At 69.5% G+C, this 57,287-nt stretch carries 52 protein-coding genes (2 of these 52 cut by a window edge); 21 read left to right on the forward strand and 31 right to left on the reverse strand.

Annotated elements, in window-relative coordinates; all coding sequences use genetic code 11:
• The 3 genes from ACIRRA_RS30150 to ACIRRA_RS30160 all read right to left on the reverse strand — a co-directional run.
• Positions 1-1,798: the start of an SDR family NAD(P)-dependent oxidoreductase gene (locus ACIRRA_RS30150; RefSeq protein ID WP_402775030.1), read on the reverse strand. Its footprint begins 4,712 nt before the window's first position; only the first 1,798 of its 6,510 coding nucleotides appear in the window; the start codon lies at positions 1,796-1,798; its stop codon lies off the left edge, out of view.
• Positions 1,799-1,899: 101 nt separating this feature from the next.
• Positions 1,900-2,799 (reverse strand): SDR family NAD(P)-dependent oxidoreductase, encoded by a 900-nt coding sequence (locus tag ACIRRA_RS30155; RefSeq protein ID WP_402775249.1) that lies wholly within the window; start codon positions 2,797-2,799, stop codon positions 1,900-1,902.
• A 30-nt stretch (positions 2,800-2,829) separates the two neighbouring features.
• A complete protein-coding gene (locus ACIRRA_RS30160) occupies positions 2,830-4,137 on the reverse strand; it encodes an NAD(P)/FAD-dependent oxidoreductase (protein WP_402775033.1) in 1,308 nt (435 codons plus the stop codon).
• Between the two features lie 679 nt (positions 4,138-4,816).
• Here ACIRRA_RS30160 and ACIRRA_RS30165 point away from each other — a divergent pair.
• On the forward strand, positions 4,817-5,167 hold the full coding sequence (locus tag ACIRRA_RS30165; protein WP_402775036.1) for a hypothetical protein: 351 nt from the start codon (positions 4,817-4,819) through the stop codon (positions 5,165-5,167).
• A gap of 460 nt (positions 5,168-5,627) precedes the next feature.
• On the opposite strand, the gene ACIRRA_RS30170 is transcribed toward ACIRRA_RS30165, so the two are convergent.
• The 3 genes from ACIRRA_RS30170 to ACIRRA_RS30180 all read right to left on the reverse strand — a co-directional run bounded on the left by ACIRRA_RS30170 (position 5,628) and on the right by ACIRRA_RS30180 (position 7,488).
• Positions 5,628-5,942: a hypothetical protein gene (locus ACIRRA_RS30170; RefSeq protein ID WP_402775039.1), complete on the reverse strand. Its 315-nt coding sequence runs from the start codon at positions 5,940-5,942 to the stop codon at positions 5,628-5,630.
• The gene (locus ACIRRA_RS30175) at positions 5,935-6,234 is read right to left on the reverse strand and encodes a hypothetical protein (RefSeq protein WP_402775041.1); all 300 of its coding nucleotides are present in this window, start codon (positions 6,232-6,234) and stop codon (positions 5,935-5,937) included. Before ACIRRA_RS30175 ends, ACIRRA_RS30170 begins: the two co-directional genes overlap by 8 nt.
• Before the next feature lie 804 nt (positions 6,235-7,038).
• The gene (locus tag ACIRRA_RS30180; RefSeq protein ID WP_402775250.1) at positions 7,039-7,488 is read right to left on the reverse strand and encodes a DUF4232 domain-containing protein; all 450 of its coding nucleotides are present in this window, start codon (positions 7,486-7,488) and stop codon (positions 7,039-7,041) included.
• 289 nt (positions 7,489-7,777) lie between these two features.
• Between ACIRRA_RS30180 and ACIRRA_RS30185 the strand changes: the two genes are divergently transcribed.
• Together ACIRRA_RS30185 and katG are read left to right on the forward strand one after the other, a co-directional pair.
• Positions 7,778-8,191: a Fur family transcriptional regulator gene (locus ACIRRA_RS30185; protein ID WP_402775253.1), complete on the forward strand. Its 414-nt coding sequence runs from the start codon at positions 7,778-7,780 to the stop codon at positions 8,189-8,191.
• A gap of 52 nt (positions 8,192-8,243) precedes the next feature.
• Positions 8,244-10,451, forward strand: coding sequence for a catalase/peroxidase HPI (katG, locus tag ACIRRA_RS30190; protein ID WP_402775043.1), 2,208 nt, complete (start codon positions 8,244-8,246; stop codon positions 10,449-10,451).
• A gap of 84 nt (positions 10,452-10,535) precedes the next feature.
• On the opposite strand, the gene ACIRRA_RS30195 is transcribed toward katG, so the two are convergent.
• From ACIRRA_RS30195 to mmuM, 7 genes are all read right to left on the reverse strand, one after another.
• The gene (locus ACIRRA_RS30195) at positions 10,536-11,063 is read right to left on the reverse strand and encodes a hypothetical protein (RefSeq protein ID WP_402775045.1); all 528 of its coding nucleotides are present in this window, start codon (positions 11,061-11,063) and stop codon (positions 10,536-10,538) included.
• A gap of 31 nt (positions 11,064-11,094) precedes the next feature.
• Positions 11,095-11,313: a ferredoxin gene (locus ACIRRA_RS30200; RefSeq protein WP_379380697.1), complete on the reverse strand. Its 219-nt coding sequence runs from the start codon at positions 11,311-11,313 to the stop codon at positions 11,095-11,097.
• On the reverse strand, positions 11,310-12,542 hold the full coding sequence (locus ACIRRA_RS30205) for an NADH-ubiquinone oxidoreductase-F iron-sulfur binding region domain-containing protein (RefSeq protein ID WP_402775048.1): 1,233 nt from the start codon (positions 12,540-12,542) through the stop codon (positions 11,310-11,312). The genes ACIRRA_RS30200 and ACIRRA_RS30205 overlap by 4 nt, the downstream gene beginning before the upstream one ends.
• Positions 12,539-13,108, reverse strand: coding sequence for an iron reductase (locus ACIRRA_RS30210; RefSeq protein ID WP_402775050.1), 570 nt, complete (start codon positions 13,106-13,108; stop codon positions 12,539-12,541). The genes ACIRRA_RS30205 and ACIRRA_RS30210 overlap by 4 nt, the downstream gene beginning before the upstream one ends.
• A 58-nt stretch (positions 13,109-13,166) precedes the next feature.
• Positions 13,167-14,390: an FAD:protein FMN transferase gene (locus tag ACIRRA_RS30215; protein ID WP_402775053.1), complete on the reverse strand. Its 1,224-nt coding sequence runs from the start codon at positions 14,388-14,390 to the stop codon at positions 13,167-13,169.
• Positions 14,387-14,650, reverse strand: coding sequence for a hypothetical protein (locus tag ACIRRA_RS30220; protein WP_402775056.1), 264 nt, complete (start codon positions 14,648-14,650; stop codon positions 14,387-14,389). The genes ACIRRA_RS30215 and ACIRRA_RS30220 overlap by 4 nt, the downstream gene beginning before the upstream one ends.
• Positions 14,651-14,888: 238 nt before the next feature.
• Positions 14,889-15,788, reverse strand: a complete 900-nt coding sequence (gene mmuM / locus ACIRRA_RS30225) for a homocysteine S-methyltransferase (protein ID WP_402775059.1) — start codon at positions 15,786-15,788, stop codon at positions 14,889-14,891.
• Between the two features lie 37 nt (positions 15,789-15,825).
• Between mmuM and ACIRRA_RS30230 the strand changes: the two genes are divergently transcribed.
• A complete protein-coding gene (locus tag ACIRRA_RS30230) occupies positions 15,826-16,677 on the forward strand; it encodes an alpha/beta fold hydrolase (protein ID WP_402775062.1) in 852 nt (283 codons plus the stop codon).
• A gap of 43 nt (positions 16,678-16,720) precedes the next feature.
• On the opposite strand, the gene ACIRRA_RS30235 is transcribed toward ACIRRA_RS30230, so the two are convergent.
• Entirely contained in the window at positions 16,721-17,467 is a 747-nt protein-coding gene (locus ACIRRA_RS30235) for a hypothetical protein (RefSeq protein WP_402775064.1), read from the reverse strand.
• Between the two features lie 227 nt (positions 17,468-17,694).
• Here ACIRRA_RS30235 and ACIRRA_RS30240 point away from each other — a divergent pair, with 227 nt between their 5' ends.
• On the forward strand, positions 17,695-18,405 hold the full coding sequence (locus ACIRRA_RS30240) for a metal-dependent hydrolase (RefSeq protein WP_402775067.1): 711 nt from the start codon (positions 17,695-17,697) through the stop codon (positions 18,403-18,405).
• Between the two features lie 88 nt (positions 18,406-18,493).
• On the forward strand, positions 18,494-18,988 hold the full coding sequence (locus tag ACIRRA_RS30245; protein WP_402775070.1) for a phosphoribosyltransferase: 495 nt from the start codon (positions 18,494-18,496) through the stop codon (positions 18,986-18,988).
• 81 nt (positions 18,989-19,069) lie between these two features.
• Here the strand turns inward: ACIRRA_RS30245 and ACIRRA_RS30250 are convergent, their stop codons facing one another.
• The 4 genes from ACIRRA_RS30250 to ACIRRA_RS30265 form a co-directional block, all read right to left on the reverse strand.
• Entirely contained in the window at positions 19,070-19,561 is a 492-nt protein-coding gene (locus ACIRRA_RS30250; protein WP_402775072.1) for a peptidylprolyl isomerase, read from the reverse strand.
• Positions 19,562-19,771: 210 nt separating this feature from the next.
• The gene (locus ACIRRA_RS30255) at positions 19,772-20,158 is read right to left on the reverse strand and encodes a VOC family protein (protein ID WP_402775075.1); all 387 of its coding nucleotides are present in this window, start codon (positions 20,156-20,158) and stop codon (positions 19,772-19,774) included.
• Positions 20,159-20,289: 131 nt separating this feature from the next.
• Positions 20,290-21,141: a fructosamine kinase family protein gene (locus ACIRRA_RS30260; RefSeq protein ID WP_402775078.1), complete on the reverse strand. Its 852-nt coding sequence runs from the start codon at positions 21,139-21,141 to the stop codon at positions 20,290-20,292.
• A gap of 63 nt (positions 21,142-21,204) precedes the next feature.
• Positions 21,205-21,996 carry a helix-turn-helix domain-containing protein gene (locus ACIRRA_RS30265; RefSeq protein ID WP_402775081.1) on the reverse strand — a complete coding sequence of 264 codons (792 nt, stop codon included), beginning with the start codon at positions 21,994-21,996 and terminating at the stop codon, positions 21,205-21,207.
• A 131-nt stretch (positions 21,997-22,127) separates the two neighbouring features.
• On the opposite strand from ACIRRA_RS30265, the gene ACIRRA_RS30270 reads away from it, so the two are divergent.
• The 3 genes from ACIRRA_RS30270 (at position 22,128) to ACIRRA_RS30280 (ending at position 24,247) form a co-directional block, all read left to right on the forward strand.
• Complete coding sequence (locus ACIRRA_RS30270; RefSeq protein WP_402775084.1) at positions 22,128-22,913, forward strand: DeoR/GlpR family DNA-binding transcription regulator; 786 nt, start codon at positions 22,128-22,130, stop codon at positions 22,911-22,913.
• Between the two features lie 39 nt (positions 22,914-22,952).
• Positions 22,953-23,321, forward strand: a complete 369-nt coding sequence (locus ACIRRA_RS30275) for a hypothetical protein (RefSeq protein WP_402775087.1) — start codon at positions 22,953-22,955, stop codon at positions 23,319-23,321.
• 89 nt (positions 23,322-23,410) lie between these two features.
• Positions 23,411-24,247: an SDR family NAD(P)-dependent oxidoreductase gene (locus tag ACIRRA_RS30280; protein WP_402775090.1), complete on the forward strand. Its 837-nt coding sequence runs from the start codon at positions 23,411-23,413 to the stop codon at positions 24,245-24,247.
• An 18-nt stretch (positions 24,248-24,265) separates the two neighbouring features.
• On the opposite strand, the gene ACIRRA_RS30285 is transcribed toward ACIRRA_RS30280, so the two are convergent.
• Positions 24,266-24,823: a sugar O-acetyltransferase gene (locus tag ACIRRA_RS30285; protein ID WP_402775093.1), complete on the reverse strand. Its 558-nt coding sequence runs from the start codon at positions 24,821-24,823 to the stop codon at positions 24,266-24,268.
• Between the two features lie 42 nt (positions 24,824-24,865).
• Here ACIRRA_RS30285 and ACIRRA_RS30290 point away from each other — a divergent pair, with 42 nt between their 5' ends.
• A complete protein-coding gene (locus tag ACIRRA_RS30290) occupies positions 24,866-25,786 on the forward strand; it encodes a TIGR03619 family F420-dependent LLM class oxidoreductase (RefSeq protein WP_402775095.1) in 921 nt (306 codons plus the stop codon).
• A 286-nt stretch (positions 25,787-26,072) separates the two neighbouring features.
• Positions 26,073-27,272: a hypothetical protein gene (locus ACIRRA_RS30295; protein WP_402775098.1), complete on the forward strand. Its 1,200-nt coding sequence runs from the start codon at positions 26,073-26,075 to the stop codon at positions 27,270-27,272.
• An 81-nt stretch (positions 27,273-27,353) separates the two neighbouring features.
• Here ACIRRA_RS30295 and ACIRRA_RS30300 read toward each other — a convergent pair whose 3' ends face one another.
• The 3 genes from ACIRRA_RS30300 to ACIRRA_RS30310 form a co-directional block, all read right to left on the reverse strand.
• Entirely contained in the window at positions 27,354-28,337 is a 984-nt protein-coding gene (locus ACIRRA_RS30300) for an ATP-binding protein (protein WP_402775255.1), read from the reverse strand.
• A gap of 81 nt (positions 28,338-28,418) precedes the next feature.
• Positions 28,419-29,096: a response regulator gene (locus tag ACIRRA_RS30305; protein ID WP_379380639.1), complete on the reverse strand. Its 678-nt coding sequence runs from the start codon at positions 29,094-29,096 to the stop codon at positions 28,419-28,421.
• Positions 29,097-29,332: 236 nt separating this feature from the next.
• Positions 29,333-29,773 carry a hypothetical protein gene (locus ACIRRA_RS30310; protein ID WP_402775102.1) on the reverse strand — a complete coding sequence of 147 codons (441 nt, stop codon included), beginning with the start codon at positions 29,771-29,773 and terminating at the stop codon, positions 29,333-29,335.
• 413 nt (positions 29,774-30,186) lie between these two features.
• Between ACIRRA_RS30310 and ACIRRA_RS30315 the strand changes: the two genes are divergently transcribed.
• The 4 genes from ACIRRA_RS30315 (at position 30,187) to ACIRRA_RS30330 (ending at position 33,045) form a co-directional block, all read left to right on the forward strand.
• A complete protein-coding gene (locus tag ACIRRA_RS30315; RefSeq protein WP_402775105.1) occupies positions 30,187-30,738 on the forward strand; it encodes a hypothetical protein in 552 nt (183 codons plus the stop codon).
• A gap of 119 nt (positions 30,739-30,857) precedes the next feature.
• The gene (locus ACIRRA_RS30320) at positions 30,858-31,418 is read left to right on the forward strand and encodes a copper chaperone PCu(A)C (protein WP_402775258.1); all 561 of its coding nucleotides are present in this window, start codon (positions 30,858-30,860) and stop codon (positions 31,416-31,418) included.
• The gene (locus ACIRRA_RS30325; protein WP_402775107.1) at positions 31,411-32,640 is read left to right on the forward strand and encodes a Dyp-type peroxidase; all 1,230 of its coding nucleotides are present in this window, start codon (positions 31,411-31,413) and stop codon (positions 32,638-32,640) included. Before ACIRRA_RS30320 ends, ACIRRA_RS30325 begins: the two co-directional genes overlap by 8 nt.
• Positions 32,641-32,709: 69 nt before the next feature.
• Positions 32,710-33,045 carry a YnfA family protein gene (locus tag ACIRRA_RS30330; protein ID WP_402775110.1) on the forward strand — a complete coding sequence of 112 codons (336 nt, stop codon included), beginning with the start codon at positions 32,710-32,712 and terminating at the stop codon, positions 33,043-33,045.
• A 152-nt stretch (positions 33,046-33,197) separates the two neighbouring features.
• Here the strand turns inward: ACIRRA_RS30330 and ACIRRA_RS30335 are convergent, their stop codons facing one another.
• A complete protein-coding gene (locus ACIRRA_RS30335; RefSeq protein WP_402775113.1) occupies positions 33,198-33,833 on the reverse strand; it encodes a TetR/AcrR family transcriptional regulator in 636 nt (211 codons plus the stop codon).
• Between the two features lie 120 nt (positions 33,834-33,953).
• Between ACIRRA_RS30335 and ACIRRA_RS30340 the strand changes: the two genes are divergently transcribed.
• Together ACIRRA_RS30340 and ACIRRA_RS30345 are read left to right on the forward strand one after the other, a co-directional pair.
• Positions 33,954-35,414: an MFS transporter gene (locus tag ACIRRA_RS30340; RefSeq protein WP_402775116.1), complete on the forward strand. Its 1,461-nt coding sequence runs from the start codon at positions 33,954-33,956 to the stop codon at positions 35,412-35,414.
• Positions 35,411-36,097, forward strand: coding sequence for an SGNH/GDSL hydrolase family protein (locus ACIRRA_RS30345; RefSeq protein ID WP_402775119.1), 687 nt, complete (start codon positions 35,411-35,413; stop codon positions 36,095-36,097). Before ACIRRA_RS30340 ends, ACIRRA_RS30345 begins: the two co-directional genes overlap by 4 nt.
• A gap of 115 nt (positions 36,098-36,212) precedes the next feature.
• On the opposite strand, the gene ACIRRA_RS30350 is transcribed toward ACIRRA_RS30345, so the two are convergent.
• Positions 36,213-36,563: a hypothetical protein gene (locus ACIRRA_RS30350; RefSeq protein ID WP_354832313.1), complete on the reverse strand. Its 351-nt coding sequence runs from the start codon at positions 36,561-36,563 to the stop codon at positions 36,213-36,215.
• Positions 36,564-36,752: 189 nt separating this feature from the next.
• On the opposite strand from ACIRRA_RS30350, the gene ACIRRA_RS30355 reads away from it, so the two are divergent.
• Positions 36,753-37,736, forward strand: a complete 984-nt coding sequence (locus ACIRRA_RS30355) for a glycosyltransferase family 9 protein (protein WP_402775122.1) — start codon at positions 36,753-36,755, stop codon at positions 37,734-37,736.
• A 61-nt stretch (positions 37,737-37,797) separates the two neighbouring features.
• On the opposite strand, the gene ACIRRA_RS30360 is transcribed toward ACIRRA_RS30355, so the two are convergent.
• Positions 37,798-38,727 (reverse strand): EamA family transporter, encoded by a 930-nt coding sequence (locus ACIRRA_RS30360; protein ID WP_402775125.1) that lies wholly within the window; start codon positions 38,725-38,727, stop codon positions 37,798-37,800.
• Positions 38,728-38,861: 134 nt separating this feature from the next.
• On the opposite strand from ACIRRA_RS30360, the gene ACIRRA_RS30365 reads away from it, so the two are divergent.
• The gene (locus ACIRRA_RS30365) at positions 38,862-39,191 is read left to right on the forward strand and encodes a hypothetical protein (RefSeq protein WP_402775128.1); all 330 of its coding nucleotides are present in this window, start codon (positions 38,862-38,864) and stop codon (positions 39,189-39,191) included.
• Between the two features lie 10 nt (positions 39,192-39,201).
• Positions 39,202-40,260 (forward strand): hypothetical protein, encoded by a 1,059-nt coding sequence (locus ACIRRA_RS30370; protein WP_402775131.1) that lies wholly within the window; start codon positions 39,202-39,204, stop codon positions 40,258-40,260.
• Here ACIRRA_RS30370 and ACIRRA_RS30375 read toward each other — a convergent pair.
• On the reverse strand, positions 40,211-40,537 hold the full coding sequence (locus tag ACIRRA_RS30375) for a hypothetical protein (RefSeq protein WP_040857932.1): 327 nt from the start codon (positions 40,535-40,537) through the stop codon (positions 40,211-40,213). The two genes, ACIRRA_RS30370 and ACIRRA_RS30375, sit on opposite strands and share 50 nt — an antisense overlap.
• A gap of 194 nt (positions 40,538-40,731) precedes the next feature.
• Here ACIRRA_RS30375 and ACIRRA_RS30380 point away from each other — a divergent pair, with 194 nt between their 5' ends.
• Positions 40,732-41,067: an RNA polymerase-binding protein RbpA gene (locus ACIRRA_RS30380; RefSeq protein WP_379396508.1), complete on the forward strand. Its 336-nt coding sequence runs from the start codon at positions 40,732-40,734 to the stop codon at positions 41,065-41,067.
• Positions 41,068-41,129: 62 nt separating this feature from the next.
• On the opposite strand, the gene ACIRRA_RS30385 is transcribed toward ACIRRA_RS30380, so the two are convergent.
• From ACIRRA_RS30385 to lnt, 5 genes are all read right to left on the reverse strand, one after another.
• Positions 41,130-41,318, reverse strand: a complete 189-nt coding sequence (locus tag ACIRRA_RS30385) for a helix-turn-helix transcriptional regulator (protein WP_402775136.1) — start codon at positions 41,316-41,318, stop codon at positions 41,130-41,132.
• Between the two features lie 8 nt (positions 41,319-41,326).
• Positions 41,327-42,124 carry an ABC transporter permease gene (locus ACIRRA_RS30390; protein ID WP_402775261.1) on the reverse strand — a complete coding sequence of 266 codons (798 nt, stop codon included), beginning with the start codon at positions 42,122-42,124 and terminating at the stop codon, positions 41,327-41,329.
• A gap of 77 nt (positions 42,125-42,201) precedes the next feature.
• Positions 42,202-43,194 carry an ATP-binding cassette domain-containing protein gene (locus tag ACIRRA_RS30395; RefSeq protein ID WP_402775139.1) on the reverse strand — a complete coding sequence of 331 codons (993 nt, stop codon included), beginning with the start codon at positions 43,192-43,194 and terminating at the stop codon, positions 42,202-42,204.
• Entirely contained in the window at positions 43,191-56,843 is a 13,653-nt protein-coding gene (locus tag ACIRRA_RS30400; RefSeq protein WP_402775142.1) for an amino acid adenylation domain-containing protein, read from the reverse strand. Before ACIRRA_RS30400 ends, ACIRRA_RS30395 begins: the two co-directional genes overlap by 4 nt.
• Before the next feature lie 406 nt (positions 56,844-57,249).
• Positions 57,250-57,287: the final stretch of an apolipoprotein N-acyltransferase gene (gene lnt / locus ACIRRA_RS30405; RefSeq protein ID WP_402775263.1), read on the reverse strand. It continues 1,600 nt past the right edge of the window; only the last 38 of its 1,638 coding nucleotides appear in the window; its start codon lies beyond the right edge, outside the window; it ends in the stop codon at positions 57,250-57,252.

A 57,287-nucleotide genomic window follows, 5' to 3' on the forward strand; every position in this document is an offset into this window, starting at 1 on the left:
CACAATCGGCGATTCGGGCAGCGAACACCGGTTCGGTGTCGAGGAGCTCGCGCCCCATCTCCACCCACTGTGATCCCTGGCCGGGGAAGACGAACACGACCTTGCGTTCGGCGGCACGACTTACCGTCACCGACTGGTGCGAGCGCCCGTTCTCGATCGCCTCCAGACACGACAGCGCCGAATCCCGGTCCGCGGCGACAAAGAACGCGCGGTGGTCGAAGCAGGTTCGGGTGGTGACCAGCGAACGCACAACATCGGCGAGCCGAGCATCGGGGCGGTCGGTGAGGAACTCGCGCAATCGCCGGGCCTGCCCGCTGATCGCCGATGCGGTCTTCGCCGACAGCGTCCAGGGCAGCGCGGCGTCCGTGTCCGGCTGATCCGCGGCGCCGACCGGCTCGGCCTCAGCGGGCGCGGATTCGAGCACGACGTGGGCATTGGTGCCGCTGACACCGAACGAGGAGACGGCCGCCCGGCGCGGAGCATCGGTCGCGGGCCAGTCCTGCTGCTGTTGCAGCAGACGGATATTGGCGGCGTCCCAGTCCACGATATCGGTACTGGGGTCGGCGAACAGGGTGCGCGGCAGTACCCCGTTCCGCATCGCGTACACCATCTTGATCACGCCGGCCATACCGGCGGCGGCCTGGGAATGGCCGATATTGGATTTGACCGAGCCGAGTAGCAGCGGACGCTCCGGGGTGTGCGCCTTCCCGTAGGTGTTCGCCAGCGCACCCGCCTCGATGGGATCGCCCAGCTTCGTCCCGGTCCCGTGCGCCTCGATCACATCGACGTCGGCGGCCGTGAGCCCGGCGTCCGACAGCGCCAGATTGATCAGCTTCTGCTGCGCCTGCCGGCTCGGGGCGGTGAGTCCGTTCGATGCGCCGTCCTGGTTGATGGCCGATCCCCGGATGACAGCCAGCACCGGGTGCCCGAGTCGCTGTGCGTCCGACAGTCTTTCCAGCGCCAGCACACCGACACCCTCGCCGAGTCCCATGCCGTCGGCCGCCGCGCCGAACGCCTTGCTGCGGCCGTCGGGCGCGAGACCCTGCATCCGCGAGAACTCGAAAACGAACGCGAGCGTCGACATCACCGTCGCACCGCCGGCCACCGCGAGCGAGCACTGCCCGGCCCGCAGCGCCTGGACACCCAAATGCAGCGCGACCAGCGAGGACGAGCATGCGGTGTCCAGCGTGACCGCCGGACCCTCGAGCCCGAGCGTGTAGGCGATGCGACCCGACAGCACGCCGCGCGAGTTGCCGAGCATGACCTGCCCTTCGTACTCACCCATGCTGCCGCGCGAATCGCGCATGCGGTCGCCGTACTCGTCGACGATCGCACCCATGTAGACCGCGGTGTCGCTGCCCGCCAGCGAGGCGGGGTCGATGGTCGCGGATTCCAGCGCTTCCCACGTTGTTTCGAGGAGCAGACGCTGCTGGGGATCGGTGATACGCGCTTCCCGAGGCGACATCCCGAAGAAGGCGGCGTCGAAATCGGCCGCATTGCGTATGAAGGAGCCGTGGCGGGCGTAGGTGGTGCCCCGCAGGGTGGGATCCTCGCTGAAGAGCGCGTCGAGCTCCCAGCCGCGGTCATCGGGGAACGTGCTGCGCGTCTCGGAACCGGATAATGCTGTGTCCCACAGCTTTTCAGGTGTGTCGATACCGCCGGGGAATCGACAGGCCATTCCGACGATGGCGATGGGTTCGGAGCGGGCGTGCTCGAGCTCGGTCAACTGCGAACGGGTGGAACGTAGTTCGGCTGTAACACGCTCGAGGTAACCGCGGAGTTTGCTGTCATTGGACAAGGGGAAGTCCTCCTCTTGATTTCGGGTGCACTCGGCCGCCGGGCGGAGGGCGTTCCGCTCGGGCCGATTCCGAATATTCAGGAATTAGAAGTAGTCAGGATCTATCGAATGCTGTGAAAGTCGTTGACCAGCTGTTCGGAATGCAGCCAGAGTTCGCGCGCGAGGCGATCATTTCCAGCCGTGGCACTGGCGCGGCTGATGACCGGCGTCCCGCGGACCCCGAACAGCCCACCCGGACCGATATAGGAGCCACTGGGTACATCGGGGTGCGTCGCCGCGTACAGCGAGGGCAGCGCACCCATATCCGGGTCCTGTCCCACGGCCCGGGTGATCAGATTCCAGCTGATCTCGCCGGACCTGGTTTCGGTGTGAAGTCCGGCCGACGTCCGGCTGATTCCCGGATGCACCGCGACCACCCGGACCGCGGAATCCGCGGCGGCCAGCCGATTTCGCAGTTCTCGCACGAACAGGAGATTGGCGAGCTTGGACTGACAATACGCTCCGAAAGGCGAGTACCGCCGTCTCGAATAGCCGAGGTCGGTGAGATCGATGCGCCCCATGTGGAGCAGTCCGACGAATCGATGCGACATGCTCGAGACCACGACGACCCGATCGCGGATCCGGTCGAGCAGGTCGTGCACCAGCGCGAAATGACCGAGATGGTTCGTCGCGAACTGCAACTCGATTCCGTTCGGCGACAACTTCTTCGGAATCGTCGAGATACCCGCGTTCGCGATGACGGTGTCCACGGTCTCGCAAGTCCGGGTGAATTCCCGGACCGACGCCAGATCGGCGAGATCGAGCCGCCGCACTTCCGCCTGCCCGCCGAGCGATTCCGCGATCGGCCGAGCCTTCTCGATATCGCGGCAGGCCAGGATCACCCGGCCCCCGCGCTCGACCAGTGCGCGCGCGGTCGCCTCACCGATCCCGCTGCTGGCGCCGGTCACGATGTACGTACGGCCCGATTGATCGGGCATCTGTTCCTGCGTCCAGCCGGTCATGGCTGTCGACATCTCCGCCCCCTTCCCTTGCTAGTGCTGCGCCGACTCCGGCGCGGAATGATCCTGCCGAGCGCCCGCGGTTCGCCCCGACCACAGTCGGCGCGCGTTGATCGCGGCCACCTTCAGCAGGGTCGACGGAGCCAAGAGCGTCAGCGGTGAACGGTTGCGGGTGCCGACGGCGAAGAACCTCGCGGCGACGTCCGCGTCCGCGGTGGCGGCCGCGTAGATCGCCGCCAGTACCCAGAAGAATTCGCGCCGCCGGCTGAAATCGATGGCGGCGTGCTGATGCAGCAGCAATCGCGCGCGATGCTGTCGCTGATACCGGCGGGCGGCCGTGTCGACGGCGGAGGCGGCACCGGCCCGCAAGGGGCCCGACACCGCGTCGCACAACCATTCCGCGGATTGGAGCGCCCACCCGATCCCCGCTCCGACCAGCGGATCCGCCACCATGGCGGCGTCACCGACGAGCGCGACACCGGGTGCGGCGATGCGATTCCGCAGCACGCTCGGATAGTCGCGCGTCCCGATGACCTCGCTGATGCGCGTGGCGGTCGAGAAGTCCGGAGCGTCCGATACCCCATCGAACATCCGCAGCAGCGTCTCGGCGCGATCTCCGCTGTCGAACAGGCCCAGCGACTCCTTGTCGAACAGCCCGCCGACACCGACGACACCGCCGTCGTTCACGGTGACCGACAGCGCGTCCGGTTCCAGCAGCCACATGCGCAGCTCCTGCCCGGGCGGCACCTCGACACCGGTGAAATACGCGAAATAGATGAAGCGGCGATTGGCGATCTCGACGCCCGGCAGGCCACCCAGGTCCGCTATTCGGGACTTCCAGCCGTCGGCGCCGATCACGAGAGATGTCGAATAGCGCTCCAGCGCACCTTTTCTCGCGACCCGGACGCCATCGACCCGGCCCCGATGATCGCGGGTCAGTTCGACGGCCTTCGCCCCGAGCACCAGTTCGACACCAGGTGTGCGCGCGGCGAGGTCACGCATCAATGGATCCAAGGCCTGCCTGCGAATGTTGTATCCGTGCGCAGGCCGGTCAGCGGACAGCGGATCGGTCAGCCAACCGAATCGAGTCCAGTGATTGTCCACGGCCGCAACGGCACCGGCCGCGACCAGAGCGTCTTCCAACCCGAGCCGGCGAAGTGCAGGAACGGCACTCGAACGAATCGAATGCGTACACAGCCGCTTGTATTCATTGGCGTTCGTGTGCTTTTCGAGCAGGGCAACGCGTAATCCATTCCGCCCTAGTAGAATCGCTGCGGCACATCCGGCCGGGCCGGCGCCGACAATAATCGCATCGTAGTCCACAGGACCCCTCCCATCCACGATGACACAATCGCAGCGGGCTATTGCTTCGGAGTCGAAATAGGATTCAATGACACATCAGTCATATGCCCTCCCCAGAACATACAGGCGAAATCATGCAAGTAAGGCGGGCCGCCGGAATGGACGGCACCGTGGTCTATTTCGGTCAAACTCCCTCTGACCGATCCCCAACCCCTACGCCGACGACGGTAGCACAACTCTGAAACGCGTTCTAGTACTCCAGCAGGACTTCGTGATCATGGTCTCAGTGGGGATCGTCGCTGGTAGTGGCTGCGGCGGGCGCGGTATCGATGTCGACGTCGCCAGTGCGACCAGCGCATCCCGTGGCCGACGGTGCAGGCCGGTGTGAGAATCAGCGTGGTGAACGAAGCCCCTGGCCGATGATTTGTCTTGCGACAGAACAAATCTCAGAAACCAAGGGCTTCGATGAACAATGTGCATGACGCCGATGGGGCCCGGTGCACTCGGGGAACTGTCGGCATTGCGGCAGGAGTTCTATCGATGCCCGACCGCACGGGCGGATGTGGTGTTCGGGCTGGCGGATTCGGTGGTGCGCGGACGGCCCGGTGCCGTACGGCCATCCCGGGACCATCAGATGCGGCGACCCGGCGACCTGGGACGAGCCGACGGTGACCACCACGACCGAGACGCGCCTCTACGGGCCGGCCACCGCTAGATCATGGAATCGCTTGCACCCCAGTCCGGCTCACTGCTCGTCCCGGGTTGCGCAGTCTGGGCCATTGCCGGTGATCGAGGGCCCCGTGATCCGCCTCGACGTCGCACGGTTGCCCAGCGCGCAATCCCGAAACCGGTGTGGCTGTGGCACTCCCGCGTCGATCTCGACGCCGCCGCGGTCGACCTGCTGTGGCAGGCGTTCCTTCGCCGGTTCGATATCGAGCACGCCTTCCGCATGCTCGAGCAGACCCTCGGCTGGACCAGCCTCAAACCCCGCGACCCGACCGCTGGACCTGGCTACTACCGGCCGCCTACACCCAGCTCCGCCTCGCCCGCGACCTCACCACCGACCTGAAGCGGCCGCCGGAGAAACACGCTGCCCCGCAACGACTTACACCGGCTCGCGTCCGGCGGGGGGTTTCGACACCTACGTGGGAAAACCACCTGCCCCGCCAGTGCACCGAAACCCTCCCGACCCGGACCCGGTAGACCCCCAGGACACCCCAACCGGCATCCCGCACCCCGCCAGGAAGCATCCAAACCCGCCGCGTCGCGACCTCACCGCACGGGTAACTCAAGCTAGTTGCTGTGGTGTTCAGGTATCGCGGATGGTGAGTTCCGGCCAGAAGATGACAATGTGTTCGCCGGATCGGCTCATCGACGTCGAGTAGCAGAGTGATCGGTGCGCCACGGCTGGTCAGCCATCGCGCCGCGGCTACTCGGCGGTGTCCGCAAGCGATAACCGCGGGACCGGTGCGGCGAGTAGCTGATCGGTGTCGTAGGTGAGCATTGCGTTGTGCAGGCCGGAGTGGGACTCACGCCGCGTTGCGGATGAACTCCAGAATCAGCGGCAGATCGGCTGTGGTCAGAGGCCGCGCCGGCGCACCGGACAAATCCTTCTCGATCAGCGACCGAATGTAGGCGGACTGCGTGAGACCGAGTTCCTGGGCCCGAGCCTTGCACGCACGATCAACGGTCGCGGGCAGCTTGACGGAGCGAGGAATCAGTGTTTCGCCCGTATCCACGCCATGGTGGACCGCAGGCAATTCCTGTGCCTGATCGGTATGGAAGATCAGCCGCTGGGTGAGCGCGGTGATCTCTGCAGGGGTCATGTTCTCGAAGTCAGTCACGGCGGGACTCCCATCTTTCGAAATCGGCGACAAGCTCGGGCGTCGGTCGAAATGCGTTGACGATATAGATGTCCTTGCCGTCAACGCGGGCCAAGATCACCAAGGGTTGGCCGTCATCGGCTCTACCAACCAATATCGAAGCTTTGATGCCGGTGGCATCGTCGACCGCGGGCATGAACCAGATCTGCCGCTGGCCGGCCAGCCACGCACTGAGCATGTCGTACACATCGTCGATCTCGATACCGGACTGGGCAAGCAGATGCGCCAATCCCCAATACCATGTAATCGCCACAGCTGAGACTACTACAGACTACGACAGACTTCGACGGTGGATTTCGGGACCATGGCGGCTGCGCATCCACGGCATGCTGCGCCCTGGTCGATATGGTCATGGAGGATGTCCGGCCAGGATCGGAGATAGACCCAGACCCACCGCATCCTGACCTAGCGCTCAACGAAGATCGGCGGGAGGACGCACGGGGTGGGCGCATCGCCACCACCGCCGAGGTGTCTCGACAGGGCGTGGTTCATGCCCTTGACGTCGAACAGTCATGCAAAGGAACCGGTGGGGCGGCCCACCGCCCTTCAGATCTATTTCGTCACATTGACGAAATAGTCGGTCGAGGTGGCCTGACCGCAGCCTCGTCTCCGACGAGGATTCTCGGCGAAGAAATTCGAAAACCGACACGCTGAAGCACTGACGGGCCTTGTCTGGGTCCGTGACGCTGCCTCCGACCCGAGCCCCGTGCATCGAGGCCGAGTTGAACCATCCGGCAACGTCAGCGGGCCACCCCTGCCGCCCCAGAGCATCCCGTGGAGGCTTCCGCTGGGCAGCATCCTGTCACTCGTATCCCGGTGGCCCGCGGTACATGCCACCCACCCCACCCGGTCACTGTCCGTCTCCTCGGCACCCGCTCCCCCTGCGGCACAGTCGCCGGTGTCGGTTGCGCCGCCGATGGTGTGCGCCCCGACCGACGACGCCGAACTGAAGGCGATTGCATATGCAGTGTGTCGGAGCGCGGGGCCCATTCCGACCGCGGCCGGCATGCACGCAGCGGTGAGAGGACCGGACTCACACCGGTTCCGGGTGTGGGTCCTACATCGGCTGGACGGCGCGGACGATGAGCATGCGCTGGGGGCTGGGGCAGATGAGGCTGTCCCATGGGAGGGAGAGGGATTCGGTGTTGTCGGGTGGGTAGACGCGCAGGGTGTTGGTGCGCAGGGCGGCGCAGGCGTTGACCTGTGTGGGGTAGGTGATGAATTCGAATTGGGCGGTGCCGTTGGGGGCGAGGGTGACGGGGACCGGTTTCGGGGCTTGGGGGCCCTGGTCGCGGTCGGCGGGTTCGCCGACCGGATCGCCTGCCGCGTCGAGGGTTTGGGAGACGCCGGGGAATCCCTGCAGGACACAGCTGGTCGAACTGACGTTGATGAATCTCAGGAACCAGTCCCCTCCCACGGGGCCGCCGACTCCCTTGTCCAGGACCAGCTGGGAGGTGGCGCACTTCGCGGGTGTGGTGCCGCCCTTACGCCCGCGAACGACACCGATACTCCCCCGTAATCAGCTGCGGTCCAGCATAATTCACCGGAACAGGCCGGAATTCCCTGTTCCGGCCCACCTTCGTCGCGGCGTTGACACTTCGCCGCGGTTTCCCATGCCACAGGAATTGGGGCCCCGACCCGGTCCTGTCGGTCGCCCCCGGCGGAGCCTGCTGCTCCCCCGGTGTGCGGGCGACGCGCAAGACCGAATTTTCGCGACTCGATCGAATCAATACTTGATTGATTCAAGAAAAAGGGGCAGACTTCGGGTTGTGCCCACGCCCACGGATTTCGAGCGCATGTTGCGCGGGGCCGCATTGCGTGTGACCGCACCGCGGCTGGCGGTGCTGACCGCGGTGCACACTCACCCGCACTCGGATACGGACTCGATCCTCGGGTTCGTGCGCGAGACGCTGGGCGGGGTTTCGCATCAGGCGGTGTACGACGTATTGAAGGCTCTGACCAGTGCAGGGCTGATTCGCCGGATTCAGCCGATGGGGTCCGTGGCGTTGTACGAGACGCGCGTCGGGGACAACCATCACCATGTGGTGTGCCGGTCGTGCGGCGTGATCGCCGATGTCGATTGCGCCGTGGGCGACGCGCCCTGCCTGACCGCCTCCGACGACAACGGTTTCGCGCTCGACGAGGCCGAGGTCATCTACTGGGGCCTGTGCCCCGAATGCTCCAAAACTGCTGCGACACAAGACAAGTAGCGGCCACAATCGTGGCCGACAGCCCGATGATCACTCACTGAAAGGACACACCGTGCCTGATGAACACCCGCCCATCGGTGAAGCCAATACCGAACCCGCCGGTGGCTGCCCCGTCGCACACGGCCGGCTCAACGACCCGGCCGAGGGCGGTAACGCCAACCGTCAGTGGTGGCCCAACCAGCTGAACCTGAGCATCCTGCAGAAGAACCCGGCCGTCGCCAACCCCATGGACGAGGGTTACGACTACGCCGCCGAGTTCAAGACCCTGGACCTGGCCGCGGTCAAGCAGGACATCGTCGAGGTCATGCGGACCTCGCAGGACTGGTGGCCGGCCGATTTCGGCCACTACGGCCCGTTCTTCATCCGCATGTCCTGGCACGCCGCGGGCACCTACCGCATCAACGACGGCCGCGGTGGAGCCGGTGCCGGCATGCAGCGGTTCGCTCCGCTGAACTCGTGGCCCGACAACGCCTCCCTCGACAAGGCGCGGCGTCTGCTGTGGCCGGTGAAGAAGAAGTACGGCAAGAAGCTGTCGTGGGCCGACCTCATCGTCTACGCCGGCAATGTCGCCCTCGAGGACATGGGCTTCCAGACGTTCGGCTTCGGTGGCGGCCGCGTCGACCAGTGGGAGCCCGAGCAGGACGTGTACTGGGGTCCGGAGACCGAGTGGCTCGGCGACGCCCGCTACACCGGCGAGCGTGACCTCGAGAACCCGCTCGCCGCGGTCCAGATGGGTCTGATCTACGTCAATCCCGAAGGCCCCAACGGCAACCCGGATCCGCTGGCCGCGGCCGTCGACATCCGCGAGACCTTCCGCCGGATGGCCATGAACGACGTCGAAACCGCGGCGCTCATCGTGGGTGGCCACACCTTCGGTAAGACCCACGGTGCGGGCCCGGCCGACAATGTCGGTCCCGAGCCCGAGGCCGCCCCGCTCGAGCAGCAGGGCCTGGGCTGGAAGTCCACGTTCGGCACCGGTGTCGGCAAGGACGCCATCACCTCCGGCATCGAGGTCACCTGGACCCCGACCCCGACCAAGTGGGACAACTCCTTCCTGGAGACCCTCTACGGCTACGAGTGGGAGCTGTCCGCCTCGCCCGCCGGTGCGCACCAGTATGTCGCCAAGAACGCCGAGGAGATCATCCCCGACGCGTTCGACGGGTCCAAGAAGCACCCGCCGACCATGCTGACCACCGATCTGTCGCTGCGGATCGACCCGGTCTACGAGCAGATCACTCGCCGCTGGCTCGACCACCCCGAAGAGCTGGCCGAGGAGTTCGCCAAGGCCTGGTACAAGCTGATCCACCGTGACATGGGTCCCAAGGTCCGCTACCTGGGCCCCGAGGTGCCGGCCGAGACCCTGCTGTGGCAGGACCCGATCCCGGCCGTCGAGCATGAGCTCGTCGACGCCGCCGATGTCGCGACGCTGAAGGCCAAGATCGCGGAGTCGGGTCTGACGGTGGCGCAGCTGGTGTCGACCGCGTGGGCGGCGGCCTCGTCGTTCCGCGGTTCGGACATGCGCGGCGGTGCCAACGGTGGCCGCATCCGCCTGCAGCCGCAGGCCGGGTGGGAGGTCAACCAGCCCGACGAGCTGGCGCAGGTCATCCGGGTGCTCGAGGGCATCCAGGAGTCCTTCGGCAAGCCGGTCTCCTTCGCCGACCTGGTGGTGCTGGCCGGTAACGTCGGCGTCGAGCAGGGCGCCAAGGCCGCCGGTTTCGATGTCGAGGTGCCGTTCCGCGCGGGCCGTGGCGACGCCACTCAGGAGCTGACCGACGTGGAGTCCTTCTCCGCGCTCGAGCCGGCCGCCGATGGTTTCCGCAACTATGTCGGCAAGGGCACCCGCATCCCGGCGGAGTACCTGCTGCTCGACAAGGCCAACCTGCTGACTCTGTCGGCGCCGGAGATGACCGTCCTCGTCGGTGGTCTGCGCGTGCTGGGTGCGAACCACCAGGGTTCGCAGCTGGGCGTGTTCACCGACAAGCCGGGCGCGCTCACCACGGACTTCTTCGTGAACCTGCTCGACATGTCCACCAAGTGGGGCCCGTCGTCCGCCGATGACGGCACCTACGAGGGCAAGGACCGCGCCACCGGCAAGACCGTGTGGACCGGTTCCCGCGTCGACCTGGTGTTCGGCTCGAACTCGCAGCTGCGGGCCCTGGCCGAGGTGTACGCCGAGGACGACTCCAAGCAGAAGTTCGTCAACGACTTCGTGGCCGCCTGGACCAAGGTCATGGAGCTGGACCGCTTCGACCTGGCGTGATGACGACCGTCTGAACCAGTAGGACGATGCCCCCGAACCGACCGGTTCGGGGGCATCGTGCGTTTCGGCGACCGGCGAAGCAGGCTAACCGGCGGACGTCTCGGTGCGGACGCGACCGAGGAAGCGGCGGGAGATGTCGGTGCCATCGTGGTTGTAGGCGTTCATCAGGTCGGTCAGTTCCTCGACCAGCGCACGCAGCGCCGGAGTGTCGAAGCTGTCGGGGCCGGTGGCCCACCCGGGTGGGATATTGCCGACCGTGATGAGAATGCCTGCGTCGTAAGGGGTTTCAACGGTGTAGGTGAGCCGGTCGGGGGCATCGCGCAGGGCGCTGCGGGTAGCGAGGTCGCCATCGCCGTCGGGGAGGGCGAGAATCCGGGCCAGGGCGATGTCCTCGCCGATCATGTCGGCGATGCGGGACAGGCTCGCGTGTCGGCCGGGACGATCGTGGCGCGCACCGTAGGTGCGGTCTGCGGTCCGGTGCGCTTCCCCGCCGGTCTTGCTCAGCAACCGGTCCAGCATGCGCTGCGCGGCCGCCCGCTCCGCCTGCCCGGTACGCGGATGCTCGATGAGACCGCGCAGCCGCTGGATTCGGCCCATCGTCGCCGTAGCCATGCTCTCCCCTTCCGACGCTGTCGACCCCCGATCATGCCAGCGGCAGCAACCGTAAAGCCAGGCGCGGGCACAGCCGCACCGCATCGCGAGCGGCGGGCAGATCCGCGCGCTCGAGCACCGGATCGCGGTGATCGCGGGTCAGCGGGAACCCCCAGTCGTCGCGGGCGAAGGTGCCGGGCAGCAGTTCACTGCACACGCCCCGGCCGTCGCAGCGGGTCCAATCGATGTGCAGGCGAAGCGGTTCGCTCATCGCAATGCTCCTGTCCGGGCCGGCGCAGCCGCTATACAGTGACCGCGCCGATGCCGAGCCACCTCGTCGGCGAACACCTCCAGCGCCGACCGCACCATGCGCGCAGTCCCGTCGGGGTGATGGCAGGCTCCCCTGCCCTCGACCAGCCGGGCCACCCGTGCGATCTCGGCGGGATCGCCGACTCCGTCGACCAGCTGCTCGAATCGGGTTGCAAGGGTGGGCAACCCGTTGCGGCACGGACCACACTGCCCGGCACTCTGAGCGGCGAGGTAGCCGGCGATCTCGGCGGTGACACGCAACCCGCACTCACCGTGAGGCAGTACCCGGACCACCCCCGCGCCCGGGACGGCATGCAGATGCCGTAGACCCTGCGCCGACAACGCGGCTCCGGGCAGGGCCGACCCGGAAATCCAGGTGCCATGCCAGCCGCCGATCAGCACCGCACGCACCCGGGCCGGGTCGGTGCCGCCGAGACCGGCGACCACCTCCGGCAACTCGGCACCGGCCGCTACCTCGAAAACACCCGCGATTCTGGTCCCCGACAAGCTGATCAGCATCGTGCCCGGCTCCTCCCGGACACCGACCGAACGGAACCACGACGGGCCGTGCCGGGCGATCAACGCCATCTGGGCCAGCGTCTCGACATTGTGAACCAGCGTCGGGCGACCACCCACGCCCGAGCGGGACGTGGAGACCACCTGATCGGCCGGGAGCGCCTCGCGTCCGGACAGGCGATTCACGACCGCCGACTTCTCCCCCGCCAGGAAAGTGTCGGCGGCAGCGGTCAGTTCGATCACCGGTTCGCGGTACCCGGCCATCCGCCGTTCCGCCAGCGCCCGCCGCAGCGGTTCCAGCACCGCCTCCGGCGCATGGACCCGACAGTCGCGGCTCCCGACCGCGGCCGCCGCCGCGACCAGGCCGTCCAGCACCAGATGCGGTGCGCGAGTGAGCAACACGGCATCCTTGTGGCTGTCGGGCTCCCCCTCCGCACCATTGGCGACCACGATCGGGCGACGCCCGCCGGCCACCGCCGCCAGCTTGCGCGCCACCGGGAACCCCGCGCCGCCGCGCCCGCGCAGCCCCGAGGCCGCCACCGCATCGATCAGCTCCCGTGTGACAGCGGGCAACCGCCCATGCGTGGCCTCGTGGGCAGCCAGGTCAGCCCTCGGCGCGGCCAGCAGCCTGCGCACCGCCACCGCGCGGCGGCGCCCCCATTCGACGCCGTTCATCGGGCCACCTGCCCGGCCGCCACACCGATCTCGGTGAATCCCCGGCTGATCCGCCAGCCCGCCGCGGCCACCACCGCGACCGCACAGGCCACCAGCACCGCCGCCAGCCACGGCCGGAACACATCGGTCCCGGCCCCGAGCGCGTGGATCAGCGCCACCGGCCACAGCGCATACGTCGCCCAGTGCACGGCGCGAAACACATGCGGCCCGATCCGATGCCGCAACAGACCCGACACCGTCACCGCGGCGAGCAGATCCACGGCCACCGTGCCGAACCCGACCCACATCGGCCGATACGCCCCGCCGAACGGCACCACCACGTCCACCAGCCGCAACTGCGCCCACGGATCGGCCAGCAAGCTCGCCACATGCCCGGCCACCAACCCGACCGCGGTCAACGCCGCGCCGCGATGAAACACCGCCATCCCGGCCCGCGGCAACACGATGACCCGCCCCGATCGCGCGACGATACCGGCCACCACCGCCACCGTCAGCACCACCAGCGCCATGACCCCCGTCCCCCGCCCGAACGCCCACAACGCCTCGTCGAACCCCGCCTGCCCCATCAGCATTCACCGCCCCGGGACGCCCGCGTCGGCCAGTTCACGATTCGATTCCGTCGGTTCATGATTCGGTTCCGTTCTCCCCGGTTCCGGGCTCGTCGTCACCGGACGCGGCCCGTGGCCACCCACACAAGGTGATGACCTCACCGTCACGACTCACCAGCCGCGACGGAAGACCACTGCCACGCAACCCCGTCAGCGCGTCACGGCCACGAACGACGGTCGCCGTAGCGGCGATATTGGCGGCCAGGCAGGACCCGGCGGCGACCGACACCGTCCGCCACACCGGATCGGCGGCGACTCCGGTGCGCGGGTCGACGATGTGATGCACCAGCCTGCCGCCCCGCCACCAGCGTCGGCGCAGCGTGCTCGACGTGGCCAGTGCCGCACCCGCGGGAAGGGCTATGCGAGAACGAGGTTCACCGGGGCGATCCTCGACCAACACCTGCCAGCCGTCCGCCGGGGCGGGGCCCGCGGTGGCGATGTCACCGCCCAGACTCACCAGCACGCCACAGCCCAGCCGATCGGCGACCAGCTGCGCGCAATGGTCGGCGGCAAGCGCTTTCGCGGTCGCGCCCAGATCGAGCAGCACCCCGGCGGGCACGCTCACCAGATCGCCATCCAACCTGACATGCGTCCAGTCCGGACGGACTGTGAGTACCACGGGCACCCGCAGCCCATCAGGCCCCTGGCCACGCCCGCCGACTCCGGTCTCACCCCCGGTGGCCCCCGGCGTCACCTGCATTGCCACACCACCGTCCCCGTGATGGCCTTCCAGCGGCACGTTGCCAGGTACGCCAGGACGCTCGGTCCGGCCGCCCAGCCCGGAGAGACCTACTTCGTGACTGGTGACCGCGCCCTCGACGTCACGGATCGCGGTGTGCGAATCAGACTTCCGCGCGCCCGCGTCCGGATGGTCCGCGGCCACCCGGGCGCCCGAGCCCGGGAGCAGCAGGGTGAAGTCACGGTCGTAACCCAGGGCAATCAGCGAGGTACCGATCGTGGGATCGAGATCTCCGTTGGTCTCGCGGGCGGCTGCGAGCGCGGCATTCAGATGTCCGGCAAGCAGCGCACCGATGCGCACCGGCTGCCCGGCGGCCCGCGCCAGGCGGCTGATCTCGGAGTCGGGACGGAACCGGCTGCAGGCGGCGTCGACCTCGGCGAGGTGGGCGCGGATCAGGGTGCGCGCCGGGCGCAGCGCCGCCGGGTCGGTGACGACCACGCGCGCGGTGGTGCTCCACACCGGCCATTCGGACGAGGCCATGCGGTCGAGGGCGGCGATCACGAGCCGCTCGATCCGGCATGGACGCGACCGGTACCCGAGCGCAGCGCCGGCGTGGGGGCAGTGGTGGCGTTCGCTGGAGTCCCGCCGGAGGCCGCAGTGGCATCCGGGGTGACGGATTGGGTTGCGCTGCCGCCGCTCTGGAGACTGGCGTGGTTGTCGACGTAGGCCAGCGCGGTCGCGGTGAGCGTGCCCGCCGCGGTCACGGCGAGCAGGGTCGCGGTTGCGGTGCGCCCGGCCCGCAGACTCGGATGTGACGGCATGCTGACTCCTGTTCGCTCGGATCACCCGGTGCTCCCGGCATGGGCTCGAACCTCAGCATGCGAACCGGCACTGTGAGAGCGCTGTGAAGCAGGGCCCTGGATGCTGCGAATACGCCGGGAGCCGACGCTGCCCTGTCCTGGCTGTTCTTGTTGTTGTTCGCCATATGCAAACACCGTCTGTACATGCACATGTCTGCATGTGGGCATTCATCATTGGGCCGACCTGGGCGGCTGCCGCCTAACCTGCGGCGACGACCGCGGCGAGCCGCTCGATATCGGCGGGCAGCACCCGGCAGCATCCACCGACGATGGCCGCACCCAGCCCCGCCCACTCCCCCGCCAGGCCGGCCGGGAACCGCGCCTCCCCCGTCCAGCACCGCCGCACGGCGTCCCACGTCTCCCCGCTGTTCGGATAGACGATCACCGGCTTCCCCGTCACCTCCCGGGCCAGAGCGATCGCCGCCGCGACATCGTCCGGCGCACAGCAGTTCACCCCCACCGCAACGATCTCCGGAACTCCGGCGGCGATCGCGAACGCGTCCCGCAGCGGCTGCCCGGCCCGGGTCCGGTCGCCGTCGATGGTGTAGCTCAGCCAGGCGGGCACACCACTGCCGTCGAGCAGCCCGGCCAGCGCCTCCGCCTCGTCGATATCCGGAATCGTCTCCAGCGCAAGCACATCCGCCCCGGAATCAGCGAGCACTGCCAGCCGCGGCAGGTGCCAGCGCTTCAGCTCGGTCAGGGAAAGCCCGTAGCGGCCACGGTATTCGGAACCGTCGGCCAGGGCCGCACCGTAGGGGCCGATCGAGGCGGCGATCCAGCGTTCACGGCCGTCGTCGATCTCGTCCCGCGCCGTGCGCGCGAGCTCGACACTGCGCCGCAGCAACCGGGCGGTCTGCTCACGATCGATCCCGCGCGCCGCGAATCCCCCGAACGAGGCCTGGTAACTCGCGGTGGTCGCTATGACCGCGCCGGCCCGGAAGAACGCGGTGTGCACGGCTCGGATCTCGTCGGGCGCGTCCACGAGCAGTCGCGCCGACCACAGCGCGTCGGACAGATCGTGCCCGCGCGCTTCGAGCGCGGTCGCCACTCCACCGTCGGTGACCGTCACCTCGCCCACCGGGATTCCGAACTCCGCCATCGGCCTCCAAAATGAAACCTGTTCTACTGTGGGTCGCGTGGATGTCACCTATGAGAACACCCGACGCGAAATCGCCACCGACAAGGGCGTCCTGCGCTACCACGAGGCCGGCGACGGTCCTCCCCTGATTCTGCTGCACGGCTCCGGAATCGGCGTCAACGGCTGGCGCAACTTCCGCGACAACCTCGGCTTCTACGCCGACCACTTCCACTGCTACGTCCTGGAATTCCCGGGCTTCGGCGTCAGCGACCCGGTCCCCGGGCACCCGGTCCTCACCGCCGTCGACTCCGTCGCCCGCTTCATGGACGCGCTGAACATCGACTCCGCAGCCATGATCGGCAACTCGATGGGCGGCGTCGTCGCGGTGAATGTCGCCATGCACCACCCGCAGCGGGTCGAGAAGATCGTCGCCATCGGCGGTGTCGGCCACAGCCTGCTGGCCGCCAACCCCAGCGAGGGCACCCGCCTGCTGTCGGAATTCGCCGACCACCCCAGCCGCGAGGGCCTGGAGCGCTGGCTGCGCTGCATGATCTACGACTCCAAGATGATCACCGACAGCATCATCGAGGAACGCTGGGCCGCCGCGACCGAACCAGCGGCCCAGGCCAGCCTCCGGGCCATGTACGGATCCGAAGCGCTTGCGCTGCAACAGCAGTTCCTGGACAACTCCCCCACCCCGCCCTACTGGTCCATGCTGCACAAGATCAAGAGCCCGGTGCTGATGACCTGGGGCGCCGACGACCGCCAATGCCCCACCGATATGGCGCTCATCCCGCTGCGGCAGATCCCCAACGCCGAGCTGCACGTGTTCCCCAAGTGCGGACACTGGGTGATGTACGAGGCCAAGGAGGCCTTCGAACGCGTCACCCTCGAATTCCTGCACCGCTGAACAGGATTCCCGGGTGGGCTCACCGGCCCACCCGGGCGGCGGGTCAGCGGCCGCCGAACACCGCCGACTGGCAGGCGTTCAGCAGCGTCACCAGCTCCTCGCCCTCCTTCTCGTCGAGGACCGCGAACGCGGGCGCGATCAGATCCTCGGTGATCGACTCCGCCTGCATCCAACGGCCCTTCAGCTCCGCGGTGATCTCGTCGAATGGCTCCGGCCAGCCGAAATTGCGGGCCTGATCCGGTCCCGCCTTCAGCGGCGAGCCCGCGATCAGCACCGCCTGCAACGGGGTCAGCCCACTACCCAGCACACCGACAAGGTGCAGGCCGCCACGCAATTCCCGCAGTACATGGATCAGCTGCAGCACCAGGCCCGGCGAGTCCTCGGCCTGCGGCAGGGCACGCCAGCCCGCGAACAGCGGCGCGCCCACCGGATTCGCGGCCGCCACCACCCGCTGTAGCAGCTCGGCCAGGCGCCCGGAGTCCTCCAAGGAGGCCAGCTTCCGGCGGCCGAAGTCCTGGCACGCCGTCAGATATCCCTCGGCGCCTGCCGCGGCCGGAGTCGAGGCCGTGGCCTCCCATGCCTCCCGGATCGCCTCGGGACGGAAGAAACCGAAGGCCGCGGTCACCACATCGGCGTCCACATCACCCAGGACGCCGGCGCGACCGCGGGTGTAGCCGGGCATGAAGCCGGGGACACCGGTGCTGTCGGCGAAGGCTCGGGCTTCCCGGGAGAACATGAATCCCCCACCGATCTGCTGGATCTGATCCTTCACCGCGGACGCTACCGACATGTCCGTTCCTCTCTGAGCGGAAAGCGCAATCGATCCGAGACTATTTCAGGCCGCCGACCGGCCGCACACGGGCCACCCGAATGCGACCGGGAGAGCACTCCGCGCACCAAACCGACTGTCCTGAAACATATTTGCCTCGCCCTCCCGGAATCCGCTGCCCAGCAAGGTTCCTCACCGCACCATGCGACCGGAAAGACCTGTCGGTTACATCCGCTAACCTTCAAGCGGTGCTAGGACATTCACATGCGACCAGCGGCGCACTCGCCTGGTCGGCGGCGGCCGCGGCGCTACCGTTCACCGTCTTGACCTACCCCGCAGTGCAATCCGGGGCCATCGGCTCCGTCGATCTGGTGATGGGCACCTTCCTCACCGCGGGCGCCGCGCTGCTGCCCGACGCCGATCACCCCTCCGGCACCATTTCCCATGTGCTGGGGCCGATCTCGCACTACGCGTGCAAGTTCATCTCGTGGATCTCCGGCGGCCACCGCCACGGCACCCACTCCTTCGCCTTCGTCGCCGCCGTCACCTACGGCACCTGGGCCGGGGAACACCTGCTCGGCCGCTACTTCACGCTCTCGCTGGTGTTCTTCCTGCTCGCCCTCGCCATCAAGGCGCTCGGCTTCGCGCCCACCGGTGACGGACTCAAATCCTGGGGCACCGTCGTCATCCTCGCCGTCTGCGGCACCTTCGCCATCGACCACTGGATCAGCGACAAACCCGCCTGGCTGCCCTTCTCCGTCGGACTCGGCGCCCTCGCCCACCTCATCGGCGACTGCCTCACCGACCGCGGCTGCCGGCTGCTGTGGCCACTCAAGATCCGCACCCGCATCCCGATCATCGACCACACCGGCAACAAGATGGAGACCATGGTGCTGGTCCCCCTCTTCGCCCTCGGCACCCTCGCCCTGCTCTGGTACACCCTCACCCACCATCCGTGAGCCCAACGGGTCGCCGGACCGGGCAACGACCGGCAAACTCGGTTCGTATGATCCGAAGACCACCGCGGCAGGCAGAACGGAGTCGGGCATGAGCGATCGCGAGGAACTGAGCTGGGAGCTGTTCGGGGACGCCAGCCGCGAACTATCCCAGGCCATCGCCGACGACGGCTTCGAACCCGACCTCATCCTGTCGATCGCCCGCGGCGGGCTCTTCGTCGCCGGCGCCCTCGGCTACGCCCTCGACGTCAAGAACCTCCACGTCATGAACGTGGAGTTCTACACCGGCGTCGACCAGCGCCTCGCCATGCCGGTCATGCTGCCGCCCGTCCCCAGCGCCGTCGACCTCACCGGAGCGACCGTCCTGGTCGCCGACGACGTCGCCGACACCGGCAAGACCCTGAAACTCGTGCGCGACTTCTGCTCCCACCACGTCGCCGAGGTGCGCTGCGCGGTCATCTACCAGAAGCCGCACTCCGAGGTCGACTGCGAATACGTATGGAAACGCACCGACAAGTGGATCAACTTCCCCTGGTCCGTGCTCCCGCCCGTGGTCAAACGCGAGGCCCGCGTCCTCGACGCCTGACCCGAAACCCGCTACGCGGCAACGACAACGGCCCGGAACCATTCGGTTCCGGGCCGTTCGTTCCGATGCCGCAGGGACTGATCAGATCAGTTCGGCGGACAGGATGGTGATCGGCTCGACCGGCACATCCTGGTGGCCGGCCTTGTTGCCGGTGCGCACACCCTCGATGGCGTCCACGACGGCCGCGCCATCGACAACCTTGCCGAACACCGCGTAGCCGAAGCCGTCCTGGCCCGGGTAGTTCAGGAAGGCGTTGTTGCTGGTGTTGATGAAGAACTGCGCGCTGGCCGAGTGCGGGGCCGAGGTGCGCGCCATGGCGACGGTGTACTTGTCGTTCTTGAGGCCGTTGGCGGCCTCGTTCTCGACGGTCTGCTTGGCAGCCTTCTGCTGCATGTCGGCGGTCAGGCCGCCACCCTGGATCATGAAGTTCGGGATCACCCGGTGGAAGACGGTGTCCGCGTAGTGGCCCGCCTTGACGTAGTCGACGAAGTTGGCGACGGTCTTGGGTGCCTTGGCCTCGTCTAGTTCCAGGGTGATGTCCCCGGCGGAGGTCTTCAGGAGCACTTTGGTCATGTGAACCATCGTATGGGAGCCCCCAACCCGGCGACCGAGCGGCATCGAATAGCCGCCCCCCTCTTCGAGGTTGGGTGGTGATGGGTCTGGTCAGGAAGATGTGCGCGGTCGTGAGTGTCGGGGTTTGTTTGAAATAAGGCAACATGCATAGATGCGCATATTTCCATTTCTTGATGTTCGATTGGATGGCCTCTGACGGAGGCCCTGACCTCAGCCTTCATACAGCTCCAGCGGTAGACCATCCGGATCGGCGAAGAACACGAACCGCTTCCCCGTGTATTCATCAATCCGCACCTCCTCCACCGCCACTCCCCTGCCTCGCAGCTCGGCCACCGCGGCCCCCACATCCGCCACCAGGAACGCCAGATGCCGCAACCCGGCAGCTTCAGGTCTCGACGGCCGCGCCGGTGGTTCCGGAAACGAGAACAATTCCACCTGCCCACCATCGGGCAACGCGAGATCCAGCTTGTACGAACATCTTTCGGCCCGATAGTTCTCGGCAATCACCCGCAATCCCAGCACCTCGGTATAGAACGCCTTCGACCGCTCATAGTCCGAGGCAATGATCGCGACATGATGAATCCGCAGTAGCTCCACTCCCCCGACGCTAGCCGACAGCCCCTCCGTGACGACGACGGCAGGGAGGGGCGGCCGGGCGGTGGTACTGGGTCACCGTGGGACTCCCACCGCCTGCACCCGGGCCTCATTGCCCCAACACAGGCGCACAGCTAGCCTGCCAGCGCCGAGGCTGCTGCAGCCAGCAGCATTCCGCGATACGAGCCGCCGAACAGCACCACATGCACCAGTAACGGGTGTAGTTGATGGAGTGGGATCCGTTGTCGCCAGCCTGAACTCGAGGGGGTGACTTCCTGGTAGGCGGCCAGGATGCGGTCGAGGTGGGGTGCACCGAACAAGGCAAGCATGGCCAGATCCGTCTCCCGGTGCCCGCCGTGCGCGGCCGGGTCGATGAGGACGGCGCGGCCGCCCGACCACAAGATGTTGCCCGACCAGAGGTCGCCGTGGATGCGGGCGGGGGGCTCGGGTGGGCCGGCGAGGTCGTCGATGCGGTCCATGACGTGGTCGAGGAGGCGGGTGCCGTCGCGGCCGAGTTCGGGGGCTGCTGCGGAAATGTAGGGGGCCAGGCGATGTTCGGCGTACCAGGGGCCCCAGTCGCCGGTGGTCGGGGTGTTGTTCAGGGGAAGGGTGGCGATGTAGCCGTCCCAGGGGGCGCCGTAGGTGGGCGGGGTGGCGGCGTGGAGGGTGGCGAGGTCGCGGCCGAGGTGTTCGGCGGCGGTGGGGGTGGCGGGTTCGGGTGGCTGCCAGGACAGGACGAGCATGTGGGGGTCGGCGGCGACGATGGGTGGGACGAGAGTGGGGTGGCCGGCGGCCAGCCAGCGGAGGCCGGCAGCTTCGGCGGTGAGGACGGCGGAGGCGGTGCCGTTCTGGATGGCTTTGACGAAGAGGGTGCGGCCTTCGGCGGTGTGGGCGCGGTGGAGGGTCCAGGCGTGGCGGTGACCGAGGTGGTCGATGCGGGTGATGGGTGCGCCGGTGAGGTGGGTGAGGTGCGCGGGCACGTCCATGGAATCTCATTGTGGGGTATCGACCGGCCCGCGCGGACCGACAAGTTGGATCGGGTTGTGGGGTCAGGTTCCCGGGACGGTGAGGCGGTCGCGGAGGTGGGCGGCCGTGGCCGCATCGGCGGGGAGGAAGGCTTCGATGGCGAGTTCGGCGACGGTGACGTTCATGGGTGTGCCGAAAACCGTGGTGACGCTGAGGAATGCGAGTTCGTGGCCGTCGAGCCGCACGCGCAGGGGGACGACGGCCTGGTCGGGTTCGGGCAGGCCGGGTGATTCTTCGCCGCCGGGGTAGGCGCGCAATTCGTCGAGCAGCGCGGCGAGTTCGGGCGATCCGGTCACCTCGATCTGGCGTTGCAGGCGTTCGAAGAGGTGGCCACGCCATTCGGCGAGGTTGATGATGCGGGCGGCGACGCCGTCGGGGTGCAGGGTCAGGCGCAGGGCGTTGACGGGCGGCGCCAGCAGGGCGGGGTCGATGCCGTCGAGGAACAGTCCGATACCGGCGTTGGCGTCGACCATGGTCCAGTTCGCGTCGATGGCAAGGGCGGGGTGGGGTTCGAGGCCGGTGAGAATCCGACGGAGGGCGTCGCGGACGGATTGCATGGCGGGGGTGTCGAGTTCGGGTTCGGCGTAGACGGGGGCGTATCCGGCGGCCAGGAGCATACGGTTGCGTTCCCGCAGGGGGATGTCGAGTTCGTCGGAGAGGTGCAGCAGCATCTGGCGGCTGGGGGTGGCGCGGCCGGTTTCGATGAAGCTGAGGTGGCGGGTCGAGGTTTCGGCGCGGCCGGCGAGTTCGAGCTGGCTGAGCCGCCGGGTAGTGCGCCAGTGCCGGAGTAGGTCGCCTGCCGTGAGTGTCGCCATGAGGCGATCGTACGAATGATCAACCACCGCAATCCATTACTCGGCAGGTAATCGTCTCCGCACCTGGAGAGCAACCCACCAGATCGAAACTATATCTGTTCATTCTCACACGCCTATGTTAGAAATGTGGGGTGGATGCCGGTGAACGATTGGATGTGACGCTGCGCCTGGTGCAGGGCGCTGAGCGGGCGGCAGTGGCGGAATTGGCGCAGCGCCTCGGTGTTTCGGAGATGACCGTGCGCCGCGACCTGGACGCGCTCGAGCAGCGCGGGCTGGTGCGGCGAGTGCACGGCGGGGCGGTGGCGACGCGGGCGCGGACCGAGGCAGGCGGGTTCGCCGATCGCGCGGGCTGGTCGGCCGCGACCAAGGATCGGCTGGGCGCAGCCGTCGCGGACCTCATCCCCCTCGGGTCGCGGGTGCTGCTGGACGCGGGCACGACGACCGTGCATGTGGCTCGGGCGCTGGCCGAGCGCGGCCCGTTGACGGTGACCGCGTTGAGCCTGCAGACGGCTGTGTGTCTGGCCGACCGGCCCGGGATCGAGTTGCTGGTGGCGGGTGGGCGTTCCCGGCCGGGTGAGCAATCCCTGGTCGGCCCCTTGGCTTTGCGGGCTGTGGAGTCGCTCGCATTCGACGTGTTCGTGATGTCGATCGGCGGGGTGCATGCCGAGTACGGCTGGTCGGAGTTCTGTCTCGACGATGCCGCGGTCAAGCAGGCCGGGATCGCCCAGTCGGCCCGGGTGCTGGCGGTCGCTGATGCGACCAAGCTCGGGGTGCGGGCCTTCAGCCAGGTGGCCGCGCTGGGCGCGGCGCACGACTTCGTCACCGACCGCTCCGCGTCCGACCCGGCGATCCATCCGGCCGGACCGCAGACCCTCGATGCCCTGCGTGAGGCGGGCGTCGTCCTCCATACGGCGTGAACCGAATTGGCGTATGAACCGATGATCGAAGGAGCTACCGTGTCGAATTCTCAGATGATCCTGGTCGCGGGCCCGTACCGCTCGGGTACCGGTGATGATCCGGTCAAGTTGGCGGCGAATGTGCGCGCCATGAACGAGACGGCCCTGACCCTCTTCCGCGCCGGGCACCTCCCGGTCACCGGTGAGGCACTGGCGCTGCCGCTGCTCGAGACCGCCGGCAGTACGCGCCCGGGTGACCCGCTCTACGACGAGATCTTCCATCCCGTCGCCGAGCAGCTGCTCTCCCGCTGTGACGCGGTGCTGCGCGTCGGCGGTCCGTCCGAGGGCGCCGATCGGATGGTGGCGCAGGCGCGCGCGGAGGGCAAACGAATCTATCTGAGCCTGAGCGAGATTCCCGCCGCGGTCTGACCGGCCCGAAGTCGGACAGCGGTTCGGATCAGGAGGCACGGCTCGGTGTGTCGCGACAGTGTGACCGGGGTGTGGCAGGCTGGCCGGGCATGAAGACCATGCTGATCACGGGGGCCACGTCGGGCATCGGGTTGGCGGCGGCGGGGCAGCTCGCGACGGCCGGTCACCGTGTCATCCTGGTCGGCCGCAATCCCGGAAAGCTCAGCGCCGCTACCGAACTGGTGCGTGCGACCGCGACCGCTCCGGTCGATGCCATCGAATGCGACCTCTCCTCCCTGGATGCTGTACGGCTGCTTGCGGGCACCGTCGCCGCTCGATACGACCGGCTCGACGTGCTGGCCAACAATGCGGGCGCATTCCACATGTCGCGCACCGAAACCGGGGACGGCCTGGAGGCCACCTTCGCGGTGAACCATCTCGCCGGATTCCTGCTCACCGAACTGCTGCTGGATCTGCTGCGTCACAGTGCCCCGGCGCGGATCCTGTTCACCTCGTCGGTCATGCAGTACGGCAATGCCCTCGACTTCGAGAACCTGCAAATGCGCTACGGATACAGCGGCGCCACCGCCTACGGCCGCGCCAAGCTCGCCAACATCCTCTACACGCGCGACTTGGCCCGGCGGCTGGACGGAACCCGGGTGACCGCCAACGCCTTCCACCCGGGGGTCGTCGCCACGGGCATCTGGGACGCCGCACCCTGGTTCGCCCGGCCCGCGCTGGCACTCGGCAAACGCCTGTTCATGACCGACGCCGACACGGCCGCGCAGACCCTCACCTACCTGGCGACCAACCCCGACGTCTCCTCGGTATCCGGCTGCTACTTCGAGCGCAACCGTGTCAAGGCGCCCTCCCCCGTCGCCCAGGACGACGCGGCCGCCACCCGCCTGCACCGGTTGTGCGCCGAACTGGCCGGCCTGCCCGAATGAAGTCGCGCCGGACCGGCTTCACAGCGTCCTGATCACCCGCGCGGGATTGCCTGCGGCGAACACCTTTTCGGGCAGGTCGCGGGTGACGACGCTACCCGCCCCGACCACTGCGTTCGGGCCGATGCTCACTCCCGGGCAGACGATGACCCCACCGCCGAGCCATACATTGTCGCCGATGGCGATGGGCGCGGCCGTCTCCCAGCGGTCCCGGCGCAGCGCGTGATCGTCCATCGGGTGCAGGGCGGTGAGCAGCTGGGCGCGCGGCCCGATCGAGACATCGTCGCCGATGGTGATCGGCGCACAGTCCATGACGATGGCGTCGTAGTTGAGGAAACTGTTGCGCCCCAATCGGATCAGAGACCCGTAGTCGCATTGGAAGCGCGGCATGATCCAGGACCCCTCCCCGATCTCGCCGAGCAGCTCATCGAGGATGCTTCGACGCTGGACGTCCTGACCGGCGCGGGTGGCGTTGAACCGGTCGAGCAACCCCTGGCAGCGGAGACGTTCGGCGACGAGTTCGGGGTCGTTGTCGCGGTACGGCTCTCCGGCGAGCATGCGGTCCTTGTGTTCTCCCATCCCGCCCATCCTGTCCGCGATCCCCCGGCCGGATGTGATCGCGTGTCTGGTATCACCGAAAGGGTGAAAATCGGCTTCGCTCTTCCTCAGCATGGTTCACAGGCCCGCGAGGGCGCGCGGGTGGCGCACTACGCCACCACGCTGGAGCAGGCGGGCGCCGACAGTCTCTGGGTGGGTGAGCGGCTCATCGCCGCCACCAACCCGAAGGTCGGCTACGCGGGCAAGGACACCATCCCCGACGAGTTCAACTCGGTGCTCGACCCGCTGCTGCTGCTCGGGATTGCGGCCGCGGTGACCGAGCGGGTCGCCCTCGGCGCGAATGTGCTGATCGCGCCGCTGTATCGGCCCGCGCAGCTGGCCCGCGCGCTCACCACGGTCGACGTGGTCAGCAACGGCCGGCTGATTCCCGGCTTCGGCATCGGGTGGTCGCCGGAGGAGTACGAGGCCGCCGAGGTCCCCTTCACCCATCGCGGCGCGCGGCTGGATGAGACCCTCGATGCGCTGGAAGCCATCTGGACCACCGACCCCGCCGGATATCGCGGCCGCTATGTGTCGGTGCCCGAACATCGCAGCGAGCTCAAGCCCGTGCAGCGGCCGCGGCCGCCGATCTATCTGGGCGCGTTCAGCCCGGCCGGACTGGCTCGCATCGGCCGCCGCGCCGACGGCTGGCTGCCCGTGGTGCCGGTGCCGGGCCCGCCCGCCTGGGGTCGGCAGCTGCTGAAGCTGCGCGGCGTCATCGACGAGGCCGCGGTCGCCGCGGGCCGCGATCCGAAGGACATCGGCACCGTGCTGCGGGTGAACGTCGCCGCGGGCACCGACCTCGAACTCGTGGCCGCCACCATCGAGAAGGTCGCCGCCGACACCGGTTTCGACGACTTCTTCATCGACCTGCTCTACGTCACGGACTCCCTCGACGGCATGCTCGACGCCGCCCTGCAGCTGTTGGCCCGGCTGCGCGGCTGAACCGGCCGCGCGGTCCGGCCCGCCGCGACCCGTGCCGCCCTCTGGCAGCGGCGCGCCGCCATCCGCTCGGCACTGCCGGATGCGCCGGTCCCCTGCCAGCTCATCGGCGATATCTCTGCCCACTGGCCGCCCGGCGCGCCGGCGATCGAGCCGGTTCGGGCGAGACCTGAGCCGGGTGGGCGAATCGGGCGTCCACCGGGCATACTCGATCCCGTTGTGCCGCAGGGCCGCCGGGCGACCGCCCGGAACACCGGCCCCGGCGATGTGCTGAAGGGAGTCCGGGCCGGTGGGGTTGCGGAATCCGGTCGTGCTGGCCGGAGTCGTCGGAGTCGGAGTACCGGTCCTGGCGGCGGGGGTGGTCGCGGCGCTCACCATCAAAACCGGTGAGAGCGGCCCGGACTCGGCGACGACCGACACGACGACGGCCCCCGCGACCACCGGGCCGGCCTCGATGCCGCCCGGCACCACCGAGGCCGCAGCGCCGGATCCGGTCGGCTTCCAACCGGATTCGATCACCTTCATCTCCGCCGACGAAGGCTGGGTGCTGGGCCGGACCTATCCGTGCACGAGTGAACCGTGCCTGGCGCTGCAGCACACCACCGACGGTGGGCAGACATGGCAGCAGGCCCCGCTCCCGGCCCCGCTGCGCGATCCCGGGTCCAAGGGCCCTTGGCTGAAGTTCGCCGACGCCCGCAATGGCTGGATCCGGGCCGGCGACAAGCTGTTCGCCACCCACGACGGCGGAAAGACCTGGCGCGAGATCGATCTCGACATCGATCCGGTCGTCAACGCCTGGTCGTTCACGATTTCCGACGACAGCGTGTACATCGCCACCGTGCAGCCCGGTGAACGGACGGTGTTGTTCACCAGCCCCCTCACCCGTGATGCATGGACCGGTCCCACCGAGATCCCGGTACCCGGCAGCGGCGGCCCGGACCCCTCGGCCGCTGTCGCCGTTCTCGGCAGCCGGGCCTGGATGGTCGTCGCCAACCGGGGCGAGGATGGTGCCCGATCGGTCGACGGCACCTGGACACCGTGGAAACTGCCCTGCGGCGGCAATGGTCCCGCCGACTGGCACCCCTTCTCCGAGAAGCGGCTCATCGCACTGTGTGGCCGATCCGGCCCGTACTCCGACGGCGGCACCGCCACCCAGCTCATGACCTCCACCGACGGCGGAGCCACCTTCACCGAGACCGGGCAGCTGTCGCCGACGCTGTCTGCCGGTGCCGCGCTCATCCCCGCCGACCCCACCCATCTGGTCGCCGCTCTCGACGACCACCTGCTCACCTCGGCCGACGGCGGCGCAACATGGACCACGACCTACCGCGCACCCGCCCGGGGCTGGCGCGAGAGCTCGGGCCATTTCGTCACCGAGACAACCGGTTTCGTGATCATGTCGCAAACCGGGTCCAAGCACCTGGCCACGACGATGCTCGCCACCCAGGACGCGGGGCGCACCTGGACCCCGGTCAGCTTCGGCTCCTGATCACCTCGGCTTCGGCTGCTGATCAGCGACGGGGCGTGGCACGCGCGTAGTTCCAGCCCTGCCACGAATATGGGGCGAGGGTCAGGACGCGGGGAGGGTGATGCGGATGCGGGAGCCGGGGGCGGCGACGGCGATGGTGCCGCCGTGCAGGTCGACGATCCAGCGGGCGATGGCCAGGCCGAGACCGGTGCCGCCGCCGGTGGCGCGGCCGCCGCGGGTGAAGCGTTCGAAGACGCGGGCCCGGTCGGTGATCGGGATGCCGGGGCCGTCGTCGGAGATATCGATGACAGTGCCGGCGCGGTCGGCGTGGGCGTGGATGCGGACCTCACCGCTGGCGGGTCCGTGACGGGTGGCGTTGTCCAGGAGATTGAGCAGGACCTGGTGCAGGCGGGCACGATCGGCGTGCACGGTGACATCGGGGGCGGTGACGATGGTGAAGCGGACGGGCCGGTCGACCGCGGCCGCCATCACCTCCGCTTCGGCGACGACCTCTTTCAGCAGCGGCTCCACGGCGACGGGTTCGCGGTCCAGCGCCACCGCGCCCGCCTCGACGCTCGACAGTGCCAGCAGCTCCGACACCAGCAGGCTCAGCCGCTCGGTCTGGGCGAGGGCGGTGCGCAGGGTCGCCGGATCGGGTTCGGCCACACCGTCGACCAGGTTCTCCAGCACCGCCCCCAGCGCCGCGATGGGGGTGCGCAGTTCGTGTGACACATTGGCGATGAACTCGCGCCGTTGCTGATCGGCGGCGGCCAGATCGGCGGCCATCTGATTGAACGCCGCCGCCAGCTGCCCCACCTCGTCCCGGGAGGTGGCGCGCACCCGTCGCGAATAGTCCCCCTGCGCCATGCGTTTGGCGGCGGCGGTCATCTCCCGCAGCGGCAGGGTCATGCCGTGGGCGAGTGCCTGCGAGAAGAGCAGCGCGAGCAGCGTGGCCGCGATGGTGGTGCGCGGCGGCAGCCATCCGATGCGTGAGGCGAAGAACCCGAACGCGACCGCGCCCGAGCCGACCATGAGGATGGCCAGCTTCAGCTTGATCGACCGCACCCGGTCCAGCGGCCGCGGCATCCACGCCGCCGCCCGATTCCCGGCCGCCCGCAACCACTCTCGCACGCTCACCGCTCCCCTCCGATCCGCGCCCACCGCCGTTCATCGAGCCTCCAGCGCGTATCCCACGCCGTGCACGGTGCGGATCAGGTCCGCGCCGAGCTTGCGGCGCAGTGCCTTGACGTGGCTGTCGACGGCGCGGGTACCCGAGGCATCGGCCCAGCCCCACACCTCGCTGAGTAGTCGCTCCCGGGCCAGCACGGTGCGCGGCCGGCGGGCCAGGTGCACCAGCAGCTCGAATTCCAGTGGGGTGAGCTGGGTTTCGGCGTCGCCGCGCCACACCCGCCGCTGATCGGTGTCGATGCGCAGATCACCGACCACGATGGCGGCGACCGGGGCGGCGGTGCGGTCCACGCGGCGCAGCAGGGCGTGCACGCGGGCGGTGAGCACGCGCATGGAGAACGGTTTCGTCAGATAGTCGTCCGCGCCGACCCCGAGGCCGACGAGCATGTCGGTTTCGTCGGTGCGGGCGGTCAGCATGAGCACCGGCACCGGGCGACGGGCCTGGATGCGGCGGCAGACCTCGAGCCCGTCGAAGCCGGGCAGCATCACGTCCAGCACCACCAGATCCGGGTCCCCGGCCGCGTCGGCCGCCACGGCCGCGGGCCCGTCGTGCGCGATGTCGACCGCGTATCCCTCGGCGCGTAGGCGGGCGGCGAGGGATTCCGCGATGGTCGGCTCGTCCTCGACGACGAGGATCCGGCGCGCACTGGTTTCCATGCAGGTGACATTAGGCAACCGCCGTGGAGATGGTTCGCGTCGAATGTGAAGATCTCGTGGAGACGCTGGTCGTACCACGCGGACCCGACTCGGTAGCGAGCCCGCAGGCCGTGGAGACCCCGCGCACATTGCTGCGCGACCCGGCGGTCGACCTCGACGAGCACGGAGCCGCACAACGAAAAACCGCCCGCGAGAGCTGTTGCTACGCAGGCAGTTCCGTTGCGAGAAAATGCCGACTAGCCCGAGATGCTGGGGAGCGGGCAGCCCGCGCTCCCGGTGGAGGTGGAGGGGCTGACCTGTTCGGTCAGCGGGGTCAGGGCGACCGCGCTGGAACCCATGGTCGCGGTGAGGACGTGCTGTCCGGCGGTCTTGGGCGTCCACGACACCTTCGCGGGTCCCGGGATCAGACTCTCACTGATCTTTCCGGTGCCGATGGTGGCCCCGTTGTCGAAAAAGGTGACAGGCTGCCCGTTCAGGGTGCTGCTCCCGCCACCCACCAGGTCGCCGCTGGTCAGCGTGTAGCTGCACCCGACCTGCGGATTCACACTGCCTTCGATCGCCACGTTGCCGAATCCGGTGTCGGCCGCGGCGCTGGGCATCAGGGCCAGCAAGACCGCACCGGCCCCCGCGACCACCGTGGCACCGAGCCCGGCGCTACGCATCCGAGGAGTTGTCATGAGATACCTTCCACTGCGAAATGCCCGTGCCTGCACGAACATTCGGGCGTGATCCGAAGATCACCTGGACCAAGTGAAATTATCATGCTTCAAATTGTGCGGAGCCTGGTTCGCGCAGGTGAACATGGTGTCTTGACGTAATGGCGAACAATGCTGTACATCAACCGCGCCCGACGTCGGACCCGATCCGAAGGTCTCCGCTCGGCCGCCACGCTCCATGTCGGCGCCATTGATCGAAGGAACCGGAGGGGTCGGCCGATGCCGACCGACTGGTTCTGCCGAGACTCGATGTCGAATCGACCGACCAACGATGGGCATGGTGACCGCCCCGACAGCCAGTGGCACGCCCGGGTGTTCAGGGTGACGGCGACACTCGAAGCATCGTCTGCGACACGGCGTCGTAGAATGGCCCGGTGCGCTCACCGACGGATCACACCGCGCGCCTGCGCGGCGCTGCCGTCGGCGCATCCTCCGGCGCGGTGGCGATTCTCGCGCACGGACTGGGCGGTGGCGCGACCCTGCTCGACGGTTCCGCGCTCGCCCTGCTGTTCGCGGCGTGCACGCTGATCGGGGTCGTGGTGGCGACCCTGCGCCCCCGCTACGGGATCGCCGGAACCATGGCCATGCTGGCGGCCGGGCAGTCCATCGGGCATGCGGCGCTGTCGATGTCGCCGGGCCACCACCATCACGGCTCCCCGCCGTCCATGCTGCTGGCCCACCTGGCCGCAATTCCGGTGGGCGCGCTCGCGATTCGCGCCGCCGAGGCCGGCATGCGCCGGGCCATCACCAGCGTGCGGCGGTTCATCCTCGCGCTGGGTTCGATCCTGCGGCCGCCCGCGACGCGCCTGCGCCCGTGCCCCGCCGACGATCGCGCTGAGGCGCGACGCCTGCTCGTCAGTCCCGGGATAGGGCGTCGTGGCCCGCCCCGGGCCGACGCACCGTTCTCACACCTCGCTCCGGCATAGCTCCGCGACGCCTACCCACGCAGTGGCCGAATCAGGCCTGCGCCGAACGGTGTCGCCGTGAACGGTCCGGGGTGACCTCCCTTCCCCCTGACACACGGAGTCCGTTTCCCATGTCCCAGATGCCCTCCTGCCACAGCTTCCGCCTGCGCACCGGCGGATTCGCGCGCCGCGTCGGCGCGGCCGCCGCCGTCGCGACCCTGGCGCTGCTGCCCGTCGCCTGCTCCTCCTCGCAGACCGCCTCGGACGCCACCGGCAAGGCCGCCGACCAGATCACCATGACCGATCAGTGGATCAAGGCCGCCGACAGCGGCATGTCCGCCGCCTTCGGCACCCTCGCGAACACCTCCGACAAGCCGATCAACCTGATCGCGGCCACCAGCCCGGCCTCGGCGACCGTGGAGATCCACGAGGTCGTTCCCGACGGGGCCGGAGAGAAGACCATGCGGCCCAAGGCCGGTGGCATCGTCATCCCCGCCCACGGCAGCGCGACCCTGAAGCCCGGCGGCGACCACCTCATGTTCATGGGGTTGAAGGCCCCGCTGCGCACCGGCGCGGACACCCCCATCACGCTCACCTTCTCCGACGGCTCCAGCACCACCGTCACCGCGCAGGTACGCGACTTCGCGGGCGGCAAGGAGAACTACCAGCCCTCCGGCGACAACGCCGCCCACGGTGGCTGACCGGCCGCAACCGCACCCCCGCCTGTCCCGGCGCCGACTGCTCGGCGGCGGCGCCGCCGTGGCGGGCGCCGCCGGGGCCGCCGGAATCGGCTGGGGCGCGGCCACACTCACCCACCGCGACCACGACCGCGATCCCGCGCTGGACACGGTCGCGTTCCACGGCCCTCATCAGGCGGGCATCGCGACGGATCCGCCGCTCCACGCGGCCTTCGTCGCCTTCGACCTGGTGACGGGCGCACAGCGCGAGGACATCATCGGCCTGCTCGAGATCTGGACCGACGACGCCTCCCGGCTCACCCAGGGCAAACCGGCACTCGCGGACACCGAACCGGAACTGGCCGCCCGGCCCGCCCGGCTCACCGTCACCGTCGGATTCGGGCCGCGGCTGTTCACGGTCTCCGGACTCGAGGACCAGCGCCCGCACTGGCTCAAACCGTTGCCGCCCTTCGGCATCGACAAACTCGACGCCGTCTGGTGTGGGGGTGATCTGCTCCTGCAGATCTGCGCCGACGAGGCCACCACGGTCTCGCACGCGGTGCGGGTGCTGTCCAAGCATGTGAAATCGCTGGTCACGGTGAAATGGGTGCAGCGCGGGTTCCGCAATGCCGCTCGCGGCCGGACCATGCGCAATCTCATGGGCTCGGTGGACGGCACGGTCAATATCGCGCCCAGGACAACCGATTTCGATCGCCTCGTGTGGGACGACGGATCGGTGCGGCCGTGGCTGGCCGGGGGCACCTCGATGGTGTTGCGGCGCATCGCCATGAACCTCGAGACCTGGGACGAACTCGACGCCGACGGGCGCGCCATCACCGTCGGCCGCACCGTCGAGCACGGGGCGCCCCTGTCGGGCACCCGGGAATTCGACGAACCCGACTTCGCGGCCGTGGACCAGTACGGCATCCCGAAGATCCCGCCGTCCTCCCACATCGCCCGCGCCCACCACGCCCACGCCGGGGAGCGGTTCCTGCGCCGCGGCTACAACTACGACGACGCGCCCGCCCCCGGGCACGTCTCCAACTCGGGCCTGCTGTTCGCGTCCTTCCAGCGCGACATCGACGCCCAGTACCTGCCGGTGCAGCAGCGACTGGCCGACTTCGACGCCCTCAACCAATGGACCACACCGGTCGGCTCGGCGGTCTTCGCCGTCCCGCCCGGCGTGCCCGGCCCGGGCGGCTACCTCGGACAGCAACTGTTCGAGAGCGTCGATGCCCAACGATGACCGGACCGGTCGGACCGCACCCGGGGCGGTCCGACCGGACACCGGCCGCGGACTCTAGGGTGGGCTGCCATGACCGTCTTGCGATCGATCGTGCTCTTCGGGCTGGCAGCCGTCGCCGAAATCGGTGGCGCGTGGCTGATCTGGCAGGGAGTGCGCGAGCACCGCGGCTGGCTGTGGCTGGGGGCGGGCGTGGTGGCACTCGGCTGCTACGGGTTCGTGGCCACCCTGCAGCCCGACGCCCACTTCGGGCGCATCCTCGCCGCCTACGGTGGCGTCTTCGTGGCGGGGTCGCTGCTGTGGGGCATGGCGCTGGACGGCTTCCGGCCCGACCGCTGGGATGTGATCGGCGCACTGGTGTGCCTGGCCGGGGTCGGGCTCATCATGTACGCGCCACGCTCGGCGTGAGACGCGCGGGAGCGTTGCTCCACGTGAAACCGGCTGCGCCCGAACTGCATTCACGCAGGCCACGCAGAACGGCGGGATGACCGCATCCTTGCAGTCGATGCAGAATTGCGGTGCGGGAACGGATTACGGGTTCGCGCCGGTCACCGCCACGATCAGCGTTCGAGCGTCGACCCGAGCAGCCCCTCGATGATGGCTCGGGCGGTGGGCAGGGCGGTGTCGTCACCCATCCGCGCGGCCGTATTCGCCGCCGCCACAACCGCATCCAGCTGGAACGCGACGGTGTGCGGGTCCAGCCCGGCCAGGTAGCCCTGCTCCTGCGCGCGGCCGATCTCCTTCTCCAGCACCGCGAACCAGTCGTCGCGGTCGGCCGCCAGGGCGTCGCGCACCGGGCCCGGGCGGCTGTCGAACTCGGGCACGCTCGCGCCACGGAAGCAGCCTCCGGGCAGCAGCGGCTCACCCACGTAGTCGAACCAGTGGCCGATCATCGCCCGCAGTCGCGGCATGCCACGGTCCGCACTCAGGGCGGGGCGGACGACGTGCTCGATGAACACCTCGCGCGCCGATTGCACCGCGGCCAGTTGCAGGTTCTCCTTGGTGCCGAACAGCGTCGCCACCCCCGACTTGCTGACCCCCAGATCCCCGGCGAGCCGGCCGAGGCTCAGCCCGGTCAATCCCTCGACCGAGGCCACGTCGGCGGCATGACGGGCGATGGTCGCGCGGGCGCGCGCCCCCTTGAGCCGCCGCTGATCGGAAATCTCCTGTTCGGAAGGCTGCACCGGTTCATCCACCCCTTCATCTTCGCACCGGCCGTTGCTTTTACGCACGATCGGTCGTACTTTTCATAAATACGAACGATCGTGCGTACAGTTTTGATCCCGCTCCGACACCCGTACCGCAGAGAGCCCGTCATGACCGACATCAGCCGGCGCCAGCCGGCACCACTCGACACCTCCCCGCCGAGCACCGCACCCCACCCCGGCCAATCTCCCTCGGCCACAACCCCGTCCCACCAGCCGGCCCGTCTCGCCCTGCTCGTCGCCTCCGGCGCGGCGTTCATGTCCTTCCTGGACCTGTCCGTGGTCAATATCGCCTTCCCCGCCATCACCCGCGACTACCCCGGCACCGCCGCCACCACCCTCACCTGGGTGGTGAGCGGCTACGCCGTCGCCTTCGCCGCCCTGCTCACCCCCGCCGGGCAACTGGCCGACGCCCTCGGCCGCGGGCGCGTATTCCTCACCGCCCTGGCCGGATTCGCGCTCACCTCGCTGCTGTGCGCGTTCGCGCCGGGGGCGGACTGGCTCATCGCCGGCCGCTTCCTGCAGGGCGCGACCGCGGCCTTCCTCATCCCGGCCGGACTCGGCCTGATCCTGAGCGTCACCCCGCCCGCCCGCATCGGCGTCGCCATGGCCGCCTGGACCGCGGCCGGTGGATTCGCCGCCACCGTCGGGCCGGCCGTGGGCGGGGCGCTGGTCGACTGGTTCGGCTGGCGTTCGGTCTTCGTCATCAACGTGCCGATCGCGGCACTGCTCATCGCCACCGGACGGCGGGCGGCCCGCGGCGATCAGCGACATGCGCACGGGCTGCCCGACCCGGTCGGCACCATCGCCACCGGACTCGGCATCGGCGCGGTCGTCGCCGCGGTCACCCAGGGACAGCAATGGGGTTGGGACGCTTGGCAAACCCTCGTCACCGGTCTCGGCGGGCTCGTACTCCTGAGCCTCGCGCTGTGGCGGTCGCGGACTCATCCGCGCCCCGCCATCGCCGTCGGGCTGTGGCGCAGCCACCACTACGCGCTGGTCAATGCCGTCGCCTTCGTCTTCGGCGCGACCATGTTCGCGTGGCTGCTGGCCGGACCGCTGTGGCTGGACACCATGTGGCACTACTCGGTGCTGCAGTCGGCGGCCGCCATGACCGTCGGCGCGATCGCCTCCATGGTCACCGCAGTCCTCGCCGGGCGCGCACCGGTGCCGTGGCAGCGGTGGCTGGGCGTGCTCGGCGCGGTCATGTTCGCCGCGTCCACCCTCTCCATGAGCACCGGCAGCTGGGACGCCACCCCGGCGCTGTGGACGGCGTGGGTGCCGGCCGGACTGCTCGGTGGCGGCGGCATCGGCCTGCTCATCACCGTGCTCGGCACCGCCGCCGCACGATCGCTGCCGCCGCACCGGTTCGCGGCCGGGGTCGGCATGAACCTCACCGCCCGCCAATCCGGCGGCGCGCTCGGGGTGGCCGTCCTCGCCGCGGTCTTCGCCGCCCACCCGGGCCGGCCGCTCACCGCCTTCCACACCCTGTTCGCCGTCTGCGCCGGAATCGCCATCGCCGCAGCCGTTCTCGCCGCCCTGCCGATCCGAGCCGAGGAGCCCCAGCCATGACCGCCCGCACCGAAGCCACCGATCCGTTCACCCTGTCCGATCCGGCAGCCGCCGCAATCCTGCGCGCGGTGCCGTTCCGGCGGTTCGCCGTCATCGGTGACTCCACCGCCGCCGGCACCGGCGACCCCTGGCCCGGCTACGACACGGTGCCCTGGGCCGACCGCATGGCGCGCTGGCTGCTGGCCGCCCACCCCCGCACCGACTACCTCAACACCGGCGTCCCGGGCGCGGTCATCGCCGACGTCACCGCCGGGCAGCTGCCCGCGCTCGAGGCGTTCCGCCCGGACCTGGTGCACGTCACCTGCGGCGGCAACGACCTGTTCCTGCGCAATGCCCGGCTACCCGGCGTGGAGGCCGCCCTCGACGAGCTGTGCACCCGGGTGGTCGCCACCGGCGCGCGGCTGTCACTGTTCACCCTGGCCGACTCCTTCACCGGGCGCATGGCTCCCCTGCGCTCGGTGTTCGCCGGATTCGCCGACGCCGTGCGCCGCGTCGCCGACCGCCACGACGCCATCCTCACCGAATTCTGGGACCACCCGGCGCGACTGCGCCCCGACTGGCTCTCCGCCGATCTCATCCACCTGACCATGGCCGGGCACGCGGTGGTCGCCGCCGAGATCGCCAAGAACCTGGCCCGCCGCACCGCCCGCGAACTCCCGCCCGAGCTGGTGCGGCACCCCTGAGCCGGGACCCGCGAACGCCCGATGCCGCACACGGTGCAGTCATGCACCCTGTGCGGCATCGCCTTTCACGCAGGGAAACGCTATGCGGTTGTCGCGCTCACGGTTTCGCGCCCGGTCACTTCCACAGCGCCGCGATGAAGACGTTCAGGATCGCCAGCCCGCCGGCCGCGTGGGTCATCCACGCCACCTCCTTGCCGCGCTTGGCGTCCGCGCGCCCCATTTCGGCGAAGGCCGCGACCAGCACCGCCACCACGAGTTTGGTGATCATCTTCGCCATGTTGGGGTCCTTGCCCAGCGAATGGATCGACTCGGCCATGCCGAGCAGGATCACCCCGGTGAGGATCTGCACACGCGCGCCCCACACCATCAGTTCCGACACCCGCGGCTGAGAGGCGACATACCCGCCGACCACCGCCGCCATACCGAGCAGATGAGCCGTGACCATGAGGTTGTAGACGACCGTCATGACTGCACACGGTAATCCATCCACCCGCGACAACGACAGCCGGTAGTACCCGCGGTTTTCCGCCGTCGTGCGGACCGGTCCCCAGGGTTTCACCCCCGTACAGGCCGGGTAGTCCTCACGCAATGGTCCCCGCGCGTCCGGTGGCGGACCGCAGCGTCGTGGGCAGCGTGGCCGGCTAGGAGAATTCAGGTGGCGGTTGTACTAGTGCTGCGAGCACGTGGATTGAGTGATCTCCTCACCGCCGTTCCCGCGTTGCGCGCCCTGCGCCGGGCCCGGCCCGGCGACCACATCGCACTGGCAGCGCCCCATCGCCTGAAACCGATCGTCGACCTCATCGCCTCCGTCGACGAAATGGTTCCGGTCTACGACACCGTCGGACTGCGCTGGGACGGCGAATCGCCGGCCCTGGCCGTCAACCTCGACGGCGCCGAGGGCATCGTCGAACTCTCCCGCACCAAACCCGATCGCATTCTCACCTACCGCAATCCGGCCTTCCCCGACCTGCCCGGCCCGGACTGGCAGCCCGACATGCACGACGTCGACCGCTGGTGCCATCTACTCGAATTCGACGGCATCGCCGCCGACCGCCGCAACCTCGGCCTGGTGCCGCCGGTGGCCACCACCAGCCACCGCGACGCCGTGGTCGTGCACATCGGAGCCGGCGCGGCCGCCCGGCGCTGGCCGGCCGACCGGTTCGCCGCCGTGGTCCGGCATCTGCTGGTACAGGATCGCGACGTCGTAGTGACCGGTGACGAATCCGAACGCGAGACCGCGCTCGGCGTCGCCACCCGCGCAGGACTCTCATCGGCGCGAGTCCTCGCGGGCCAGCAGAACCTCATCGAACTGGCCGCCACCGTCGCTGAAGCCGCTCTCGTGGTGTGCGGCGACACCGGCGTCGCCCACCTGGCCACCGCCTTCGGCACCCGCACCGTCCTGCTCTTCGGCCCCAACCCGCCCAGCCGCAGCGGCCCGCCCCCACACCTGCTCGGCCGCCACGCGGTGCTCTGGGCCGGGCAGACCGGCGATCCGGACGCCGACGACATCGACCCGGGGCTGCTGAAAATCGGTGTGCCCGAGGTCGCCAACGCCGTCGACAAGCAACTGCGCAAACGCCCCTGGCCCGGCACCGGATTGGACCGCCGCGCCCAGCAGACCTACCGGCGCGTGGGGTGAGTCCGGTTCCCTGAGCTCTCGGGGGCTTCGCCCGGCGAACCCGCCGAGATCGCGCCCGCGTTCATTCCCGCGGTTCGGACGGCCGCGCGTTCCCACGTAACCGCGGACGGCTATTGCGTTGCGTCGCACTGAGAGTCAGGGCCACCATCACCAGCGCGATGCCCGCGAGTTCGGGGACAGCGGGCCGCTGGGCCAGCGCGACCGCGCCGATGACGGCCGCGGTCGCCGGGAGCAGGGCCAGCAGCAAGGCGAAACGGGCGCGACCGACCGTACCCAGGACCAGCTGGTCGAGGGCATAGGGGACAGCACTGGACAGGACGCCGACACCGACGCCCAGCAGCCAGGTGCCCGGGTCCGCGAAAGCGGCTGGGGCGAGCACACATTGGCGGGTCACCAGGATCGGGGCCAGCAGGAGTGCGGCGGCGGCCATGCCGACGGCCAGGGCGTCCAGGCCCGAACCGGCATCGGCCACCCGCTTGCCGAGCAGGATGTAACCCGCCCACAGCGCCGCCGCCAGCAAGGCGAACACGACACCAGCCGGGCGGGCATCGGACGAGACACCCGCCAGCAGGACGACACCGGCGACCACCAGGGCGACAGCGAGAAGATCGCGGGCCCGGCGCGACCCGAGAGTCGCCACCGCGACCGGTCCCAGGAATTCGATGGCGACCGCCGTGCCGAGCGGGATCCGCGCGATCGCCTCGTAGAAGGCGATATTCATGCCCAGGGTCACCACGCCGAACCCGGCGGCCACCCCGATCGAGCGGCGGGTCCAGCACCGGCGCCAGGGCCGCCGCCACGCCAGCAGGGCGACACCCGCGGCCGCCGCGCGCAGCCAGGCCACCGTCGCGGGCTCGACCGTGCCGAACAGATGGACGCCGATCGCCGCGCCGAGATACTGCGAGACGCCGCCCGCAATGAAGATCAGCGGCACCGACCAGCCGGGTGGCACTGTCCGGCGCGGACTCTCGACTACGACGGACGTACCCATCCCGCCACCGTAACGCCCCGTCGGCAGGGGCCTCGGCGATCCAGCCGCGGGCGGCCCCACCGCGGCTGCCCGTTTCCTGACTCCGGTCCGCTCCCCGAACCTCGGGTCTGCCCCTGCGCCCGCGGCCTGTTCCCGTGGTCGCGACCCGCACCGCGGCCGTCACCGCCATCGTCGGCGCCACCCTGACCGCGCTCGCCGCCACCGACCCGCACACCGCACACGAGCTCACGGGTCACCCGGTGGCCGACGCTGCCCGGATCGATGGCGCATTCACCCCGCGCCGGGCGCAGATGCCGCGGGTGATCCGGACGCCGATGAGGGGTGCGCGGATCGGTTGCGCGACAACGGCGTTCGCGGCCCACGCAGAACAGCCCCGGCTCATACCGCCGCGGCTGTTCTCATACCCGGGTACTACGTGCCCGCCCCTCCGCCGGGGGACGTGGCGGGTGGACTCACGGACCTAGCGTCACCGTCATGACCACGCTCGATCGTCCGCCGCTCGCGCCGTTCACCGCCACCGTCCGTACGCGCCGGCTGCATCGCCCCCTGCTCGTCACCACCGCGGCCATGGCGGCCCTGGCCGTGTTCTCCCTGGGCGCCATGGTCGTCGACGACCGCATGCTGCTGGGCGAATCGGTGTGGCTCAAACCGCTCAAGTTCGCCATCGCCATGGTTCTCTACTGCGGCACCCTCGCATGGCTGGTGTCGTTCCCGCACCGCGGGCAGCGGCTGACCTGGTGGATGGGCGCCGTCTTCGCCGCCACCGCCATCGTGGACGTCGGTTTCGTGGTGGTGCAGGCCGCGCGCGGCACCTTCAGCCACTTCAACACCCAGCACGACGCGGTCAACACCATCGGCCAGTGGGTGTTCATGACCGGCGTGCCCGGACTGTTCCTGGCGAATCTGGTGATCGCGGTGACCCTTTCGTGGCAGCGCGTCACCGACCGGCCCACCTCGCTGGCCATCCGTGCGGGCCTGGGCATCGCGGTGTTCGGCATGGCGCTGGGCTACACCATGGGCTTCAGCGGCGAACAGCAGACCACCGACGCCTACGGGCACCCGGTGCGGCTGGGCGCGGGACACACGTTCGTCAGCGGGCAGCCCGCCGTCCGCGACGGTGTCGCGGGCATGCCGATCACACACTGGAGCACCGCCGGCGGCGACATGCGGATCGCGCATTTCGCGGGCCTGCACGGCATCCAACTGCTCATCGTGGCGGCCATCGTGCTGAGCCGCCTCGCCCCCGCCGTGACATGGCTGCACACCGAGCGCACCCGCACCCGGCTGATCGGGGTGCTGGCGCTCGGTTACACCGCTCTGGTGGCGCTGCTGATGTGGCAGGCACTGCGCGGGCAGCCGGTGACCCGGCCCGACGGTGAAACCCTCACCGCCCTCGGCCTTGTCGCCGCCGTCACCGCGCTCGGCATCGGCATCGTCTACGCACTGAGCGTGCGTGCCCTGCCCGCCGGCCGCCACGCCGCGGTCAGCGCAGCCGTTCTGCCTCGCGCGTCAACGCCACCAATGTCGCGGTGAGATCGGCGAGTTCGATCATCTCGGCGCCCTCCGCGACCGCCGTGGCCACGTCCTCGGCGGCGCAGCGGGCGGCGAACCAGCGATCGGACAGGTCCGAGACCTCCTGGGCACTGAGCACCACCGAATCCTCGGGAATGCCGGTGCCCTTCACGCTGTTTCGATGTTCGTACGCCCGCTGGCGACACGATTGCCGGCAGTACCGCCGGCGGCGTCCGATCTCCGATTCGGCGATCTCCCGCCCGCACCATTGGCAGCAGGACAGCACGCGTCGAGACATGGTCCGTCACATTAGCGGTTTGCGGCCGCGACCGGGCGGAAGGGCACGCCGCGCGGAGTGGGCGCGCCGGACGAGTAGGATGGCAGGGTTCTCCCACGGGAACCGACACGTGCGCGGCTGCGTTGACAGTAGGTAGCGCAGCTGCAGAAACACTGATGTAGAACATTGCCGACAGGCGAGAAGGGACCGCACTCATGGCAGATCGCGTACTCCGGGGGTCTCGGCTCGGAGCGGTGAGCTACGAGACCGACCGCGACCACGACCTGGCGCCGCGTCGGATGGCGCGGTACCGCACCGACAACGGCGAGGAATTCGACGTTCCCTTCGCCGACGACGCCGAAATTCCTCCGACCTGGCTGTGCCGCAACGGCCAGGAGGGCATCCTGCTCGAAGGCACCACGCAGGAGCCCAAGAAGGTCAAGCCGCCCCGCACCCACTGGGACATGCTGCTGGAGCGTCGCAGCAAGGAGGAGCTCGAGGAGCTCCTGCAGGAGCGCATGGACCTGCTCAAGACCCGCCGCCGCGGCTGAGCACAGCGACGAACGGGAAGGGCCCCGCACCACACCGGTGCGGGGCCCTTCCCGTGCCGAGGTCAGCCCGGTGAGCCGTAGTGGACGGCAAGGAGATTGGCGACGAGCTCCCGGCGGCTGCGCACCCCGGACTTCTCGAAGATGGACTTCAGGTGCTGCTGCACCGTGAACGGCGACACCACCAGGGTGGCGGCGATCTGCGGGGTGGAGTTGCCCGCCAGCACCAGCGCGGCGATCTCGTGCTCACGCATGCTGGGGCTCAGTGACTGGCCACCTTCCGGTACTGCAGCAGGGCGATCGGCACCGAGATCGCCAGGATGGCCAGCGAACAGTAGATGGAGTATTCGACGCAGTGGTCGGCGGGCCAGCCGGTGGCCGGTTTGAACGACGGCGGGGAGCCGTTGTCGAACAGCTTGCGCCCGGCCGCCGACACCGCGGTGATCGGATTCCAGGCGGCGACCGTGCGCAGCGGGCCGGGCAGCGTCTCCCCGGAGATGAATGCCGAGGAGATGAAGGTCAGCGGGAAGAGCCAGATGAGACCGGCACTCTGGGCCACCTCGACGCTGGGCGACACGAGCCCGGTGATCGCCCCGACCCACGACATGGCGAACGCGAACAGCAGGATCACCCCGAACGCCAGCACCGCGTCCATGATCGACCCGTTGATCCGCCAGCCGACCAGATACCCGCAGACCACCATGACCGCCAGCGCCAGGACATTGACCACCAGGTCCGACAGGGTGCGGCCCATCAGCACCGCCAGCCGCGACATGGGCAGCGTCCGCATCCGGTCGATGATGCCCTGGTGCAGGTCGTTGGCCAGGCCGACGGTGGTGAACGCGGCATTGAAAGCGACTGTCTGCGTGAAGATTCCGGCCAGCAGGAACTCCCGGTACTGGCTGCCGCCCAGGGACGCGCCGAAGATGTAGGCGAACAGGAACACGAACATCAGCGGCTGGATGGTGGCCGTCACCAGCAGGGTCGGCACCCGCAGGATGGTCAACAGGTTGCGGTAGGCCACGATCGCCGAGTCGCGCACCACCCGGGGTAGCAGCATGATCGGCCCCTCGACGCGCTGGCGGCCGGGCTCCTGCCCGGGTGGCGCGGGGGCTTCCGCTTCGGCGGGGAGGGTCGTCACGACAGGATCTCCTCTTGGACAGACTCGGGGGCGGGGACGGCCGGCTTGCGTTCACCGGATTTGCCGGTGAGGGAAAGGAATACGTCGTCGAGGGTGGGCCGGTCCACGACGGCGTCGACCACGTGCACCCCGGCGTCGTCGAGGCGGCGCAGCGCCTCCACCATGGTGCGGGTGCCGTCGCCGACCACCACGGTGACCGCGACGGCGCCCTCGTCGAATTCGGCTTCGCCGATGCCCACCTCACCCAGCACCTGCTGCGCGGGGGCAGGATCCTGCCCGGGCGCGAGGGTGACGGTGAGCTTGTCGCCGCCGATGGACGTCTTCAGTTCGTCGGCCGAACCGCGGGCGATGACCCGCCCGTGATCGATGACGGTGATGCGGTCGGCGAGGAGGTCGGCCTCCTCCAGGTACTGGGTGGTGAGCAGCACGGTGGTGCCGTCGTCGACGAGTTCGCCGATGACACGCCACATGTCGAGGCGCCCGCGCGGATCCAGACCGGTGGTCGGCTCGTCCAGCACGACCACCGGGGGCCGACACACCAGCGCCCCCGCCAGGTCCAGCCGGCGGGCCATACCGCCGGAGTAGGTGCCCGCCCGCCGCCCGGCCGCGTGGTCGAGGCCGAGGGCGGTGAGCAGTTCGGTAGCGCGTTCGGCGGCCCGCTTGTGGTTCATGCCGTACAACCGGGCCACCATGCGCAGGTTCTCGAATCCGGACAGATTGGCGTCGATGGCCGCGTACTGGCCCGACAGGCCGATCCGGGTGCGAACGCGAGCCGGATGCTTCAGCACGTCCACTCCTGTGACGTGCACCGAGCCCGCGCTCGGGCGCAGCAGGGTGGTGACGATGCGGACCGTGGTGGTCTTGCCCGCGCCGTTGGGCCCGAGCAGTCCCATCACCGTGCCGGACGGGATCTCGAGATCGATACCGTCGAGCACCCGCACCTTGCCGTAATACTTCACCAACCCTTGGACTTCCACGGCCAGACTCATCGCATACCCTCCCGCCGGGCTCGAATGGCTGCCAGCTGATCCCGCAACGCCGGCCCGATGACGGCGAGGGATTCGGGCGTTGTCATGCCGGCGTGCGTGCAGCGCACCAGCTGGTCGTGCACCGCACCGGTGACGTAGGGCTGCCAGGACAGGGCACAGCGGTCCGGGTCGGCCCGGTTGATCTCGTCGTCGGCGGCGGTGAAGAACAGCAGATCACCGTCGAAGACGCGGGGCCGGAACCCGTGCGCCTGCACCGCGCCGTTCTCGTATCCGGTGTAGAGCCGTTCCAGGTGCTCGACGGTGAGCGCCGCGAACGGCCCGGATCGCCCGCGGAGCAGTTCGGCCGCCTCGGTGAGCGTCATGCGCGAATCGATGTCGGCGTCACCGCCGAGCAGGTCGGAACCGAATTCGGCGACCACGGCGGCCACCGACGGCACCGCCTCCTCGAGCCACCGATCCGACAGCTGGTAGCTGTCCATCAGGGCCAGCAGCGCGACCTCGTCACCGGCCTCCTGCAGCTGCACGGCCATCTCGTGGGCGATGAGCCCGCCCAGCGACCAGCCCAGCACCTGGTAGGGGCCCGTGGGCTGCACCGACTTCATCTGCGCCACATAGTGTTTCGCAGCTTCGGCGATGGTGCGGTGACTGTCCTCCCCGGCCACGTGCGGGGCCTGCAGGCCGTACACGGGCTGCTCCTGCGGCAGATGCGACAGCAGCCCGGCGAAGCACCAGGACAGGCCGATGGCCGGATGAACGCAGAACAGCGGCGGCACACCGGAATCGGCGACCGCCCGCAGCGGCAGCACCGCGCCCAGGGCCGCGGTCAGCGCGGCGCCCGCGTCGCCCTCGGCGGCGGCGAGCCGCCCGGCGATGGCGGCCGGGGTGGACTCGCCGAACATGGCCTGCACCGGTAGGTCGATGCCGCCGGCCCGCAGCTGGGCCACCACCTTGGTGGCCAGCAGCGAGTTGCCGCCGAGTTCGAAGAACCCGTCGTCGGCGCCGACCTGTTCGACACCCAGCACGTCGGCGAAGGCGGCGCACAGCGCCTCCTCCACCGGGGTGGCAGGGGCCCGGTAGCCCTCGCGGGCCGCGAACACCGGGTCCGGCAATGCCTTCCGGTCGAGCTTGCCGACCGGGGACAGCGGCACCCGGTCCAGCAGCATGATCGACTGCGGGACCATGTAGTTGGGCACCAGTGCGGCCACGTGCGCGGTCAGCTCGGCGGTGGTGGGCGCGGTTCCGGTGCGCGGCTTCACATACGACACCAGCGCGGTGGAGCCGGCCGGGGTGCGGTGCCCGATGGTGGTGGCGAACTCCACCTCCGCGTGCTTGGCGAGCGCCGCGTCGATCTCGCCGAGTTCGATGCGGAAGCCGCGGATCTTGACCTGGTGGTCGGTGCGGCCGAAGTACTCCAGATCCCTTGCGCCGCCCTCGCTTTCGAGCCAGCGGACCAGATCGCCGGTGCGATACATGCGCTCACCGGGCTTACCGAACGGGTTGGCCACGAAGCGCTGCGCGGTCAGGCCCGGGCGGCGCAGGTAGCCGCGCGCCAGCGCCGCGCCGGCCAGGTGCAGTTCACCGGTGACCCCGGCCGGGGTCGGGTGCAGGCGCGCGTCGAGCACGGTCGCGCCGACCCCGCGGATGGGTCCGCCGATGGTGATCGGCCCGCCGGGTGTCATGGGGTGCGAGATCACAGTGACGATGGTGGTCTCCGTCGGCCCGTACACGTTGTAGAACTTGCGGCCCGGGGCCCACCGACTGACCAGGTCCGGTGGCAGCGCCTCACCGCCGACCAGCACATGCCGCAGCGCGGTCACGCCGGCCGGATCGACGGTGCCCAGCGCCGAGGTGGTGATGAAGGCATGGGTGATGCCCTCCTCCATGAACACCTGCCCCAGTTCCTGCCCGCCGACCACGCCCGGCGGGCTGATCACCAGCGTGGCGGCTCCGCCGAGAGCGAACAGCAGATCCAGCATGGCGGCGTCGAAACTCGGTGTGGCGAAGTGCAGGACCCGGCAGCCGGGGCCGACGTCGAAGCGCTCCGCGGTCTCGGCGGCGAAGTTGGAAAGGCCGCCGTGGGTGACGACCACGCCCTTGGGGATGCCGGTGGAGCCGGAGGTGTAGATGACGTAGGCCGGGTTGTGCATGCGCAGCGGCACGGTGCGTTCGGCGTCACGGATCGGCGCGTCGGAGGTGGCGAGCACCCGCCGCCGGAACGACGGCGCGTCCAGCATCGTCCAGTTGGCCCCGTCGGGCATGCGCTCCCGGTAGCCGGACAGCGTGATGCCCACGGCCGCACCCGAATCCAGCAGCATGTGGCTGATGCGCTGCTCCGGATAGTTGGGGTCGACGGGCACGAACGCGGCGCCGGCCTTGGCGATGGCCAGCATCACCGCCACCGATTCGGCCGAACGCGGAATCCCCATGGCGACCAGGGTTTCCGGGCCCACGCCGTAGCCGATGAGTACGCGGGCCAGCCGGTTGGTCCAGCGGTCCAGGGCGTCGTAGGAGATCTGGGTGCCGGCGGAGCGGACCGCGATGGCGGACCGGTTGAGGTTGGCTGCGGCCTCGAACACCTCCGGGAAGGTGATGGACTGGCCGGGCTCGGTGCCGCGCACCGGTGCCAGCGCCGACCACTCGGCCGAGTCCAGCAGGTCCAGATCGCCCACGGCGGTGGCCGGATGCGCGGCGGCCGCGGCCAGCAGCCGCACGAAGCGCTGTGCCAGCCGCTGCGCCGTCGCCGCCTCGAACAGGTCGGACGCGTAGTTCACCGACACCGTGATGCCGTCGGGTTCGCGGCGCGGCGTCCAGGATTCGGTGAGGGTGAACTGCAGGTCGAACTTGGCGATGCCCGGGTCGGCGTCGTCGGCCTCGATGCGCATGGCGGGCAGCTCCAGCACCTGCGCGGGCTGGTTCTGCACCGACAGCATGACCTGGAACATCGGGTGATGTGCCTGGGAGCGCACCGGATTCAGCACCTCGACCAGGCGCTCGAACGGCACGTCGGCGTTGGCGAAGGCCTCCAGGTCGGTGTTGCGGACCGCGCGCAGCAGGTCGCCGAATGCGGCGCCGCCGTCGATTCGGGTGCGCAGCACCAGGGTGCCGACGAACATGCCGACCAGGCGGTCCAGCGCCGGATGTCCGCGTCCCGCAATGGGTGTACCGACCGTGATGTCGTCGCCGTGCGTCAGGCGATGCAGCAGTGCTATGAGTGCCGCGTGCAGCACCATGAACATGGTGACGCCGTGTTCGGCTGCCAGCACCTGCAATTCGCGGTGGGTGAAAGCGTCGAGCTTGCACTCCACCGTGCCGCCCTGGTAGGTCGGCACCGGCGGCCGTGGCCGGTCGGCGGGAACGGAGAGCAGTTCCGGCATGCCGTCGAGGGCGCGTCGCCAGTAGTCGAGCTGGCGGCTGATCACCGACTCCGGATCATCCTCGCGGCCCAGCACATCCTGCTGCCACAGCGTGTAATCGGCGTACTGGATGGGCAGTTCGGGCCATTCCGGGGTCTGCTTGCCGGTGTGCGCCCGGTAGGCGGCGGCCACATCGGCGGCCAGCGGCTGCAGCGACCAGCCGTCCATGGCGATGTGGTGCACGACCAGCACCAGCACGTGCTCGGAATTGCTGCCGGTCAGGCGCAGCAGGGCCGCACGCACCGGCACGCTGGTGGCCAAATCGAAACCGCCGGCGGTGAGGCGGCGGATCTCGCCGGGCACCTCGTCCGCGGCGACCGTCCGCACCGGCAGGCCGACCGCCCCCTCGCCCGGATCCAGGATCCGCTGGCAGGGTTCACCGTCGATCTCCGGGAAGACGGTGCGCAGGATCTCGTGACGGTCCTGGACGGCGTGCAGGGCTGCGCGCAGGGCCGGGATGTCCAGCTCGCCGTGCAGGCGCAGGGCGACCGGAACGTTGTAGGCGCCCAGTGCTTCTCCGTGCTCGCCGGCGTTGAACTTCTCCAGGAACCACAGCCGCCGCTGGGCCGCGGAGAGCGGGATCCGCGCGGGCCGGGTGCGCCGGCGCGGTTCCGGCCGAAGATCCGCCGAGGAGGATCCGGCATCCAGGGCGGCGGCCAGTCCGGCCACGGTGGGCGAGGCGAAAACCGACCGCACCTCCAGTCGCACCCCGGTGGCGGTGGCCAGCCGGGCCACCAATTGGGTGGCCAGCAGCGAGTTTCCGCCGATCTCGAAGAAGCTGTCGTCCGCGCCCAGGGCCTCGGTGCCGACCAGCTCCCCCATCACCTCGGCGACCAGGCGCTCGGTGTCGGACTCCGGTTCCCGCGAGACCCCGGCAACGACGGCCGTGGGTTCCGGCAGCGCGTCGCGATCGAGCTTGCCGACCGGGGTGAGCGGAATGTGGTCGAGCAGGGCGAGGGCGCTGGGCACCATGTGCGCCGGCAGGTGCGCCGCGCAGTGGGCACGCAGCTCCTCGGGGTCGGGCGCGGCGGCGAGGTCCATGGGCAGCACGAACGACACGATGCGGCGCTCGCCGGCGATCTCGCGAACCTCGGTGTGGGAGAAGCTGATTGCGCGGTGGGCGGTGAGCACGCCGTCGATCTCGCCCAGCTCGATGCGGAAACCACGCAGCTTCACCTGATGGTCGCTGCGGCCCAGGTAGACGATGTCACCGTCGGAGGTCCAGCGCACCACGTCGCCGGTGCGGTAGAGGCACGAACCCTCCGGGCCGTACGGGTCCGCGACGAACCGGGAGGCGGTGAGATCGAACCGCTCGAAATAGCCGCGCGCACAACCCTGTCCGCCGATGTACAGCTCGCCGGGCACGCCGACCGGGACCGGGCGCAGGCGCTCGTCCAGGACCACGGCGCGGGCGCCGCGGACCAGGTTGCCTACGGTGATGGGCTCGCCGACCCTGAGCGGTCCGGCAATGGTGACCACGATGGTGGTCTCCGTCGGGCCGTACACATTGAACATCATGCGGCCGGGGGCCCAGCGCGCCACCAGTTCCGGTCCCAGGGCCTCGCCGCCGGCCATGATCGCGCGCAGGTGCGGCAGCGGCCAGCGGTCCCGGTCGATGGTCGCCAGCGCGGCCGGGGTGATGAAGGTGTGGCTGACCTGTTCGCGGTCCATGAACGCGGCCAGTTCGTCGCCGCCGTACACATCGGGCGGGACGATGATCATGGTCGCGCCCGCACAGATCGCGAACAGCAGGTCGTAGACGGAGGCGTCGAAGCTGGGAGACGCGAAGTGCATCGTCCGCGAGTCCCGGTCGACCCGCGCGCGCTCGCGGACCTCGTCCGCGAAATTGGACAGGCCGCCGTGAGTGACGGCCACGCCCTTGGGTTTTCCGGTCGAGCCGGAGGTGTAGATGATGTACGCCAGATCCGTGGTCCACAGGGTGGTGGTGCGCTCGGCGTCGGTAATCGGGCCGTCGTCGAGAACCTCGAGTTCTTCGAGCAGTACGGCGTCGTCGAGCAGCAGCCACTGCACACCGTCGCCGCCGCCGGCGGCGTGGAGCCGGTCGGCGTGCTCGGTCATGCTGATACCCACCCGGCAGCTGGAGTCGGTGAGCATGTGCTGCACCCGGTCCGCCGGATAGTTGGGGTCCACCGGCACGAACGCCGCACCGCACTTGGTGACGGCCAACGCCGTCAGTACCGACTCCGCCGACCGGGTCAGGCCCAGCGCCACCCGGTCCCCCGGGCCCAGGCCGCGGTGGATCAGGGCCCGCGCCAAGCGGTTCGAGTACACGTCGGATTCCAGGTAGGTGAGCTCGATGTCGTCGGAATGCAGGAACACCCGGTCTGCATTGAGGTGCGCGGTGGCCGCGAAGTAGGCAGCCAGGCTGCACTGCGGTTCCGGCGCGGGACCCCAGGCCGGGGTGAACATGTTGTGCTCGAGTTCGGTGCGCGCGTCGATGTCACGGACGCGCACGTGCGGGTCGGCGGTGACGGCGCCGAACACCTTGACCAGGCGCTCGGCCAGGGTGCCGACCGTCGCCTGGTCGAAAAGCTCGGCGGCGTAGACGAATTCGAAGACCCGCTGGTCCTCGCCCGCGCCGGGCAGCACCCGCAGCTCCAGATCGAACTTGGCCAGCGCGATATCGAGTTCCTCGGCCTGCAGCGACAATCCCGGCAGCCGCAGCGCGGGCACCGGGGCGTCCTGCACGGTCAGCGCGACCTGCAGCAGCGGGCTCGCGCCGTAGCGGCGCTGCCGGGCATCCGCGGCCTGCAGTTCCTCCACGACCCGCTCGTAGGGCACCTCGGCATGCGCCATGGCGGCGAGTTCGGTGTCGCGGTCGGCCTGCAGCAGTTCGGCGAAGCTGCGGTCGGGGTCCACATCCGAGCGCAGGATCAGCGTATTGACGAACATGCCGACCAGATCGTCGAGGCGGGTATCGGTGCGCCCGGCCACCGCGGTACCGACGACCACGTCGCGGCCGCCGGTGACCACGCGCAGCAGCACGGCCACCGTGGAGCGCAGCACCATGAACAGGCTGACGCCGTGTGCCCGCGCGACCTCGGCGAGCCTGCGCTGCACGGCTTCCGGCACCTCGAACCGCACCGATCCGGCCCGCTGGGTGGGTTCGGCCGGGCGGGGCCGGTCGTAGGGCAGCGGCAGCTCCCCGGGCAGGTCGGCCAGCGCGATGCGCCAGTAGGCCAGTTGGGTGGCGGCGGCGCTCTCGGCGTCGTCCTCCGTGCCGAGAATGTCGCGCTGCCACAGGCTGAAGTCGGCGTACTGCACCGGCAACGGCGTCCAGGTGGGCGCGGCACCGCCGTGGCGGGCGGTGTAGGCGATGGCCAGGTCCCGGGTGAGCGGGCCCAGCGACCAGCCGTCCGCGGCGATGTGGTGCAGTGCGATGCCGAGCAGGTGCCGGCGGGTTCCGGTGCGCAGCAAGGTGATCCGCAGCGGGATCTCGCGGGTCAGGTCGAAGCCGCGGCGCGCCAGCGAGCGCAGGGTGTGACGCGCGCCGACCTCGTCGGTCTCGACCACGTCCAGCACCGGCAGGCACCGTGCCAGGTCCAGCACCACCTGGTAGGCGCCCTGATCGTCCTCCGGGAAGACGGTGCGCAGCACCTCGTGGCGCTCCACCACATCGGCCAGGGCCGCCCGCAACGCGTCGATATCCGGATCGCCATCGATCCGCAGCACGAATGCGATGTTGTAAGCGCTGGATTCGGGGGAATATCTGTTGAGGAACCACAGCCGCTGCTGCGGCAGCGACAGTGGCACGCGCTCCGGGCGCGGCGTACGCACAGCCAGCGCTACACGCTGGGCCCGGGGCGCTTCCGCCAGACGTGCGGCCACCCCGGACACCGTCGGCAGCTCGAAGACGTCGCGCACCGGCAGCTCCACCCCGAACTCGCTGTGCAGGGCCGCGGTCAGGCGGGTGGCCAGCAGCGAGTTGCCGCCGATCTCGAAGAAGTTGTCCTCCGCGCCGGGTGTGATGCCGCCCAGCACACTGCCGAAGACCAGTGCGACCTGTTGCTCCAGTTCGGTTTCCGGTGCGCGGGTGGGCGCGGCGGCCACGAACTCCGGTGCGGGCAGCGCCTTGCGGTCCAGTTTGCCGGTCGGGGAGACCGGTAGGGCATCGAGCACGGTGACCGCGGCGGGCACCATGTAGCCGGGCAGCCGTCCGCGCGCGGTCTCGAGCACCGCGGCCGGGTCCAGCTCGGTGTCGGCGGTGAGATAGGCCACCAGACGCGGGATTCCGCGCTCGTCGTGGTGAACGATGGTGAGCGCGAAGGTGACTCCCGGATGCGTGGCCAGCACGTGGTCGATCTCGCGCAGTTCGATGCGGAAGCCGCGGATCTTGATCTGATCGTCGGCCCGGCCCAGGAAGCGCAGCTGTCCCTCCCGGTCGGCGATCACGAGATCGCCGGTGCGGTACATGCGTTCACCGCGCCGCCCGTGCGGATTGGCCGGGAAGTGTTGCGCGGTCAGGCCGTACCGGCCCAGGTAGCCGCGCGCCAGGCCGGGACCCGACAGGTACAGCTCGCCCGCCACACCCGGCGGTACCGGTTGCAGACGGCCGTCGAGTACGAACAGCCGCATGCCGCGCACGGGGCCGCCGATCGGCACCGGCTGGCCCGCGAGCATGGGCCCGGTGGCGGTGGCGGCGACCGTAGCCTCGGAGGGCCCGTACATGTTGTGCATGCGCCGCGCCGGGAGTCCGGGCCGGGAGTCCGGTGCGGTCCAGACCTCGACGAGGTCCTCGGGGCAGGCCTCCCCGCCGACGATGACGGCCTCCAGCTCCGGCAGGTCGCCGGCGGGCACGGTGGCTAGGGCGGCCGGCGTGACGAAGGCGTGCGTCACATGCTCCTCGCGCAGGATAAGCGCCAGCTCGGCGCCGCCGAAGACGCCCGCGGGCACCACCACGATGGTGGCCCCGGCCGCGAAACCGAGCAGCAGCTCCAGCACCGAGGCATCGAAGCTGGGCGACGAGAAGTGCAGGGTGCGAGCCGAATCGGTGACCTTGAACAGGTGCATCTGCTCGTGCGCCAGCGAGGCGATGCCCCCATTGGTGACCACCACGGCCTTGGGCTTGCCGGTTGAACCCGAGGTATAGATCAGGTAGGCCGGGCCGCCGATGCGCAGCGGGTGGTGCCGGTCCGCGTCGGTGACCGGGGTGTCGGGGAACTGCGCACACTCCTGCGCGAGCTGCTCGGAGCCGAGCAGGAGCCAGTCGACGTAGCTCTTGCGGTGGCGGCCCCGATTGCCGGGCCAGATGGTCGGCATGTTCTCGTGCCGTTCGGCATTGGTGAGACCCAGCATGGCACCGGAATCGGCCAGCATGTGGGCGATGCGATCGGCCGGATAGTCGGGGTCGACGGGCACGTACGCGGCACCGGTCTTGGCCACCGCCCACACCGCGAGGATGCTCTCCAGGCTGCGCGGCAGCGCGATCGCCACCACCACCTCCGGGCCCGCGCCGTGCTCGATCAGCACCCGCGCCAGGCGGTTCGAGCGTTCGTCCAGCTCCCGGTAGGTCGTATCGACGCCGAGGTAGCGGACCGCGACCGCGTCGGGCACGCGCTCGGCGGTGTCGCTGAGCAGCCGGGCCAGGGTGATGCTGGGCTCGGCGGGGGCACCCGTGATCGGCACCAGCTTCGCGATCTCCCGGCCGTCCAGCAGCGGCAGGTCGCCGACCGGCGTGGTGGGTTCGGCGACCGCGGCGGCCAGTATCGCGCCGAAGCGCCGCGCGATGGTCTCCACCGTCGTCCGGTCGAAAACGTCGGCGGCATAACCGAATTCGGCGGTGAATCCGGCGTCCTCGGCGGGGATCCCGGCGGGTTCGTGGACGGTCAGCTGCAGATCGAACTTGGCGACGTCGGTAGCCAGGGGCACCACCTCGGTCTCCACACCGGGCAGATCGACGTCCGGCTCGGGGTTGCTGTCGTAGGACAGCATCACCTGGAAGAGGGGGTGGCGGGCGGCCGAGCGCTCGGGATTGACCACCTCGACGAGCCGCTCGAACGGCACGTCGGCATTGGCCAAGGCATTGAGGTCGGTTTCGCGGACCTCGGCGAGCATGCGGTCGAAGCCGGCAGCCGGGTCCACCCGGGTGCGCAGCACGAGGGTGTTGACGAACATGCCGACCAGATCGTCGAGCGCCGGATCGCTGCGCCCGGCGATCGGGGTGCCGATCACGATGTCGGTGGTGTTGCACAGGCGCGCGAGCACCGTGGCCAGCGCGGCGTGCAGGACCATGAAGGTGCTGACCCCGCGTGCGGCGGCCACGCCGGCCAGTGCCCGGCGGGTCTGCGCGGAGATGCCGAACTCGACGGTGCCGCCGGCGGTGCTGCGGTGCCGCGGGCGGGGGCGGTCCAGTGGCAGGTCCAGCTGGTCGGGTAGGTCGGCGAGCGCGGCGCGCCAGAAGGCGAGCTGCCGGGCCAGGGCACTGGCCGGGGTGGCCTCGTCGCCGAGCAGTTCCCGTTGCCACAGTGCGAAATCCGCGTACTGCACCGGTAGCGGCGTCCACTGCGGCGCCACGCCCTGGGCGCGGGCAGCGACCGCGGTGATGATGTCGCGGCTCAACGGGGCGATGGACCAGCCGTCGCAGCTGATGTGGTGCAGCACCACCAGGAATAGGTGGGTGCCGGGCCCGGTGGCGTACAGCGCCACCCGGACCGGGGCCTGGCTGCGCAGATCGAAGCCGTACCCGGCGAATTCGCTCGCCAGCGCGACGGCGTCCGCGCCCGTAGCGTCGATGGGATCGAGGGTGAGCGGGATCTCCGAGGCCGGGTGCACCCGCTGGCAGGGCCCGTCGGGGGTGTCGGGGAAGATGGTGCGCAGGCTCTCGTGTCGTTCCAGCACATCCACCAGGCCGGCCCGCAGCGCCGGAATATCAAGGGGCCCGGTCAGTTTCACCGCGAAGGCCATATTGTAGGCCGCCGCGTGCTCGGCGAACCGGTTCAGGATCCACAACCGCTGCTGGGCCAGCGACAGCGGAATCTGTTGCGGCCGTTGCCCGGCCACCAGTTTCGGGGAGGTGTTCTCCGGCTCTTCGGTCGAGAGCCGTGTGGCCAGCGCGGTGACGGTGGACGTTTCGAACAGATCGCGGATGGTGAGGGACGCGCCGAGGGCCGCGTTCACGCGCGCGACCGCCCGGGCACCGGTCAGCGAGTTGCCGCCCAGGTCGAAGAAGCTGTCCTCGACGTCGAATTCGTCGGTGCCGAGCACCTCGGCGAAGATCCCGCTGAGCTGGCGTTCCATGGCGGTGCGGGGGGCGGCGACGGGCCGGGCCGGGCGGCGGGCGCCCGCCTCGGGTGCGGGCAGGGCCTTGCGGTCCACCTTGCCATTGGCGCTGAGCGGTAGTTTGTCGAGCACCATGAGGAACGACGGCACCATGTAGCTGGGCAGGGTCCGGCGCAACGCGGCGGTGAGGTCGGAGGCGTCGAGGGCGCCGACGCCGGGCGCGGCCACGACGTAGCCGAGGAGTTCGTCCCCGCTGCGGCCGCGGCGGGCCACGCACACGGCGCGCGCGACGCGGGCGTCGGCCAGCAGGACGGCCTCGACCTCGCCGAGTTCGATCCGCAGGCCGCGCACCTTGACCTGGAAGTCGCTGCGGCCCAGGTATTCCAGGACGCCCGCGGTGCCCGTGCCGCGCCAGCGCACCAGGTCGCCGGTGCGGTACATGCGGGCGCCGGGGGTGAACGGGTTGGCCACGAAACGGTCGGCGGTGAGGGCGCCACGGCCCACATACGCCCGGGCCAGCTGCACACCGGCCAGGTACAGCTCACCCACGACGCCCGGGGCGACCGGCTGGAGTCGGGCGTCCAGCACATAGGTGTGGGTGTTCCAGATGGGCGAGCCGATCGGGACGTCGGTGCTGCCCGGAGTGCAGTGCCAGGCGGTGACATCGACGGCGGCCTCGGTCGGGCCGTACAGGTTGTACAGCTCCGGCGCGCCGGCGCCGGTGCCGAGGGCGGCGTGGAAATCGGCGACGGTGGCTGCGGGCAGCGCCTCACCGGAGCAGAAGACCCGCGACAGTCCGGTGCAGCCCCGCACATCGGTGTCGGTGAGGAACACCGACAGCATGGACGGCACGAAATGCGCGGTGGTGACGCCCTTCTCGGCGATGATGCGGGCCAGATACGCGGGATCGCGGTGCCCGTCGGGGACGGCGATGACCAAGCGGGCCCCGATCTGCAAGGGCCAGAAGAACTCCCACACCGAGACGTCGAAGGTGGCGGGGGTCTTCTGCAATACCACGTCGGAGGAGTCGAGCGGGTAAGCGTCCTGCATCCAGCGCAGCCGGTTCACGATGGCGGCGTGGGTGACGCCCACGCCCTTGGGCTCGCCGGTGGAACCGGAGGTGAAGATGACGTACGCGAGGTGGTCGGGACGCAGCGGCGCGGTCCGATCGGCGTCGGTGACCGGGCGGCCCGGATGCCGCGACACATCCGCGGTGTCGATGTCGAATCGCGGTGCGGTGCCGGGCATGTCGAGCTTGTCGCGCGAAGCGGTGAGTACGCACAGCGGCCGGGCCTGGTCGAGGATGGCCCCGATGCGGTCGGCCGGGTGGTCCGGGTCGATGGGCAGGTAGGCGGCACCCGCCTTGACGATGGCGTACATGCCGACCAGCAGGTCGAGGCTGCGGCGGACGGCCAGGCCGACCAGGGTGTCGGGTCCCGCGCCGCGGGCAATGAGTTCGCGGGCCAGCCGGTTGGCGCGCTCGTCGAAGGCGGCGTAGGTGAGGGTCACGCCCTCGTAGTCGAGCGCGATCCGGTCGGCGGAGGCGGCGGCCCGGTCGGCGAACAGCCCGGCCAAGGTGCCCTCCTGGCGGGCCACCTGGGTCGAATTCCATTCGTGCAGTACGCGTTCGCGTTCCGGATCGGTGAGCACCGGCATGTCGGCGACCGGCGTCTCCGGGTCGGCGGACACGAAGCGGACCAGGTAATCCAGCAGCCGGCTGTGGTGCGCGGTGAGTTCGGCATCGCTGTAGAGGCGCGGGTTGCCCTCGAAGTCGATGTGGATGTGACCGCCGAGACCGTTGTACAGGTTGATCGACAGGTCCTCGACCGGGCCGGTGGACAGCACGTTGATGGAACCCATCAGGCTGCCGAACTTCAGCTCGCTGTGGAAGAGCATGAGGTTGACCATGGGGCCGAAGAAGCCGCGGGCGTCGCGCGAATAGCCGCAGTCCCGGCGGATATCGTCGCTGCGATAGCGCTGGTGGCGCAGGGCGCCGGTGATCTGCAGCTCGACCGCGCGCACGGTGTCGGCGACGGTGTGGGCGTCGGTGAACTGCACGCGGATGGGCACCACGTTCGAGACCACACCGCTGGAACGGCGCAGCGCCACGGTGGTGCGCGCGGACACGGGCAGGCTCAGCACCACGTCCTGGGTGCCGGTGACGGCCCGCACGTAACCGGCCAGGGCGGCCACGAACAACGCGGAGCTGTTGGAGCCGAACGCGGTCGCGGCCGCCTCGACGGCGGCCTGGGCATCATCGGCGAGCACGGCGGTCGTGCTGCGGCGGCCGGCGTCGGACACCGCGGGCAGCATTCCGTTGCTGGACAGGGTGATCGGCTCGCCGGCCCCGTCGAGCTGCTGGCGCCAGTAGTCGCTGTCGGTGACGAAGCGGCTGGTCTCGCGGTAGCGGTTCTCGTCGGAGTAGATGGTGGCCAGCGGGGTGGCCCGGGAGTTCGCCGGCTCGTCGTGAGCTTCGAGGGCCGTATAGATCTCCGCGGCGCGGGCGGTGGCGTTCATGGCGCCGTAGCCGTCGATGACGATGTGGTGGCCGCGGCTGTACCAGATCCAGTCGGAGTCGCCGACCTGGAGCACCACATTGGTGGTGAGCGGGTCGCGTTCGATGTCGATGGGCGAGCTGGCGTGCTCGTTCATCCAGGCGAGGGCCGCGGCGCGCGGGTCGGCCTCGGCGCGCAGGTCGTAGCGGGCCCAGCCGGGCCGCCAGTGGAAGTCGACCAACTGGTGCGGCACTCCGTCGATCTCGAGCAGGCGCACGTGCCCGCATTCGGTCTCGGCTCCGTAGCGCTCGATGGCGTACAGCAGGCGGCCGACGTCCAGATCGCCGTGAATCTCGACGTATTGCGCGATGGTGAGGGGGATGTCGGGCCGGATGCGCTGGGCGTACCAGAGAGCCGACTGCGCGGGAGAGAGCGCGAAGGGTTGAGCCGAGAATTCACCCGAAGAACATTGGTCGACATGGTCGGTGGCCAATGAACTCATCAAAGAACTCCGTTCTGCCGCTGTAGACGCAACTCCCCTAGCCCCGAAAATCGATCACGGCCCGTCCCCGATGGCCCCGCGATCGCGCGCATGCGCAAGCCGTAGGACGTGATCCACGTCCTATGATTCGGAGCATCCCGCCGAGTGGATCGGTGGTGATCTCGAGTCGTCCGCAACGAACAGGCGTTGACGGCGCGAAGATTAAGTTCAGTTACCTAATAGCAACCTTCATGAGAATTACTTAACCCACCTAAGGAAACCGCACGACCACAGACATGGTGGAGACTCCAACAAGCCCTGGCAATGAACTGGCGAATCTCTCTCGCCGATGCGGGACGGCCCTCTCACACGTGCCCGCGGGTAATACGCCGGAACAGCCTCCGGGATCAGATCCGGTCGATCGGGGTCACAGGCGCTGTGCCCGCCGCCGGATCAGCGCTGCCG

This window comes from Nocardia sp. NPDC101769, assembly GCF_044766925.1.
GTDB lineage: Bacteria > Actinomycetota > Actinomycetes > Mycobacteriales > Mycobacteriaceae > Nocardia.

What these genes read in the sequence shown, in the direction of transcription:
- ACIRRA_RS30155 (WP_402775249.1), bottom strand. Translation starts at nt 2,799, where the DNA reads ATGACCGGCTGGACGCAGGAACAGATGCCCGATCAATCGGGCCGTACG.
- ACIRRA_RS30165 (WP_402775036.1), top strand. Translation starts at nt 4,817, where the DNA reads ATGGAATCGCTTGCACCCCAGTCCGGCTCACTGCTCGTCCCGGGTTGC.
- ACIRRA_RS30185 (WP_402775253.1), top strand. Translation starts at nt 7,778, where the DNA reads ATGTTGCGCGGGGCCGCATTGCGTGTGACCGCACCGCGGCTGGCGGTG.
- ACIRRA_RS30195 (WP_402775045.1), bottom strand. Translation starts at nt 11,063, where the DNA reads ATGGCTACGGCGACGATGGGCCGAATCCAGCGGCTGCGCGGTCTCATC.
- ACIRRA_RS30200 (WP_379380697.1), bottom strand. Translation starts at nt 11,313, where the DNA reads ATGAGCGAACCGCTTCGCCTGCACATCGATTGGACCCGCTGCGACGGC.
- ACIRRA_RS30205 (WP_402775048.1), bottom strand. Translation starts at nt 12,542, where the DNA reads ATGAACGGCGTCGAATGGGGGCGCCGCCGCGCGGTGGCGGTGCGCAGG.
- ACIRRA_RS30210 (WP_402775050.1), bottom strand. Translation starts at nt 13,108, where the DNA reads ATGGGGCAGGCGGGGTTCGACGAGGCGTTGTGGGCGTTCGGGCGGGGG.
- ACIRRA_RS30220 (WP_402775056.1), bottom strand. Translation starts at nt 14,650, where the DNA reads ATGCCGTCACATCCGAGTCTGCGGGCCGGGCGCACCGCAACCGCGACC.
- mmuM (WP_402775059.1), bottom strand. Translation starts at nt 15,788, where the DNA reads ATGGCGGAGTTCGGAATCCCGGTGGGCGAGGTGACGGTCACCGACGGT.
- ACIRRA_RS30235 (WP_402775064.1), bottom strand. Translation starts at nt 17,467, where the DNA reads ATGTCGGTAGCGTCCGCGGTGAAGGATCAGATCCAGCAGATCGGTGGG.
- ACIRRA_RS30245 (WP_402775070.1), top strand. Translation starts at nt 18,494, where the DNA reads ATGAGCGATCGCGAGGAACTGAGCTGGGAGCTGTTCGGGGACGCCAGC.
- ACIRRA_RS30250 (WP_402775072.1), bottom strand. Translation starts at nt 19,561, where the DNA reads ATGACCAAAGTGCTCCTGAAGACCTCCGCCGGGGACATCACCCTGGAA.
- ACIRRA_RS30260 (WP_402775078.1), bottom strand. Translation starts at nt 21,141, where the DNA reads ATGGACGTGCCCGCGCACCTCACCCACCTCACCGGCGCACCCATCACC.
- ACIRRA_RS30265 (WP_402775081.1), bottom strand. Translation starts at nt 21,996, where the DNA reads ATGGCGACACTCACGGCAGGCGACCTACTCCGGCACTGGCGCACTACC.
- ACIRRA_RS30280 (WP_402775090.1), top strand. Translation starts at nt 23,411, where the DNA reads ATGAAGACCATGCTGATCACGGGGGCCACGTCGGGCATCGGGTTGGCG.
- ACIRRA_RS30285 (WP_402775093.1), bottom strand. Translation starts at nt 24,823, where the DNA reads ATGGGAGAACACAAGGACCGCATGCTCGCCGGAGAGCCGTACCGCGAC.
- ACIRRA_RS30300 (WP_402775255.1), bottom strand. Translation starts at nt 28,337, where the DNA reads ATGCCGCGGCCGCTGGACCGGGTGCGGTCGATCAAGCTGAAGCTGGCC.
- ACIRRA_RS30305 (WP_379380639.1), bottom strand. Translation starts at nt 29,096, where the DNA reads ATGGAAACCAGTGCGCGCCGGATCCTCGTCGTCGAGGACGAGCCGACC.
- ACIRRA_RS30310 (WP_402775102.1), bottom strand. Translation starts at nt 29,773, where the DNA reads ATGACAACTCCTCGGATGCGTAGCGCCGGGCTCGGTGCCACGGTGGTC.
- ACIRRA_RS30320 (WP_402775258.1), top strand. Translation starts at nt 30,858, where the DNA reads ATGCCCTCCTGCCACAGCTTCCGCCTGCGCACCGGCGGATTCGCGCGC.
- ACIRRA_RS30330 (WP_402775110.1), top strand. Translation starts at nt 32,710, where the DNA reads ATGACCGTCTTGCGATCGATCGTGCTCTTCGGGCTGGCAGCCGTCGCC.
- ACIRRA_RS30340 (WP_402775116.1), top strand. Translation starts at nt 33,954, where the DNA reads ATGACCGACATCAGCCGGCGCCAGCCGGCACCACTCGACACCTCCCCG.
- ACIRRA_RS30345 (WP_402775119.1), top strand. Translation starts at nt 35,411, where the DNA reads ATGACCGCCCGCACCGAAGCCACCGATCCGTTCACCCTGTCCGATCCG.
- ACIRRA_RS30350 (WP_354832313.1), bottom strand. Translation starts at nt 36,563, where the DNA reads ATGACGGTCGTCTACAACCTCATGGTCACGGCTCATCTGCTCGGTATG.
- ACIRRA_RS30360 (WP_402775125.1), bottom strand. Translation starts at nt 38,727, where the DNA reads ATGGGTACGTCCGTCGTAGTCGAGAGTCCGCGCCGGACAGTGCCACCC.
- ACIRRA_RS30370 (WP_402775131.1), top strand. Translation starts at nt 39,202, where the DNA reads ATGACCACGCTCGATCGTCCGCCGCTCGCGCCGTTCACCGCCACCGTC.
- ACIRRA_RS30375 (WP_040857932.1), bottom strand. Translation starts at nt 40,537, where the DNA reads ATGTCTCGACGCGTGCTGTCCTGCTGCCAATGGTGCGGGCGGGAGATC.
- ACIRRA_RS30380 (WP_379396508.1), top strand. Translation starts at nt 40,732, where the DNA reads ATGGCAGATCGCGTACTCCGGGGGTCTCGGCTCGGAGCGGTGAGCTAC.
- ACIRRA_RS30385 (WP_402775136.1), bottom strand. Translation starts at nt 41,318, where the DNA reads ATGCGTGAGCACGAGATCGCCGCGCTGGTGCTGGCGGGCAACTCCACC.
- ACIRRA_RS30390 (WP_402775261.1), bottom strand. Translation starts at nt 42,124, where the DNA reads ATGCTGCTACCCCGGGTGGTGCGCGACTCGGCGATCGTGGCCTACCGC.
- ACIRRA_RS30395 (WP_402775139.1), bottom strand. Translation starts at nt 43,194, where the DNA reads ATGAGTCTGGCCGTGGAAGTCCAAGGGTTGGTGAAGTATTACGGCAAG.
- ACIRRA_RS30400 (WP_402775142.1), bottom strand. Translation starts at nt 56,843, where the DNA reads ATGAGTTCATTGGCCACCGACCATGTCGACCAATGTTCTTCGGGTGAA.